The 43659-nt window shown below is 73.4% G+C and carries 39 protein-coding genes and 1 pseudogene (1 of these 40 cut by a window edge); 23 read left to right on the top strand and 17 right to left on the bottom strand.

Annotated elements, in window-relative coordinates:
* Positions 1–151: 151 nt before the first annotated feature.
* Positions 152–1234, bottom strand: coding sequence for a DNA polymerase IV (locus tag ACYU8I_RS09885; RefSeq protein WP_460840094.1), 1083 nt, complete (start codon positions 1232–1234; stop codon positions 152–154).
* Between the two features lie 81 nt (positions 1235–1315).
* On the opposite strand from ACYU8I_RS09885, the gene ACYU8I_RS09880 reads away from it, so the two are divergent.
* The 14 genes and pseudogenes from ACYU8I_RS09880 (at position 1316) to ispG (ending at position 14607) form a co-directional block, all read left to right on the top strand.
* On the top strand, positions 1316–2101 hold the full coding sequence (locus ACYU8I_RS09880) for a YwaF family protein (RefSeq protein WP_460840092.1): 786 nt from the start codon (positions 1316–1318) through the stop codon (positions 2099–2101).
* Positions 2098–3240: a dual-specificity RNA methyltransferase RlmN gene (gene rlmN, locus ACYU8I_RS09875; RefSeq protein ID WP_460840091.1), complete on the top strand. Its 1143-nt coding sequence runs from the start codon at positions 2098–2100 to the stop codon at positions 3238–3240. The genes ACYU8I_RS09880 and rlmN overlap by 4 nt, the downstream gene beginning before the upstream one ends.
* A 74-nt stretch (positions 3241–3314) precedes the next feature.
* Positions 3315–4838, top strand: coding sequence for an APC family permease (locus ACYU8I_RS09870; RefSeq protein WP_460840089.1), 1524 nt, complete (start codon positions 3315–3317; stop codon positions 4836–4838).
* 16 nt (positions 4839–4854) lie between these two features.
* The gene (locus ACYU8I_RS09865; protein WP_460840088.1) at positions 4855–5268 is read left to right on the top strand and encodes a universal stress protein; all 414 of its coding nucleotides are present in this window, start codon (positions 4855–4857) and stop codon (positions 5266–5268) included.
* 77 nt (positions 5269–5345) lie between these two features.
* On the top strand, positions 5346–6497 hold the full coding sequence (locus tag ACYU8I_RS09860; RefSeq protein WP_460840086.1) for a glycosyltransferase family 4 protein: 1152 nt from the start codon (positions 5346–5348) through the stop codon (positions 6495–6497).
* Positions 6498–6617: 120 nt separating this feature from the next.
* Positions 6618–7034, top strand: a complete 417-nt coding sequence (locus ACYU8I_RS09855) for a Crp/Fnr family transcriptional regulator (RefSeq protein WP_460840083.1) — start codon at positions 6618–6620, stop codon at positions 7032–7034.
* A gap of 2 nt (positions 7035–7036) precedes the next feature.
* Positions 7037–8149, top strand: coding sequence for an adenylate/guanylate cyclase domain-containing protein (locus tag ACYU8I_RS09850; RefSeq protein WP_460840081.1), 1113 nt, complete (start codon positions 7037–7039; stop codon positions 8147–8149).
* Between the two features lie 208 nt (positions 8150–8357).
* The gene (locus ACYU8I_RS09845) at positions 8358–8906 is read left to right on the top strand and encodes a hypothetical protein (protein ID WP_460840079.1); all 549 of its coding nucleotides are present in this window, start codon (positions 8358–8360) and stop codon (positions 8904–8906) included.
* A gap of 9 nt (positions 8907–8915) precedes the next feature.
* Positions 8916–10382 (top strand): NAD-dependent succinate-semialdehyde dehydrogenase, encoded by a 1467-nt coding sequence (locus tag ACYU8I_RS09840; protein ID WP_460840077.1) that lies wholly within the window; start codon positions 8916–8918, stop codon positions 10380–10382.
* Entirely contained in the window at positions 10379–11515 is a 1137-nt protein-coding gene (locus ACYU8I_RS09835; protein WP_460840075.1) for a 1-deoxy-D-xylulose-5-phosphate reductoisomerase, read from the top strand. The genes ACYU8I_RS09840 and ACYU8I_RS09835 overlap by 4 nt, the downstream gene beginning before the upstream one ends.
* Positions 11516–11519: 4 nt before the next feature.
* Complete coding sequence (locus ACYU8I_RS09830; RefSeq protein WP_460840073.1) at positions 11520–12839, top strand: M50 family metallopeptidase; 1320 nt, start codon at positions 11520–11522, stop codon at positions 12837–12839.
* Between the two features lie 3 nt (positions 12840–12842).
* A pseudogene (locus ACYU8I_RS09825) lies at positions 12843–13202 on the top strand (AAA family ATPase); the annotation flags it as partial.
* 58 nt (positions 13203–13260) lie between these two features.
* Positions 13261–13392: a hypothetical protein gene (locus ACYU8I_RS09820; protein WP_460840071.1), complete on the top strand. Its 132-nt coding sequence runs from the start codon at positions 13261–13263 to the stop codon at positions 13390–13392.
* A 63-nt stretch (positions 13393–13455) separates the two neighbouring features.
* Positions 13456–14607, top strand: coding sequence for a flavodoxin-dependent (E)-4-hydroxy-3-methylbut-2-enyl-diphosphate synthase (gene ispG / locus ACYU8I_RS09815; RefSeq protein ID WP_460840068.1), 1152 nt, complete (start codon positions 13456–13458; stop codon positions 14605–14607).
* Between the two features lie 431 nt (positions 14608–15038).
* Here the strand turns inward: ispG and katG are convergent, their stop codons facing one another.
* From katG to ACYU8I_RS09795, 4 genes are all read right to left on the bottom strand, one after another.
* The gene (gene katG, locus ACYU8I_RS09810) at positions 15039–17234 is read right to left on the bottom strand and encodes a catalase/peroxidase HPI (protein WP_460840157.1); all 2196 of its coding nucleotides are present in this window, start codon (positions 17232–17234) and stop codon (positions 15039–15041) included.
* A gap of 79 nt (positions 17235–17313) precedes the next feature.
* Positions 17314–17748 (bottom strand): Fur family transcriptional regulator, encoded by a 435-nt coding sequence (locus ACYU8I_RS09805; RefSeq protein WP_460840067.1) that lies wholly within the window; start codon positions 17746–17748, stop codon positions 17314–17316.
* 51 nt (positions 17749–17799) lie between these two features.
* Positions 17800–19251, bottom strand: a complete 1452-nt coding sequence (locus tag ACYU8I_RS09800; RefSeq protein WP_460840065.1) for a hypothetical protein — start codon at positions 19249–19251, stop codon at positions 17800–17802.
* A 64-nt stretch (positions 19252–19315) separates the two neighbouring features.
* Positions 19316–20011: a hypothetical protein gene (locus tag ACYU8I_RS09795; protein WP_460840063.1), complete on the bottom strand. Its 696-nt coding sequence runs from the start codon at positions 20009–20011 to the stop codon at positions 19316–19318.
* Between the two features lie 92 nt (positions 20012–20103).
* Here ACYU8I_RS09795 and ACYU8I_RS09790 point away from each other — a divergent pair, with 92 nt between their 5' ends.
* The 3 genes from ACYU8I_RS09790 to ACYU8I_RS09780 all read left to right on the top strand — a co-directional run bounded on the left by ACYU8I_RS09790 (position 20104) and on the right by ACYU8I_RS09780 (position 24309).
* Positions 20104–20946, top strand: a complete 843-nt coding sequence (locus ACYU8I_RS09790; RefSeq protein ID WP_460840155.1) for a GNAT family N-acetyltransferase — start codon at positions 20104–20106, stop codon at positions 20944–20946.
* A 373-nt stretch (positions 20947–21319) separates the two neighbouring features.
* On the top strand, positions 21320–23083 hold the full coding sequence (locus ACYU8I_RS09785) for a proline--tRNA ligase (protein ID WP_460840061.1): 1764 nt from the start codon (positions 21320–21322) through the stop codon (positions 23081–23083).
* A gap of 383 nt (positions 23084–23466) precedes the next feature.
* Positions 23467–24309: a formylglycine-generating enzyme family protein gene (locus ACYU8I_RS09780; RefSeq protein WP_460840153.1), complete on the top strand. Its 843-nt coding sequence runs from the start codon at positions 23467–23469 to the stop codon at positions 24307–24309.
* Positions 24310–24357: 48 nt separating this feature from the next.
* On the opposite strand, the gene ACYU8I_RS09775 is transcribed toward ACYU8I_RS09780, so the two are convergent.
* The 3 genes from ACYU8I_RS09775 to ACYU8I_RS09765 all read right to left on the bottom strand — a co-directional run bounded on the left by ACYU8I_RS09775 (position 24358) and on the right by ACYU8I_RS09765 (position 27650).
* A complete protein-coding gene (locus ACYU8I_RS09775; protein ID WP_460840059.1) occupies positions 24358–25299 on the bottom strand; it encodes a carbohydrate ABC transporter permease in 942 nt (313 codons plus the stop codon).
* Complete coding sequence (locus ACYU8I_RS09770; protein ID WP_460840058.1) at positions 25296–26252, bottom strand: carbohydrate ABC transporter permease; 957 nt, start codon at positions 26250–26252, stop codon at positions 25296–25298. Before ACYU8I_RS09770 ends, ACYU8I_RS09775 begins: the two co-directional genes overlap by 4 nt.
* Positions 26253–26324: 72 nt before the next feature.
* Positions 26325–27650 (bottom strand): ABC transporter substrate-binding protein, encoded by a 1326-nt coding sequence (locus ACYU8I_RS09765; protein WP_460840056.1) that lies wholly within the window; start codon positions 27648–27650, stop codon positions 26325–26327.
* Positions 27651–27922: 272 nt separating this feature from the next.
* Here ACYU8I_RS09765 and ACYU8I_RS09760 point away from each other — a divergent pair, with 272 nt between their 5' ends.
* Positions 27923–29959, top strand: a complete 2037-nt coding sequence (locus ACYU8I_RS09760) for a beta-galactosidase (RefSeq protein WP_460840053.1) — start codon at positions 27923–27925, stop codon at positions 29957–29959.
* A 3-nt stretch (positions 29960–29962) separates the two neighbouring features.
* Positions 29963–30751, top strand: a complete 789-nt coding sequence (locus ACYU8I_RS09755; protein ID WP_460840051.1) for a DeoR/GlpR family DNA-binding transcription regulator — start codon at positions 29963–29965, stop codon at positions 30749–30751.
* Positions 30752–31441: 690 nt separating this feature from the next.
* On the opposite strand, the gene ACYU8I_RS09750 is transcribed toward ACYU8I_RS09755, so the two are convergent.
* A complete protein-coding gene (locus tag ACYU8I_RS09750; protein ID WP_460840049.1) occupies positions 31442–33616 on the bottom strand; it encodes an alpha-galactosidase in 2175 nt (724 codons plus the stop codon).
* A 42-nt stretch (positions 33617–33658) separates the two neighbouring features.
* On the opposite strand from ACYU8I_RS09750, the gene ACYU8I_RS09745 reads away from it, so the two are divergent.
* Positions 33659–33967, top strand: coding sequence for a GNAT family N-acetyltransferase (locus tag ACYU8I_RS09745; protein WP_460840047.1), 309 nt, complete (start codon positions 33659–33661; stop codon positions 33965–33967).
* A 27-nt stretch (positions 33968–33994) separates the two neighbouring features.
* On the opposite strand, the gene ACYU8I_RS09740 is transcribed toward ACYU8I_RS09745, so the two are convergent.
* Positions 33995–34945 (bottom strand): aldo/keto reductase, encoded by a 951-nt coding sequence (locus tag ACYU8I_RS09740; protein ID WP_460840045.1) that lies wholly within the window; start codon positions 34943–34945, stop codon positions 33995–33997.
* Between the two features lie 83 nt (positions 34946–35028).
* On the opposite strand from ACYU8I_RS09740, the gene ACYU8I_RS09735 reads away from it, so the two are divergent.
* Positions 35029–36330 carry an acetamidase/formamidase family protein gene (locus tag ACYU8I_RS09735; RefSeq protein WP_460840042.1) on the top strand — a complete coding sequence of 434 codons (1302 nt, stop codon included), beginning with the start codon at positions 35029–35031 and terminating at the stop codon, positions 36328–36330.
* A gap of 9 nt (positions 36331–36339) precedes the next feature.
* Here ACYU8I_RS09735 and ACYU8I_RS09730 read toward each other — a convergent pair whose 3' ends face one another.
* The 6 genes from ACYU8I_RS09730 to ACYU8I_RS09705 all read right to left on the bottom strand — a co-directional run bounded on the left by ACYU8I_RS09730 (position 36340) and on the right by ACYU8I_RS09705 (position 41744).
* On the bottom strand, positions 36340–36942 hold the full coding sequence (locus tag ACYU8I_RS09730; RefSeq protein WP_460840039.1) for a TetR/AcrR family transcriptional regulator: 603 nt from the start codon (positions 36940–36942) through the stop codon (positions 36340–36342).
* Positions 36942–37625 carry a hypothetical protein gene (locus ACYU8I_RS09725; RefSeq protein ID WP_460840037.1) on the bottom strand — a complete coding sequence of 228 codons (684 nt, stop codon included), beginning with the start codon at positions 37623–37625 and terminating at the stop codon, positions 36942–36944. Before ACYU8I_RS09725 ends, ACYU8I_RS09730 begins: the two co-directional genes overlap by 1 nt.
* A 55-nt stretch (positions 37626–37680) precedes the next feature.
* Positions 37681–39090 carry a metallopeptidase TldD-related protein gene (locus ACYU8I_RS09720; protein WP_460840034.1) on the bottom strand — a complete coding sequence of 470 codons (1410 nt, stop codon included), beginning with the start codon at positions 39088–39090 and terminating at the stop codon, positions 37681–37683.
* A gap of 67 nt (positions 39091–39157) precedes the next feature.
* Positions 39158–40597: a TldD/PmbA family protein gene (locus ACYU8I_RS09715; protein WP_460840032.1), complete on the bottom strand. Its 1440-nt coding sequence runs from the start codon at positions 40595–40597 to the stop codon at positions 39158–39160.
* 164 nt (positions 40598–40761) lie between these two features.
* Entirely contained in the window at positions 40762–41223 is a 462-nt protein-coding gene (locus ACYU8I_RS09710; protein ID WP_460840030.1) for a DUF4439 domain-containing protein, read from the bottom strand.
* Positions 41211–41744 carry a hypothetical protein gene (locus ACYU8I_RS09705; RefSeq protein WP_460840028.1) on the bottom strand — a complete coding sequence of 178 codons (534 nt, stop codon included), beginning with the start codon at positions 41742–41744 and terminating at the stop codon, positions 41211–41213. Before ACYU8I_RS09705 ends, ACYU8I_RS09710 begins: the two co-directional genes overlap by 13 nt.
* 85 nt (positions 41745–41829) lie before the next feature.
* Here ACYU8I_RS09705 and rimP point away from each other — a divergent pair, with 85 nt between their 5' ends.
* Together rimP and nusA are read left to right on the top strand one after the other, a co-directional pair.
* On the top strand, positions 41830–42330 hold the full coding sequence (gene rimP, locus ACYU8I_RS09700; protein WP_460840026.1) for a ribosome maturation factor RimP: 501 nt from the start codon (positions 41830–41832) through the stop codon (positions 42328–42330).
* Entirely contained in the window at positions 42330–43310 is a 981-nt protein-coding gene (gene nusA / locus ACYU8I_RS09695) for a transcription termination factor NusA (RefSeq protein ID WP_460840024.1), read from the top strand. The genes rimP and nusA overlap by 1 nt, the downstream gene beginning before the upstream one ends.
* Positions 43311–43545: 235 nt before the next feature.
* On the opposite strand, the gene ACYU8I_RS09690 is transcribed toward nusA, so the two are convergent.
* Positions 43546–43659, bottom strand: the 3' portion of a protein-coding gene (locus ACYU8I_RS09690) for a GNAT family N-acetyltransferase (RefSeq protein ID WP_460840022.1). It continues 837 nt past the right edge of the window; the window shows 114 of its 951 coding nt (coding positions 838–951); its start codon lies off the right edge, out of view — the gene reads right to left on this strand; its stop codon occupies positions 43546–43548.

Raw genomic sequence — 43659 nt, 5'->3', positions numbered from 1 at the left:
ACGAGCGGGCGTCACGAAGGGCGCGGGGTGTCGCCCCCTTCGTGGCTCGCTGCGCTCGCACCTCAGGGAGCGGGGCAGGTGAGCCCGCACCTCAGGGAGCGGGGTAGGTGAGTCCGCACCCCAGTGGCCGGGGACTCGCTGCGCTCGCACCTCAGGGAGCGGGGGGATCCTCCATCTCGGCGCGGAGGCCGAGCAGGCGGACGGGTCGGTGGTCGTCGAGCTTCGCCAGCAGGGCCAAGGCGATGTCGGCGAGCACGTCGGCGTCGTACGTCGGCCCGACCAGCTTGCGAGAGCGGTTGACGGTGAAGAACGGTGCGAACCGCACCTTGAGGAAGACCCGCACCGCGGCGCGGCCCTCGGCGCGGATGTCGTCGACCACCTGGCGGGCCAGCACCCGCAGCGCCGCGTCGACCTCCTCGGGGGTGACGAGGTCCTGCTGGTAGGTCGTCTCGCGGCCGTGGGCGCGGGCGACCCACGGGGTGTCGTCGACCGTGTCGGGGCCGACGCCGCGGCCGAGGCGACCGATGGCAGGACCGGTGGTGGGTCCGAAGGCCGCGGCCAGGACGTCGTCGGGGGTGCGCGCGAGGTCGAGCACCGTGTGCACGTCGAGCGCGGAGAGGCGCTCGGCGGTGCGGGGCCCGATGCCCCACAGCTTGCGCACCGGCTCCTCCCCGAGCTCGGCGAGCCACTCGTGCCGGGTCAGCCGGTGGGTGCCGGGGCCACCACGGTGGGGCTTGCCGCGGTCTGTGGCGTTCTTGGCGCGCACGGTGGTGTCACCGATGCCCACCGAGCAGTGCAGCCGCGTCGCGTCGAGCACCGCGGCGCGCAGGCGGTCGGCGTACGCCTCCGGCTCCACCCCGGCCGCCAGCTCGACACCGACGAACGCCTCGTCCCAGCCGAGCACCTGCACCGTCGCGCCGGGCTGGGCGCGGAGCACGGCCATCACCTCGGCCGAGGCGGCGTCGTACGCCGCGTGGTCGACCGGCAGGAACACGGCGTCGGGACACCGCTTCGCAGCCGTGCGCAGCGGCATGCCCGAGCGCAGCCCGAAGGCGCGGGCCTCGTACGACGCGGTGGAGACCACCGCGCGCTCGGTGGGGTCGCCGCGGCCGCCGACGACGACGGGCAGGCCGACGAGCTCCGGGCGCCGGAGGAGCTCGACGGCCGCGATGAACTGGTCCATGTCGACGTGCAGCACCCACCGCCGGGTGGCGGGGGCGGTCGCGGCTGACATGAGCACATCGTGCACCGCGGAGCCGTCGACCTGAGTACGGTCACTCATGACCCCCGGCCCCCAGGCCCCCAGGATCGGTGCATGCGACCACTGCCCCTCGCGACGGAGCGGTTCGAGACCTTCGGTCCCGACCACCTGGCCCTGCTGGGCCTCGCCGTCGTCGGGTGCGTGGTGGTCGCCGCGGTGGGAAACCGGCGGCGACGACGGCTCCGTGCTCGGGGGGTGGAGCCGTCGTCGCCGTCGGACCCCGGTCTGCAGCGGGCGCACCGTGTCGCCGCTCTCGCCCTGCTCGCGGTCGCGGTGCCGCTGCAGGTGTGGCAGTGGCTGCCGGCCGACTACGACCGGCAGACCTCGTGGCCGGTGCACCTGTGCGACCTGGCGTGGATGCTCGCCGTCCTGGCCCTGTGGACCGACAGCCGCCGGGCCGCCCAGCTGCTCTACTACTGGGGCCTGACGCTGGTGCCGCAGGCGATGCTCACGCCCGACCTCGCCCAGGTCTTCCCGCACCCGCGCTACCTCGGCTTCTGGCTGCTGCACCTGCTGGTGGTGTGGATCGCGGTGCACCTGACCTGGGGTGCGGGCCACCGTCCGACGTGGTCGGGCTACCGCACCACCGTGGCCGCCACGGTGGTGTGGATGGCAGCGGTGATGGCCTTCAACACGGTCGTCGACACCAACTACGGCTACCTCAACGGCAAGCCGGCACGCTCGGTGCTCGACCTGCTGCCGGAGTGGCCGACGTACGTCGTGGTGCAGGTCGTGGTCGTGGCGGCCGTGTGGGCGCTGATGACCTGGCCCTGGACCCGGCGCAGGCCCGCGCGGATTGGGATCGAGCAGGGGAGCGGTGGGAGGATGGCGGGGTTGTGAGCGAGCCCGTCAAGACCCTGCCCCTCGTGTTCGAGGCCCCCCGCGGCCGCGGCAAGCCGCCGCGGCACCTCGCCGACCTCGACCCCGCCGAGCGCAAGGCCCGGCTCGTCGAGCTCGGCCTGCCCGGCTTCCGCGCCCGCCAGGTCGCGGCCCACTACTTCGCGCGGCTGGTCGACGACCCCGCCGAGATGACCGACCTCCCGGCCGCGCAGCGCGACGAGCTGGTCGCGGGCCTGCTGCCGACGCTGATGACGCCGCTGCGCACCTCCGAGGCCGACCGCGGCACCACCCGCAAGACCCTGTGGCGGCTCTTCGACGGAGCACTGGTCGAGTCGGTGCTGATGCGCTACCCCGGCTCCGGCACCACCGCGGGCCGCACCACGATGTGCGTGTCGAGCCAGGCCGGCTGTGGCATGGCCTGCCCCTTCTGTGCCACCGGCCAGGGCGGGCTGCAGCGCAACATGAGCACCGCCGAGATCGTCGAGCAGGTCGTCGCGGGCGCCCGTTCGCTCTCGCGCGGGGAGGTGCCGGGTGGTCAAGGTCGGGTCAACAACGTCGTCTTCATGGGCATGGGCGAGCCGATGGCCAACTACAAGGCCGTCGTCGGCGCCTGCCGCCGGCTGACCGACCCCGCCCCCGACGGTCTCGGCATGTCGGCGCGCGGCATCACCGTCAGCACCGTCGGTCTGGTGCCCCGCATGCGCCAGCTCGCCGACGAGGGCCTGCCGGTCACGCTGGCGCTCAGCCTGCACGCGCCCGACGACGAGCTGCGCGACGACCTGGTGCCGGTCAACACGCGCTGGAAGGTCGACGAGGTCGTCGACGCCGCCTGGCACTACGCCGCCACGACCAAGCGCCGTGTCTCCATCGAGTACGCCATGATGCGCGACATCAACGACCAGGCCTGGCGCGCCGACCTGCTCGCCGACGTCCTGCTGGCCCGTGGCGACTGGGGCTGGGTGCACGTCAACCTGATCCCGCTCAACGAGGTGCCGGGCTCGCGCTTCACCCGCTCGCGCGACGCCGACACGGCCGAGTTCGTCCGCCGCCTCGAGGCCCGCGGTGTCCCCACCACGGTCCGCGACACCCGCGGCAACGAGATCGACGCCGCCTGCGGCCAGCTCGCCGCCGACGGCTGACGCAGCAGGACCGCCCGACAGGACCGCCCGGACGGGGCATCGACATCGCGCCGGCGCGCTGGCACCATCCCCCCATGACGGCGCCCGCCCAGCGTCCCGGCACCGAGGTCGAGCTCAAGCACGATGCGATCGGGTTCGTCGACGCGCTCGTCATCGGCTTGGCCTCGACGTCGCCGGCCTACTCGCTGGCCGCGGTGATAGGACCGATCGCCGCGCTCGTGGGCTCGGCGGCACCCGGCGTGCTCCTCGCGTCGTTCGTGCCGATGGCGCTGATCGCCACCGCCTTCCTCTACCTCAACCGTGTCGACCAGGACTGCGGCACCACCTTCAGCTGGGTGACGCGCGCGATGGGGCCGTGGTTGGGGTGGATCGGCGGCTGGGCCATCGCCATGACCGGCGTGCTCGTGGTCGGGTCGTTGGCCGACGTGGGGGTGAGCTTCTCGCTGCTGATGATCGGAGCCGACGACGCGGCCGACAACGCCTGGATCCGGATGCCGTTGGCGGTGGTGCTCATCGTCGCGATGACGTGGTTGTGCATCGTCGGCACCGACGTGTCGGCCCGGGTGCAGAACGCCCTGATGGTGGCGCAGGTGGCCGCACTGGGGGCGTTCGCCGCCGTCGCGCTGTGGCGAGGCACGAACGGGTCGAGCCCGCTGGAGCCGATGACACCGTCGCTGGGCTGGTTGAACCCGTTCGCCGACGGGAGCGGGGCGCTGTCGGCCGGCCTCCTGCTCGGCGTCTTCGCCTACTGGGGCTGGGAGTCGTGCGTCAACCTCAGCGAGGAGACCACCGACGGCGCCAGCACGGCCGGCCGCGCCGCGCTGCTGTCCACCGTCGTCCTGCTGGGCACCTACCTCGCCGTGGCGTATGCCGTCGTCACGTTCGCCGGGACGACGTGGCTCGCCGACAACGCAGGCGAGGAGGAGCGCGTGTTCGCCGACCTCGCCTCGGAGGTCATGGGGCCGTGGGCGTGGGTGGTGTACTTCGCCGTCGCGACCTCAGCCGTGGCCTCGACCCAGACCACCATCATCCCCGCCTCCCGCACCGGCCTGTCGATGGCGCGTCGTCACGCGCTGCCGCCTCGACTGGGTCACATCGACCCGCGGCACCAGACCCCCGACGTCAGCACCTGGTGGGTCGCCGGCATCGCGATCGTCTGGTACGTCGGCATCTACCAGGTCTCGGCCAACGCGCTGTTCGACTCGATCACCGCGCTCTCCCTGCTCATCGCCTTCTACTACGCCCTCACCGGCGTGGCCTGCGCCGTGTTCCACCGACGCCACCTGCTCGAGGGCCCCAAGCAGCTGCTGCTCATCGGTGTCGGGCCGGTCGTGGGTTCGCTGCTGCTGGTCTGGCTGCTCGTGCTCTCGGTGCGCGACATGTCCGACCCCGCCAACTCCTACAGCGGGCAGTCCTGGCTCGGTGTCGGCCCCCCGCTCGTCATCGGTGTCGGGATCTTCGTCGTCGGCGTCGTGGTGATGCTGGTCTGGCGGACGCAGGACGCCCGGTTCTGGCAGGAGCGACCTGGCGTCGCCGATCCTGACGTCGTGCACGGCTCCCGCGCCGCGGCGGCCGACCCGGATGGACTGGAGGGCTGAGGGTGGCGAGCGAGCGATGACCGTGGTGCTGGGGTACGACGACTCGCCCGGGGCTCGCGCCGCGCTCGAGGTCGCGCTCGAGGTCGCCGGTCGCTGGGGATCCGGGTTGCGGGTGGTCTACGGCGCCGGAGCCTCGGGAGAGGAGGCCCAGGTGCTGCGCGACGCCCTGGCCGAGGTCGGCGGACGGGCCCTGGCGAACGCCCGCGAGCGTGCGACGGCGGCGGGAGTGTCCGTCGAGGTCGACGTCGTCCCGGCCAAGCCGGCCGAGGCGCTGCTGCGAGTGGCCGAGGCCCACGACGCCACCGTGATCGTCGTCGGCACCTCGGGGGAGGGCCCCTTCCGCAGCGCCCTGGTCGGCTCCACGCCCCACAAGCTGCTGCAGCTGAGCTCGCGTCCCGTGCTCTGCGTTCCTGCGTCAGCAGACGGCTGAGCGTCGCTCACCACGTCTTCACCGACACGTAGGACCCCCAGGGGGGTCCGTTCACCGCGGGCGAGCGCAATGGGGTCATGAGCCTCCTCGGCAGCGCCGACCTCGCCCCTCACCTCGACCGGCCGCTGCGGGTGCTGGTGGTCACCGAGTCCTTCCTGCCGCAGGTCAACGGCGTGACCAACTCGGTGCGCCGGGTGCTCGAGCACCTGCAGGCACGCGGGCACGAGGCGGTGGTGGTCGCGCCGTCCGGTCCCGAGTGGTACGCCGGCGCCCGCGTGCGGGTGGTGCGCAGCGTCGCCATGCCGACCTACCGCGAGTTCCCGATCGGCACCGCCACGCGGCGCACGCTGCACCACCTGATGTGGGCCTTCGACCCCGACGTCGTGCACCTCGCCTCGCCGGCGTGGCTGGGGCACCAGGCGGGGGAGGTGGCGCGGAGGCGCGGCGTGCCGGTCGTCGCGGTCTACCAGACCGACCTCGTGGGGTTCGCAGAGCGCTACCCCATCCCCGGGGCCGTCGCCGCGATGCGGGCACTCACCCGGCGGGTGCACCTGCCGGCCGACCGCACCCTGGTGCCGAGCACCGCCAGCCGGCACCAGCTGGCGGGCCTGGGGGTGCAGCGGATGCACGTGTGGGGGCGCGGCGTCGACACCGAGCAGTTCCGCCCGGAGCGGCGTACCGACGCCCTGCACCGCGAGCTCGGCGTCTCGCGCGTCGTCGGGTACGTCGGCCGGCTCGCGGCCGAGAAGGAGCTGGAGCTGCTCGCCTCGGTGCAGGACCTGCCCGACACGCGGCTGGTGCTGGTGGGCGGCGGGCCGGAGGAGGCTCGGCTGCGCCAGGTGCTGCCGCGGGCGAGCTTCCTGGGCGTGCGGCACGGCGACGACCTCGGCCGGATCGTGGCCTCCTTCGACGTGTTCTGCCACACCGGCAGCACCGAGACCTTCTGCCAGTCGGCGCAGGAGGCGCTCGCCAGTGGCGTGCCCGTGGTGGCGCCGGCGGCCGGCGGGCCGCTCGACCTGGTGCGGCCGGAGGTCAACGGGCTGCTCTACGCACCCGGCGACGCGACGGGCCTGCGCCGGCAGGTCGTGCGGCTGCTCGACGACGAGCCGACGCGTTGGCGCTTGGGCCAGGCCGCGCGCGCGGGCGTCGCCGACCGGTCGTGGACCGCGCTCGGCGAGCAGCTGGTGGGGCACTACCGCGCGGTGCAGCGGGTGCCGCAGCCGGTGTGACGCGGCTCTCCGCGGTTGCTCGCCACTCCGGCCGTAGCGGTGGACACCGTCGCTCGTTTGTCGGGATAGTGCGACCACCGCACGGCCCCAGGGCGCGCACCGAGACCAGTGGAGGGACGCATGTCCAAGTCAGCAGAGCCGACCCCCGCAGAGCTGGGTCGCCTGAACCGGCTGGAGGCGCTCAGCGACAAGGACCTCAAGCGGGTCATCGAGCAGGGGCGCCACGTGCGGCTGCCCGCCGACTGGTCGCTGATCCAGGAGAAGACCCCCGCCGACAAGGCCTACCTGATCATCGACGGCGAGGTGTCGGTGCGGAAGAACAAGCAGGAGGTCGCGCGCCTGGGCCCGGGTGACGTGATCGGCGAGATCGCCATCGTCGAGCACAAGCTGCGCTCCGCCAGTGTCGTGAGCCTGACCCCGGTCGAGGTCATCCACTTCACCAAGGAGAGCCTCCAGGAGCTCGTCGACGACGTGCCGGCCTTCGGCGACGCGATCCGCGGCACCGCCCACGACCGGCTGGGCTCGGTCCCGGACTGAGCGTGGCCGCCGCAGGGTCCGCCGACTCCGACCACGACCCCGACCGCGACCTCGACCTCGACCGGCCGGCGCACGACCGCGACGAGCTCGTCGCGCTGCTCGAGGAGTACCTCCTCGGCGAGACACCGTCGCTGACCGGCCAGCAGCTCGCCGACGAGGTCGGCATCCCGTACGACGAGGCTCGGCTGCGGTGGCGCTCCCTGGGCTTCGCCGAGGTGGGCCCCGACGTGCCGGCCTTCACCCACGCCGACCTCGAGGCGCTGCGGCAGACCCAGCACCTCATCGACCTCGGCGTCGTCGAGGGCGAGGACCAGCAGGCGCTGGTGCGCTCGCTGGGCCGCAGCTTCGCCCGTCTGGCCGACTGGCAGATGGGTCTGCTGGCCCGGGCCGTCGACCCCGAGCACACCTCGCTCGAGGACCTCGGGGCGCTGCTCGACCAGGTCACGCCCACGGTCGAGCGGCTGCAGGCCTACGTCTGGCGTCGCCACACCCTGCTCGCCGCCTCGCGGCTGGCGCTGACCCGCGACCGGGCCGACGCGGCCGAGCGCGACGACCCGGTCGACGACGACCCGGTCGATGACGACACCGGCTCGGTCGACGACGTCGTCGAGGAGGAGCTCGACGACGCGACCACCCTCGGCGTGGGCTTCGCCGACATCGTGGGCTACACCAAGTCGAGCCGCTCGCTCTCGCGCCGCGAGCTGACCCGGTTGGTCGACGGCTTCGAGGGCCGCACCCTCGAGATCGCGGTCGCCCACGGCGGGCGCATCATCAAGACCATCGGCGACGAGGTGCTCTTCGTGGCCGACAGCCCTGGCGACCTCGCCCGCATCGGCCTCGAGCTGGTCGAGCAGCGCGACGCCGACGACGACTTCCCCGAGCTGCGCGTCGGGCTGGCGTGGGGACCGACGCTGGCCCGCCTCGGCGACGTCTACGGCCCCACCGTCAACATCGCCTCCCGGCTGACCTCGAGCGCCCGTCCCGGCACCGTGCTCGCCGACCGCGCCCTGGCCGACCGCCTCGGCGACGACGACGCGCTGACCCTGCGCCGGGTGCCCCGGGTCTCGGTGCGCGGCTACCGCAAGCTCGAGCCGTGGGCGGTACGTCGCGCCTGAGCGTCGCTGTCAGGATCCGGTCGTCCGGAGCGGCACGCTACGACCCGTTCCTGACACCGAGTCCCCGATTACCCGCCTGGCCGGGTAATCAGCAGGTCACTGTCAGGATCCGGTCGTCCGGAGCGGCACGGCACGACCCGATCCTGACACCGAGGTGGCGCGTTGCCCGGACGGCTGGGCAACGCGACACCCCGCTAGCGTCGGCGACGTGGTCACCCCCGTCGCGAACGTCAGCTGGCACCTGCTCGACCGGGCGGTGATCGAGGGGCGGGCCGACGAGCCGCTGGTGCGCGTCGGCGACCGCACCTGGAGCCACGCGCGGCTGCTCGAGGAGGTGGCGGCGCTCGGGGGCGTGCTGCGGCACCTGGGGGTCGTGGAGGGCACGCCGGTGCACCTCGACCTCGGGCCGGAGCACGGCGTGGAGGCGGTCGCCGCAGCGCTCGCGACGGCGCGGCTCGGCGGCGTGGTCGGCCGCGAGGGCGACGTCGTCGTGTGCTCGGTCGGCAGCGACGCCGTCGCGCCCGGCGAGGTGCCGCGCCTGGTGCGGGGCGACGGGGTCGTCGAGCCCGACCTCGACTGGGCCGTCATGCTCCGGGCCGGACGCACCGACCCCGCCCCCGTCGCGGTGCTGACGCCCGAGGCGCCGTACGCCGCCGGGGTCAGCGTCGGCGAGCAGGTCGCAGCTCTCGAGGCCGCGCCGGCGCCCCACGACGTCGACGACCTCCGGGCCCTCCTGGGTGTCGCACCACGGTCCTAGGCTGGCGTCATGAGTGCTCACCCCGATGCCGCCCGCGTGCTCGACGCCGTCCCCACCCAGCTGCTGATCGGGGGCCGGTGGCGCGACGCGGAGGGCGGGGCGACCACGAAGGTCGAGGACCCCGCGACCGGCGAGGTGCTGGTCGAGGTGGCCGACGGCTCCGTGGCCGACGGGGCAGCTGCCCTCGACGCGGCGGCGGCCGCGCAGCCCGGCTGGGCGGCGACCCCGCCGCAGGAGCGCTCGGAGATCCTCTACCGCGCCTTCCAGCTGATGCAGGAGCGCAGCGACGACCTGGCGCTGCTGATGACGCTCGAGATGGGCAAGTCGCTGACCGAGGCCAAGGGCGAGGTGGCCTACGCCGCCGAGTTCTTCCGGTGGAACTCCGGCGAGGCGCTGCGGCTCGACGGCTACGTCAAGGACACGGCCAACGGCCAGAGCCGTGTCATGGTGCTCAAGCAGCCGGTGGGCCCGTGCCTGTTCATCACCCCGTGGAACTTCCCGGCCGCCATGGGCGCCCGCAAGATCGCCCCGGCGGTGGCAGCGGGCTGCACCATGGTCGTGAAGCCGGCCGAGCAGACGCCGCTGACGATGCTCGCCATCGCGCAGCTCCTGATGGACGCCGGCCTGCCCGACGGCGTGCTCAACGTCGTGCCGACCGACCGCGCGGCCGACGTCACCGGCCCGCTGATCCACGACCCGCGGCTGCGCAAGCTCAGCTTCACCGGGTCGACCGCGGTGGGGCGCCACCTCGTCGCCGAGGCGGCCGACCAGGTGCTGAAGGTGAGCATGGAGCTCGGCGGCAACGCGCCGTTCCTCGTCTTCGACGACGCCGACCTCGACGCCGCCGTCGAGGGCGCGATGGCGGCCAAGATGCGCAACATGGGGGAGGCGTGCACCGCCGCCAACCGGTTCTACGTCCACGCCGACGTCGCCGACGAGTTCGGCCGGCGGCTGGCCGAGCGCATGTCGGCGATGCGGGTGGGCCACGGGGCCGACGAGGGCACCGAGGTCGGCCCGCTCATCGACGCCGACCAGCGCGCCAAGGTCGTCGAGCTCGTGTCCGACGCGGTCGACAAGGGCGCCTCGGCGCTGGTCGGGGGCGGGGCGCGCGAGGGCGCGGGCTACTTCTTCGAGCCCACCGTGCTCACCGGCATCACCGACGACGCCCGCCTGCTGAAGGAGGAGATCTTCGGGCCCGTCGCGCCGATCACGACCTTCACCGACGAGGACGACGTCGTCGCCCGGGCCAACGACACCGAGTACGGCCTGGTCTCCTACCTCTTCACCCGAGACCTCGACCGGGCGCTGCGGGTCGCCGAGCGGCTGGAGGCCGGCATGATCGGCCTCAACCAGGGCATCGTGTCCAACGCCGGCGCCCCCTTCGGCGGGGTCAAGGCCTCGGGTCTCGGTCGCGAGGGAGGCAACGAGGGCATCGCCGAGTTCCTCGAGACCAAGTACGTCGCGATCAAGCGGTGAGCGCGAGCACCAGCAGCCCGGCGCGGCGCGACGTCGTCGTCCTCGGCTCCACCGGCTCGATCGGCACCCAGGCGCTCGAGGTCTGCCGCGCCAACCCCGACCGCTTCCGGGTCGTCGGCCTGACGGCGGGCGGTTCCCAGGAGCAGCTGTTCGACGAGCAGGTGCGCGAGTGGCGCCCGGCGTACTCCGGGCTGGGCGAGGACGCCAGCACCGAGGCGGCCGGGCTGGCCTGCGACGTCGTGCTCAACGGCATCACCGGCGCCGTCGGCCTGCGGCCCACCGTCGCGGCGCTGGAGGCCGGCAACACGCTGGCGCTGGCCAACAAGGAGTCGCTCATCATCGGCGGCCCGGTCGTCACCTCGCTGGCCCGGCCCGGCCAGGTCGTGCCCGTCGACAGCGAGCACTCGGCGCTCGCCCAGTGCCTGCGAGGCGGCCGCGCCGAGGAGGTACGCCGCCTCGTCCTCACTGCCAGCGGGGGGCCGTTCCGCGGCCGCACCCGCGAGCAGCTGGCCGACGTGACGCCCACGGAGGCGCTCGACCACCCGACGTGGACGATGGGTCCGGTCGTCACCATCAACTCCGCGACCCTGGTCAACAAGGGGCTCGAGGTCATCGAGGCCCACCTGCTCTTCGACATCCCCTTCGACCGGATCGAGGTCGTGGTGCACCCGACCAGCGTGGTGCACTCCATGGTCGAGTTCACCGACGGCTCGACGCTGGCGCAGGCCAGTCCTCCGACGATGCTGATCCCGATCGCGCTCGGCCTCGCCTGGCCCGACCGCGTGCCGCACACCGCCCCTGCCGTCGACTGGACCACCCAGCAGCGCTGGGACTTCTTCCCGCTCGACGACGACGCGTTCCCCGCCGTACGTCTGGCTCGCGAGGCGGGCGAGCGCGGTGGCACGGCTCCGGCCGTCTACAACGCCGCCAACGAGGTCTGTGTCGAGGCCTTCCGCGACGGCCGGCTCGCGTTCACCGACATCGTCGACACGATCGCCCACGCGCTGGCCGACCACGCCGTACCCTCGGACCCGGTGCCAGGACCCGGTCAGGGCCTCACCGTCGACGACGTGCTCGCGGCCGACCGCTGGGCCCGTGCGCACGTCGAGGCCGTGCTCTCCGCTCGAAAGTGACCCGATGACCGTCCTGCTCTTCCTGCTCGGCGTGCTGCTGTTCGTCGTGGGTCTCGCCCTGTCGATCGGGCTCCACGAGGCGGGGCACCTGCTGCCCGGCAAGCTCTTCAACGTCAAGGTCACGCAGTTCTTCATCGGCTTCGGACGCACCCTGTGGTCGCGTCAGCGGGGCGAGACCGAGTACGGCGTCAAGGCGATCCCGCTCGGCGGCTACTGCAAGCTCGTCGGGATGGTGCCGCCCAACGCCGACCCCGACCAGACCGACGACAAGGTCCGCTCGCGCAACACCGGCATGTTCGCCCAGCTGGTGAGCGACACGAAGGAGGCGGAGTACGAGTCGGTCGGGCCCCACGACCACGGTCGGCTCTTCTACGACAAGCCCGCCTGGCAGCGCATCGTCATCATGGGCTCGGGCGTGGCGATCAACCTCGTGCTGGCCTTCGTGCTCTTCGCCATGTCCTTCATCGGCTACGGCGTGCTGCAGCCGACCACGACCGTCGACGCGGTCTCCGAGTGCGTCGTGGCGGTGCGCGGCGACGCCGACGCCAACCGCGGGTGCACCGCGGCCGACCCGCAGTCGCCGGCCGCGGCCGCGGGCTTCCAGGCCGGCGACCGCTTCGTGTTGATCAACGGCGAGGCGATCGACACCTGGTCCGAGGCCCAGCGGCTGATCCGCGCCAACGGCGACCGCCAGGCGACCGTCGTGGTCGAGCGCGACGGGCGCGAGGTCACCCTGACCCCGACCACCACGGTCACCGCGCGCAGCACCGACCCGCAGGACCCCGAGCGGCTGACCGAGGTCGGGTTTCTCGGCGTCGTGCCCGGTCAGTCGCGCGAGCGCGAGGACGTCGGCTACGTCGTGACGACGATGGTCGACGGCGTGCAGAGGACGCTGCGGATCATCGGCACGATGCCGGTGCGGGTCTGGGAGGCCGGGCAGGCCGCGCTGGGTCTGCAGGAGCGCGACCCCGAGGGCCCGATGAGCGTCGTCGGTGCGGGTCGCATCGCCGGTGACCTGGCCTCCGCCGAGGAGCTCCCGGTCGCCGAACGGCTCAACGCCATCCTGCTGCTCCTGGCCGGGCTCAACCTCTTCCTCGGCCTGGTCAACCTGGTGCCGCTGCCGCCTTTCGACGGCGCCGGCATCGCCACCACCCTCTACGAGAGCCTGCGCCGCGCCTGGGCGCGGCTGCGCGGCCGACCCGACCCCGGCGGCGTCGACAGCGCGAGACTGCTGCCGGTCACCTACGCCATGGCCGCGGTGATCCTGGTGGTCAGCGTGGTGCTGATCGCCGCCGACATCTTCGCGCCCATCACGCTCGTCTGAGCCGTGGCCCGGCTGCTCCTGCTCAACGGTCCGCCGGGGATCGGCAAGTCGACCCTGGCCCGCCGCTGGGCCGCCGACCACCCGGGCACGCTGTGCTGCGACGTCGACGTGCTGCGCACCATGATCGGCGGCTGGGACGACGACTTCGCCCGGGCCGGGGCGCTGGTCCGCCCCGCCGCCCAGGCGATGGTGGAGGCCTACCTCGTCTCCGGGCACGACGTCGTCCTGCCGCAGCTGCTCACCGACCCGAGAGAGGTCGCGCGCTTCGACGACCTGACCGACCGCGCCGGTGCCCGCCTGGTGGAGCGCGTCGTGCTCGACGAGAGCGACGAGGCCGGCGCCACGGTGGCCCGGTTCGCACGGCGCGGGGGTGCCGACCCGTGGCACGAGCAGGTCAAGGCGATCGTGGCCGCCGACGGCGGTGACGAGGCCCTCGTCCGGTGGCACGCCGGCCTGCTGGCGCTGCTGCCTCCGGCCGGACGCCGTGGTGGTGCGCAGCCGCGAGGGCGAGGTCGAGGCGACGTACCGACGGCTGCTCGCGACCGTCGACTGAGCCCGCCGCGGGCTGGTCCGGCCGGAGAGCCGGCCAGTTCGACGGGCCTCCTACGATGGAGCCATGAGCACGGTCTCCCTCGGTATGCCCGCCGCCCCGCCGCCGGTGCTGGCGCCGCGTCGTCCCACCCGCCAGATCCAGGTCGGCAAGGTGGGGGTCGGCAGCGACCACCCCGTCTCCGTGCAGTCGATGACCACGACGCTCACCTCCGACATCAACGCCACGCTCCAGCAGATCGCCGAGCTCACCGCCTCGGGCTGCGACATCGTGCGCGTCGCCTGCCCCTCGCAGGACGACGCCGACGCGCTGCCCGCCATCGCGCAGAAGTCGCAGATCCCGGTGATCGCCGACATCCACTTCCAGCCGAAGTACGTCTACGCCGCCATCGAGGCCGGCTGTGCGGCCGTGCGGGTCAACCCCGGCAACATCCGCAAGTTCGACGACCAGGTCAAGGAGATCGCGCAGGCCGCGAAGGACCACGGCACCTCGATCCGCATCGGCGTCAACGCCGGGTCGCTCGACAAGCGGATCATGGACAAGCACGGCAAGGCCACGCCCGAGGCGCTGGTCGAGTCGGCCGTCTGGGAAGCCTCGCTGTTCGAGGAGCACGACTTCCACGACTTCAAGATCTCGGTCAAGCACAACGACCCCGTCGTCATGGTGCGCGCCTACGAGCTGCTCGCCGAGGCCGGCGACTGGCCGCTGCACCTCGGCGTCACCGAGGCCGGCCCCGCCTTCCAGGGCACCATCAAGTCGGCCACCGCCTTCGGCGCGCTGCTCTCGCAGGGCATCGGCGACACCATCCGCGTCTCGCTCTCGGCGCCTCCCGTCGAGGAGGTCAAGGTCGGCATCCAGATCCTGCAGTCGCTCAACCTGCGGCCCCGCAAGCTCGAGATCGTCTCGTGCCCGTCGTGCGGCCGCGCCCAGGTCGACGTCTACAAGCTCGCCGAGCAGGTGACCTCCGGTCTCGAGGGCATGGAGGTGCCGCTGCGCGTCGCCGTCATGGGCTGCGTCGTCAACGGCCCCGGCGAGGCCCGCGAGGCCGACCTCGGCGTCGCCTCGGGCAACGGCAAGGGCCAGATCTTCGTCAAGGGCGAGGTCATCAAGACCGTCCCCGAGAGCCAGATCGTCGAGACCCTCATCGAGGAGGCCATGCGCATCGCCGAGGACATGGAGTCCGAGGAGGGCGCCTCCGCCGAGGTCACCGTCGGCTGAGGCCGTCGTACGCCGCTCGTCGGGCGGCGTCGCGCGGCCCGTTCGCTGGGGCGCCGATTCCCATGTCGTCGCGGGGGCTGGTCGTCGAGAAAGTCACTGGTCAACCAGTGACTCTTGTGGCTGCTGTGACCTGAGCACCGGATGTGACCAGGTCTGGTCGCCCCAGCGACCAGCTCGCCTGACGTCACGCTGCAGGCGCTGCTGCACTGAGCACGGAAGTCTGCCGCTGAGCCACGCATGCTTGCGTGGCTCAGCGGCAAAGTCACTGGTTAACCAGTGACTTTGCCAACGGTCCACGCCTCGCAGGCCTGACGACGCCGCGGCCCTGCGAGATGTGGACCGTGGTCGGCGCCACGGGGGCGGAGCGCCGCCGTACGACGGACGGCCGCCGCCCCGGGCGGGGACGGCGGCCGTCGTGGGTCGTACGACGCTCAGGCGGTGAGGTCGTAGCGGTCGAGCATCATCACCTTGTGCCAGGCGGCGACGAAGTCGCGGACGAACTTCTCACCGGCGTCGGACGAGGCGTAGACCTCGGCCAGGGCGCGCAGCTCGGAGTTGGAGCCGAACACCAGGTCGGCGCGGCTGCCGGTCCACTTCTCGGCGCCGGAGGCGTCAGTGGCGGTGAAGCCGTCGTCGTCGCCCTCGACCCCGTGCCACTCGATGCCCATGTCGAGCAGGTTGGTGAAGAAGTCGTTGCTGAGCACACCGACGCGGTCGGTGAGCACGCCCTTGGGGTTGTCACCGGTGTTCGCGCCGAGCACCCGCAGGCCGCCGACGAGCACGGTCATCTCCGGGGCGGAGAGGCCGAGCAGGTTGGCGCGGTCGACGAGGCGGTACTCCGCGGGGAGGCGGCCCTCCTTGCCGAGCACGTTGCGGAAGCCGTCGGAGGTCGGCTCGAGCCACGCGAAGGAGTCGACGTCGGTCTGCTCCTGGGTGGCGTCGGTGCGACCCGGGACGAACGGCACCGTGACCTGCACGCCGCCGTCGGCGGCGGCCTTCTCGACGGCCGCGACGCCACCGAGGACGACGAGGTCGGCGAAGGAGACCTTGGTGTCGCCCTGCGCGTCGAAGTCGGCCTTGACGCCCTCGAGCACACGGATGGTGCGGTCGAGCTCGTCGGGCTTGTTGACGGCCCAGCCGCGCTGCGGCTCGAGCCGCAGCCGACCGCCGTTGGCGCCACCGCGCTTGTCGCTGACGCGGTGCGAGGACGCCGCCGCCCACGCCGCCTTGACCAGCTGCGAGACGGTGAGGCCGGAGTCGAGCAGGGTCTGCTTGAGCACGGCCACGTCGGCGTCGCTGACCAGCGGGTGGTCGACGGCCGGGACGCGGTCCTGCCAGAGCAGCTCCTCCTCGGGCACCTGCGAGCCGACGTAGCGTTCGATCGGGCCCATGTCGCGGTGGGTCAGCTTGAACCAGGCGCGGGCGAAGGCATCGGCGAACGCCGCCTCGTCACGGTGGAAGCGCTCGGAGATCTCGCGGTAGATCGGGTCGGCGATCAGCGCGACGTCGGAGACCAGCATCGTGGGACGCCGGTTCATCTCGCCCGTCTCGGGGTCGGGGATGGTGTTGGCGGCCTCGTCGCCCTTGGCCTCGAACTGCCAGGCACCGGCGGGGCTCTTGGTCAGCTCCCACTCGTACCTGAAGAGGTTGTCGAAGTAGCCCATCGACCACTGCACGGGCGTGGAGGTCCAGGTGACCTCGAGGCCGGAGGTGATGGTGTCGCGGCCCTTGCCCTTGCCGAAGCCCTGCTTCCAGCCGAGGCCCTGCTCGACGATGTCGGCGCCCTCGGGCTCCGGACCGACGTGCTCCTCGGGGTCGGCGGCACCGTGGGTCTTGCCGAAGGTGTGGCCACCGGCGATCAGTGCGACGGTCTCCTCGTCGTTCATCGCCATCCGTCCGAAGGTCTCGCGGATGTCGCGCGCCGAGGCCAGCGGGTCGGGGTTGGCGTTGGGGCCCTCGGGGTTGACGTAGATCAGGCCCATCTGGACGGCGCCGAGCGGCTTCTCGAGCTCGCGGTCGCCGGTGTAGCGCTCGTCGCCGAGCCAGGTCTGCTCGGGACCCCAGTAGACGTCCTCGTCGGGCTCCCACACGTCGGCGCGACCGCCGGCGAAGCCGAAGGTCGTGAAGCCCATCGTCTCCAGCGCGCGGTTGCCGGTGAAGATCATCAGGTCGGCCCAGCTGACGCGGCGCCCCCACTTCTGCTTGACCGGCCACAGCAGGCGGCGGGCCTTGTCGAGGTTGCCGTTGTCAGGCCAGCTGTTGAGCGGCGCGAAGCGCTGCATGCCGGCACCGGCGCCGCCGCGACCGTCGCCGACGCGGTAGGTGCCGGCGGAGTGCCAGGCCATGCGGATCATGAAGCCGCCGTAGTGACCGAAGTCGGCCGGCCACCAGTCCTGCGAGGTCGTGAGCACGGCGTCGACGTCGCGCGCCAGCTCGCCGAGGTCGACCCCGGCGAACTCCTTCGCGTAGTCGAAGTCGTCCTCCATCGGGTTGGCGACCTGCTGGTGCTTGCGCAGGATGCGGAGGTTGAGCGCCTTGGGCCACCAGTCGGTGTTGTCCGCGCTCTCGGTCGGGTGACCCATGCGGCCGGCGTGGACCGGGCAGCCCGCAGCCTCCTCGGTGTTCATGTCGGCTTCGACGGTCTCGTGGTCGTGCTGCGACACAGGTTCCTCCTGGTGTGGGGTGTGAGCGGTCGTGAGCGGGTGGTCAGGTGGTGGCGGGTACGGCGGCGCAGGCCGGGCAGGTGCCCCAGTAGACGACCTCGGCCTCCTCGATGCGGAAGCCGTGGTCGTCGGACGCGGTGAGGCAGGGTGCCTCGCCGACGGCGCAGTCGACGTCGGCGATGACGCCGCAGCCGCGGCACACCACGTGGTGGTGGTTGTCGCCGACGCGCGCCTCGTAGCGGGCGACGCTGCCGGAGGGCTGGATGCGTCGCACGAGCCCGGCCTCGGTCAGGGCGCGCAGGACGTCGTAGACGGCCTGGTGCGAGACCTCGCCCAGCTCGGCGCGGACCGCCCGGATGACGGTGTCGGTGTCGGCGTGGGGCCGCTGGTGCACCGCGCCCAGCACGGCCAGCCGGGGCCGCGTGACGCGCAGGGAGGCCCCGCGCAGCTCCTGCAGCAGCTCCTCGGTGGCGGGCATGTCCCCACCTTGTCGCAAAAACTTGAATGAATCAAGAACAGGCGCGCGTCCTCACCAGGTCGTGTAGAAGAGGTGCTGCACGACCACGGCCGTGGCCAGCTGCAGCCCCAGACCCCAGGTGCGCAGACGCGGGGGCAGCAGGGCGCACGAGAGCAGCAGCCACGGCATGAAGGGCAGCCAGATCCGCTCGACCTCCGCCTTGCTCATCCCCGAGATGCTCGCGGCGGCGACCATGGCCACGGCGCCGCCGACCAGGAGCAGCGGCACCACGCGCTCGCGCCACCGACCGAGGCTCACCAGCCAGGCTCCGAGGCCGGCGGCCAGCAGCGGGCCCGCGCTGAGCAGCACCAGGGCGAGGTTGGCCCACCACCAGTAGCCGATCGGGCGGTCCTTGGCGATGCCCTCGTCGTAGCGGTCGACCAGGTCGGGGTAGACCTCCCACCACGACCACCCGGCGAGCGCGAAGCCCAGCACCACCACGAGCGCCGCTCCGGCCGCGACCGGCAGCGGCAGCCACGACCGGGCGGCCACCAGGACCGCCAGGGCGAGCAGCCCCATCAGCGGCATGCCCCAGGAGAACATCACCAGCGTCCCGAGCAGCAGGCCCGCCAGCAGCGACCAGCCCACGGCCCACCGCGTGGTGCGGCCGCGGCGTACGGCGGTCGCTCCGAGGGCGAGGCACGCCAGGCCCCAGGCCGCCGTCGCGGCGATCACGGCGTCGAACGACACCGCCATGAACACGGCACTGGGCGCGAGCACGACGAAGGGCGCCGCCCTCCGGGCGAACCGCTCCTCGCCGAGCGCCCGCAGCGTCACGAGCACGGCGACCGCGGTCGTCGCCGCGAGAAGCGTGACCACCACGCCGGCCGCGAGGTCGCCGCCGAGCCCGACGCGCACCAGGCCGACGAAGAAGAGCAGCGCCGCCGGCGGGTGGCCGGCGACGTGGGTGACGAAGGCGTCGGGGGAGTCCATCGGCATCCGCTCGGTCCACGTCGAGAGCAGCGTGCCGACGTCGGTGACGCTGCGCGCCTCGACGAGGTACTCGTAGGGGTTGCCGAGCTGACGCGACAGCCCGCTCGTGCCGTCGACGAGTGCGAGCGAGAGCAGCCACGCCAGCCCTGCGCCGTACGACGCGAGCAGCAGGCGGCGCCAGGGGAGCCGCTCGGCCAGCCCGGCGGCGTACCGCAGCGACAGCAGCGCGACGAGCAGCGTGGGCAGGGTGCCGGGGCCGAACCACGACGGCTGCCACAGCCCGTGCAGCGGCGGGACCTCCCGGGTGGAGGAGTTGCGCGGCGCGCGGGAGTAGACCTCGGTGCCGGTGACGTCGGGGTAGAGGAAGGCCCACGCGACCAGGGCGGCGCCGAGCAGCAGGCCGAGCCACGCTGCGGCGCCCAGCAGGCGGGAGGGACCGTCGTCGCCGCCGTGCGCGGTCGGGGAGGGCGTCGTCGGGTCGCCGGTCGGGTCGCTCGTCGGGTCGCTCGGGAGGGCGGTCGGCGGGGCCACGGGTGGAGCATGGCAGGTCGGTGGGTGGGCTCCGGCCGACCCCGGCAGGCCCGTCGAGGCCGGCTCAGTCGGCGGTGGCCCTGCTCGCCCTCTTCAGCACGGCGATCGCGCGCTCGGCCTTGCGGTAGGCGCTGCTCTCGCCCGAGAGCACCTCGAGGTCGGCGACGGCTCCGCGGCGCGCCTTCGCCTCGCCGACGTCGGTCACGGCGGCCTGCTGCCACCCGGCCGCCTGGTCGGCGGTGACCTGCGGTGCGAGTCGTCGCAGGTCGGCGAGCGCGGCCTCCACCTGCTTGCCCGACGGCGCAGCCCGGCCCTCTCGACCCGAGGGCCGGGCGTACGACGTGAGGTCGCGCTCGTACCCACTCAGCGCGAGCTCGACATCGAGCGGAGCCAGCTGTTCGGAGAACTTCTCGAGGGCCGCGATGGTGTCCTGCTCCTGCTCGAGGGTCTTCTCGCAGTCGCCCGCCGTGCCGGACGAGGCGTAGTAGTCGATCTGCGCGGTGACCGTCACCCACCGGCCCTGCAGCCCGGAGGGGGTCACGACCTCCTCGTCCCCGGTCAGCTCGTCGTCGACCTCGTCGGCGAGGGCCTGCCACTGCTCGCGGCACTCGGTGACGTCCGGGTCGGCGGACGGCGCCTCGCTCGGCGCGGCGTCGGGCTCGCCGCCCCCGCACGCCACGAGGAGCGGGGCCACGCCGGCCAGCAGCGCTGCGCGCCAGGCGACGCTCCGCGGGCGGGGACGGGCGCACCGGCGGGACATGTGGGCCACGGTAGTGCTGCGTCACCGCCCTCGGGGGCGATTGCCCGACGCCGCACCGAGCCGCGAGCCGTGCCGATAGGCTCGCCGGCGTGATGCGGTCGGGGTCGGGCGTGCGGGTGCTCGGTCCCTCCGACGTCAACGCCGCGCTGCAGGTCGTCGACCGCGACCCGGTCGTCAACGTCTTCGCCGACTACCGCACCCGGCTCACCCAGCTGGACCCGCGATGGCTCGGCGGGGAGATGTGGGGCTACCAGCGCGACGGCGAGCTGGTCGCGCTGGCGCACGTGGGCGCCAACCTGGTGCCGGTCGGCGGCGACGCCGAGGCGCTCGACGCCTTCGCCGAGCGCGCCGCCCACGAGACGCCACGCAGCTCGACGGTCGTCGGCGAGCGGCACCGCGTCGAGCGGCTCTGGGAGCACCTGCGCACGGTGTGGCCCGAGCCGCGCGAGCTGCGCTGGGACCAGCCCCACCTCGTGACCACCAGTGCGCCCCGGGTCGAGCCCGACCCCGCGGTGCGGCGTACGACGCGGGAGGAGGCCGGCATCCTCTACCCGGCCTGCGTGGCGATGTACACCGAGGAGGTCGGCGTCAGCCCCGAGGTCGACGGCGGCCGCGACCTCTACCGCGCCCGGGTCAACCAGCTCGTCGGACGCGGCTGGTCGTTCTCCCGCATCGAGGACGGCCGGGTGCTGTTCAAGGCGGAGGTCGCCTGCGCGAGCCCGCGCGCGTGCCAGGTGCAGGGCGTCTACGTCGACCCCGAGCTCCGGGGCCAGGGCCTCGCCACGGCCGGCATGGCCGCGGTGGTCGCGCTGTGCCTGGAGGAGGTCGCGCCCGCGGTGTCGCTCTACGTCAACGCCCACAACACCCCCGCCCGCGCCGCCTACGAGCGGGTCGGCTTCGAGCAGACCACCACCTTCTCCACCATCATGTTCTGAGCCCCACCCTTCGTGGCTCGCTCCGCTCGCACCTCAGGGAGCGGGATGAGGGCCCCCTCCGCTCGGCGCCTCAGGGAGCGGGAAGTGACGGGCCGCGCCCTTCGCGGCTCGCTGCGCTCGCACCTCAGGGAGCGGGAGGGCTGGCTCCGCTGGCACCTCAGGGAGCGGGAGGGCTCGCTGCGCTCGCACCTCAGGGACCGGAGGGATGGCTCAGGGCGCGAACAGCGACGGGCCGCTCCCTGAGGAGCCCGCGAGGGACGAGCGGGCGTCACGAAGGGCGGCCGTCGCACCTCACCAGCCCGAACCGCCCGGCCGGCCCGGGGCGGCGAAACCGGCGCGCGGGGCGCCGGGCGAGCGCCGTACCCTGACGCCCGTGATCTTGAGGATGTCGACGCTGTTCGTCCGCACGCTGCGCGAAGACCCCGCGGACGCCGAGGTGCCGAGCCACAAGCTGCTCGTGCGGGCGGGCTACATCCGGCGCGCGGCACCCGGCATCTACACCTGGCTGCCGCTAGGCCTGCGGGTCTTCGGCAAGGTCGAGGCGATCGTGCGCGAGGAGATGGACGCGATCGGGGCGCAGGAGGTGCGGTTCCCGGCGCTGCTGCCCAAGGAGCCGTACGAGGCGACCGGGCGCTGGACCGACTACGGCGACGGCATCTTCCGGCTCCAGGACCGCAAGGGCGGCGACTACCTGCTGGGGCCGACCCACGAGGAGATGTTCACGCTCGTGGTCAAGGACCTCTACTCCTCCTACAAGGACCTGCCGGTCTGGCTCTACCAGATCCAGACCAAGTACCGCGACGAGGCGCGGCCCCGCGCCGGGCTGATCCGCGGTCGCGAGTTCACGATGAAGGACTCCTACTCCTTCGACACCACCGACGCCGGCCTCGAGGCGTCGTACGCCGCCCACCGCGCGGCGTACCACCGCATCTTCGACCGGTTCGGCTTCGACTACGTCGTGGTGCAGGCGACCAGCGGGGCGATGGGCGGCTCGGCGAGCGAGGAGTTCCTGGCGCGCAGCGAGGTGGGCGAGGACACCTACGTGCGCTGCACGTCGTGCGACTACGCCGCCAACGTGGAGGCGGTGCAGGTGCGCCCGCCGGAGGCCGTGCCCTTCGACGACGCCCCGGCCGCGCACGTCGAGGACACCCCCGACACCCCGACCATCCAAACGCTGGTCGACCACTCCAACGCCGTGCTGCCGCGAGACGATCGTCCGTGGACCGCGGCCGACACGCTCAAGAACGTGCTCGTCGTGCTCAAGCACGCCGACGGCACCCGCGAGCCGTTGGCCATCGGCCTGCCCGGCGACCGCGAGGTCGACCAGAAGCGGCTCGGGGGGATGCTCGAGCCCACCGAGGTCGAGGCGATGGACGAGGCGGAGCTCGCCAAGCACCCGGCCCTGGTCAAGGGCTACATCGGGCCCGGGGTGCTGGGGGAAGGCAACGCCAGCGGCATCCGCTACCTGGTCGACCCGCGCGTCGTCGACGGCACCCGCTGGATCACCGGCGCCGACCAGCCCGGTCACCACGTCTACGACCTCGTCGCCGGTCGCGACTTCACCCCCGACGGCACCATCGAGGCCGCCGAGGTGCGCGACGGCGACCCCTGCCCCCGCTGCGACGGCACGCTCGAGACGGCGCGGGGCATCGAGATGGGCCACGTCTTCCAGCTCGGCCGCAAGTACGCCGAGGCGCTCGACCTCAAGGTGCTCGACGAGAACGGCAAGCTCGTCACCGTCACCATGGGCTCCTACGGCGTCGGCGTCTCGCGCGCCGTGCCGGTCATCGCCGAGGGCAACCACGACGAGCTCGGCCTGGTCTGGCCGCGCGAGGTCGCCCCCGCCGACGTGCACCTCGTCGCCACCGGCAAGGACGCGGCGGTCTTCGAGGCGGCCCAGCGACTGGCCGAGGAGCTGTCGGCCCAGGGGCTCGAGGTGCTCTACGACGACCGGCCCAAGGTCAGCCCCGGCGTGAAGTTCAAGGACGCCGAGCTCATCGGCGTGCCGACCATCGTCACCGTCGGCCGCGGCCTCGCCGACGGCAACGTCGAGGTCAAGGACCGCCGCTCCGGCGAGCGCACCGAGGTCCCCGTCACCGACGCCGCCACCCACCTCGCGGGGGTCGTGCGGGGGTAGCCCGCACCCTTCGTGGCTCGCTGCGCTCGCACCTCAGGGAGCGGAACGGTCTGGTCCCTGAGGAGGTTGCGCAGCAACCGTCTCGAAGGGCCGGGCGAGTTGTGGCCGCGCCCTTCGTGGTTGCTGCGCTCGCGCCTCAGGGAGCGGGGGTGGAGTGCTGTGCTCGCACCCAGGGAGCAGGACGGTTCCGCTCCCTGAGAAGCCCGCGAGGGACGAGCGGGCGTCACGAAGGGGCAGCGGGTCCGCGAGCCGGACCGTGGCACGCTGTCCCGGTGGCCGAGGACGACACCGCTGCTCCGCACGCCTGCTGCAGCGGCTCTCTCGGGGCGGGCGCGCCCTGGGCCGAGGCGCCGCGTCCGGTGCGTGAGCCCGACCCGCAGGGCATGGTGCCGGTGCCCGCCGGCCGGTTCGCGATGGGCGACCACCACGGCGACGGCGAGCCGGGTGACGGCGAACGTCCGGTGCACCAGGTCGAGCTGCCCGCCTTCCGGGTCGACGCGACCACGGTCACCAACGCCGCGTTCGCGGCGTTCGTCGACGACACCGGCCACCTGACCGACGCCGAGGACCTCGGGGTCGGAGCCGTCTTCCACCTCGCCGTCGCCCCCCGCAGCCCGCACGTGACGCACGCGCTCGAGGGCACCCCGTGGTGGTGGGCCGTGCGGGGCGCCGACTGGCGACACCCCGAGGGGCCCGACTCCCACGTCGACGACCGCGCCGACCACCCGGTGGTGCACGTCTCGTGGCGCGACGCCGCGGCGTACGCCGCCTGGGCCGGCAAGCGGCTGCCGACGGAGGCCGAGTGGGAGCGCGCCGCTCGGGGCGGGCTCGAGGGGGCGCGCTACCCCTGGGGTGACGAGCGCACGCCCGAGGGGGAGTGGCGCTGCAACATCTGGCAGGGCGACTTCCCGCGTGCCAACAGCCTGGCCGACGGCTGGCTCACGACCGCGCCCGGAGCGTCGTACGGGCCCAACGGCTGGGGCGTGCACCAGGCGGTCGGCAACGTCTGGGAGTGGTGCGCCGACTGGTTCGACCCCAGGTACTACGAGCGGTCGCCGGGGATCGGGCCGCGAGGCCCCGAGCGCGGCACGCACAAGGTGATGCGAGGCGGGTCCTACCTGTGCCACGACTCCTACTGCCGTCGCTACCGCGTGGCCGCGCGCACCGCGAACACCCCCGACTCGGCCTCGGCCAACCTCGGCTTCCGCTGCGTCGCCGACGCCTGAGGTCCGACGCCGAGGTCCGACGCCGAGGCCAGACGCGAGGAGCGCGGGTCAGCCCTTCGTCGAGCCCAGCGTCAGGCCGGAGACGAACTGCTTCTGCAGCACGAAGAACACGATCAGCACCGGCAGCGCGACCATGACCGACCCGGCGGCGACGAGGTTGGTGTCGGTGAAGAACTGGCCGCGCAGGTTGTTCAGGCCGCTGGTGATCGGCAGCTTGCTGAAGTCCTGCACGAGCACCGTGGCCCAGAAGAACTCGTTGTAGATCCAGGTGACCTGCAGCGTGGCGAGGGCGGCGAGCGCAGGCCGCACCAGCGGCATCGTCAGCTGCCAGTACTGCCGCCACACGCTGGCGCCGTCGATCTCGGCCTGCTCGTAGATCTCGTGGGGCAGCGTCTTCATGTAGTTGGACAACACGAAGGTGCAGAAGCCCATCTGGAAGGCGGTGTTGACCAGGATCAGCGCCCAGTAGCTGCTGAGCATCGAGCCGGAGTCGCTCATCCAGGTCGGCAGCGGGATGTCACGGAACATCCGGAAGACGGGGATCAGCAGCGCCTGGGGCGGCAGCAGGTTGGCGGCGAGGAAGAACCCGAGCAGCGACAGGTTGAGCTTGAAGCTGAAGCGGGCCAGCACGAAGGCGACGAGGCTCGAGAGGAACAGCGTCAGCAGCACGGCCGGCACCGTGATGTAGAGCGAGTTCAACAGGTACTGGCCGAAGTTCCCGCGCTCCCAGGCGGTCGTGTAGTTGTCGAGGGTGAAGCCGTCGAGCGAGAAGTAGTCCTTCTGCTGGGTGTTGGCGTAGGAGCGGAAGGAGTTCCACAGCGCCCACAGCAGCGGGAACAGCCAGACCAGCGCGAGCGCGCCCATGATCACCACGGCGACGGGGCCGCGGCTCTTGCTGAGCGCCCCGCCCTCGCGGCGCGTCGGGGGGCGCTTGGCGGGAGTGGACGGCGGGGTCATCTCGGACCCGGGCGGCACGGCGAGGTCGGTCATCGCTGCTCCTTGAACACGACGCGGAGGTAGATGGCGATGAAGACCGAGGAGATCACCATCATGATCACGGCCAGCGCGGAGCCGAAGCCGTAGCGGGTCGCCTCGCCGATGACGTTCTGGCTGACCAGGGCGGCGATGATCTCGAGGCCGTTGCGGCCCTTGTTGACGATCCAGACCAGGTCGAAGGCGCGCAGCGACTCGATCACCACGATCACCACGACGATCATGTTGATGGGCCGCATCACCGGGAAGATGACGTGGAAGAACGTCTTGGTCTCGCTGGCGCCGTCGACCGCAGCCGCCTCCCGGAGGCTGGCGTCGACGCCCTTCAGGCCGGCCAGGTAGATCAGCATGATGTAGCCGGTGTGGCGCCAGGCGGTGGCGACCAGCACGGCCCACAGGTTGACGTCGGGGTCGCCGTACCAGTCGACCTGCGAGCCGAAGACCTGGTTGATCAGGCCGAGGTCACGCGAGTAGAAGAGCTGCCAGACGAAGCCGATCAGCGCCAGCGACAGCACCACCGGCAGGTAGAACGCGGTCTGGTAGAAGCGGCTGAACTTCATCTCGCGGTCGAGCACGACGGCGAGGAACATGCCGAGCAGCGTCGGGCCCACGATGAGGAAGCCCAGCCAGATCAGGTTGTGGCGGATCGCTGGCCAGAACGGCGGGTACGTCGTCGTGACGTCGCGGAAGTTCTGGAAGCCGACCCACTCGATGGTGTCGAGACCGCCGAAGCCGTTCCAGCGGGCGAACGACAGCGCGACCGACGCCAGGGCCGGCAGCCAGACCAGCCAGAGCACGAGCGTGGCCGGCAGCACCACCATCAGGCCGACCACGGTGCGGTCGCGGCCGCTGAGCCGCCGCCGGCGCGGTGGCTTCGGGGCCTTCGCCGGGGGCGTGGCGCTGGTGGTGGGGGGCGGTGCCGACGCTGGGCTCGCGGTCTGGCTGGTCATGGGTCTCCCGAGCGGAGGGGGTGAACGGGGCCGGGTGCCCGCGCCGCCGGGGCGGGCGGGCACCCGCGGGGATCAAAAGATGGTCTGCTTCTGCTCCTGGATGCTGGCGCAGATGTCGTCGATGCGGGACGGGTCCTTGAGGAAGTCCTGCAGCGACGGGATGACCACGGTCGAGGCGAAGTCGGCGTTGGTGTCGCGGTCGAGGAACTGCGCGATGTTGCTGGCCGCGCCGACGACCTCGACCGACTTCTTCTGCAGGTCGGTGTACTTCGCGGTGCTGGCGCCGGAGTTGGCGGCGATGAAGGGCGCGTCGGCGTCGTTGTTGGCCGCGTCGGCCGCCTCCGCCGTGCCGAGGAACGTCAGGAACTCCTTGCCCGCCGCCTGGTCCGGCCCACCCGCGGCGAGGCAGAAGCCGTCGATCGGGGCGTCGAGGGCGTCGGAGCCGATGGAGGAGTCGAGCTCGGGGAAGGTGAAGAAGTCGAGGTCGTCGACGTCGGGGATGGCGTCGGTGACGAAGGTGCCGAGCAGGTACATGCCCGACTCGCCGTTGCCCATCGAGGTGGCGGCCTCCTGCCAGGTGCGGCCCAGCGGGTCGGCCTGGTGGTAGGGGAGCAGCTCGCCCCAGCGCTCGAAGACCTGCTTGACCTCGGTGCTGTCCCACGACTCCTCGCCGGCCATGAGGCCCATGTGGAAGTCGAAGCCGTTCATCCGCATGTTGAGGATGTCGAAGGTGCCCATGGCGGGCCAGCCGTCCTTGTCGCCGAAGGCGAAGGGCGTGATGTCCTTGCCCTGCATGTCGTCCATCAGCGAGATGAAGTCGTCGTAGGTCTCGGGGGCGGTCCAGTTGTTCTTCTCGAAGACCGACTTCCGGTAGAAGACCGCCCACGGGTAGTACTGCACCGGCACGAAGTACTGCTTGCCGTCGACGGTCGCGGCCTCCTGGAAGGCGTCGCTCATGCCGTCGATGGGCCAGACGTCGCTGACGTCCTCGATGAGGCCGTTCTGGGCCAGCTGGGCCATGCGGAAGCCGGCGAACCAGGTGAAGACGTCGTCGGGGGAGCCCTGCAGGTAGGTGTTGATGCTCTCCTGGAAGGTGTTGTGGTCGACGGCGTTCTCCGAGACGGTGACGCCGGACTCCTTCTGGTAGGCCACGCCCATCGCGTGGTTGCGCTGGTAGGCCGGACCCGAGCCCTTGGCCTCGTTGACGCCGAACTTCACGGTGTCGCCGCCGGAGCCGCTGCCGCTGTCACCGCCCCCGCAGGCGGCGAGCAGGCTGCTGCCGCCGACCATCGCGGCGGCCGCGAGCGAGCCCTTCAGGAAGCCGCGGCGACCCATCGCGGTGCCCGCGACCGACGCGGGGACACGAGGGGCGGCGGATCGGCGACGGGGGTGCGACATCGGGTGACTCCTCGGGAGATGCGCCGACAAGCAGCGCTCTGATCGCACGAAAACCAACAGTTTCGCGCACTGGCTGCGACAGTCTGTGACTGCCGTCACCGGCTGTCAACCCCGCAGATCCTGGTCTGACCCTCCGAAAAGTCCGGTCTGATGGGGTCTTGACCGCGCCACGACCGGGATCGGGCGGGCGCCGGCGCGGGATGTTGAAAACGACACGGATCCCCATCGTGACCTGTTCGTTGCTGTTGACTTCACCATCGGCGCGGTCCAAGGTGAGCGTCGTGCGTGACTGGACGACGTGGGCCGGACCCGGCATCGCCTTCGGCGGCGACTACAACCCCGAGCAGTGGCCCCGCGAGGTGTGGGACGACGACGTGCGCCTGATGCGCGAGGCCGGCGTCAGCTTCGTCTCCCTCGGCATCTTCTCCTGGTCGCACCTGCAGCCCGAGCCCGACCGCTGGGAGTTCGCCTGGCTCGACGACGCGATGGACCTGCTGCACGCAGGTGGCGTCCGGGTCGACCTGGCCACGGCCACCGCCTCGCCACCGCCGTGGTTCACCGCCGCCCACCCCGAGACCCGGCCGCGCCTGGCCGACGGCACCGAGCTGTGGCAGGGCAGCCGCCAGGCGTGGTGCCCGAGCTCGACGGTCTTCACCGAGGCGGCCACCGAGGTCACCCGACGCGTCGCCGAGCGGTACGCCGACCACCCCGCGCTCAGCATGTGGCACGTCTCCAACGAGTACGCCTGCCACAACGTGCCGTGCTGGTGCGACACCTGCGCCGCCGGCTTCCGGGTCTGGCTGCTCGAGCGGTACGGCGACCTCGACGCGCTCAACGACGCGTGGGGCACGGCCTTCTGGAGCCAGCGCTACTCCGACGTGGAGCAGGTCGTGCCGCCGCGCACCGTGCCGACCTTCCACAACCCGGGCCAGCTGCTCGACTACCGCCGCTACCTGTCCGACGCGCTGCTGCGGCAGTACCTCGCCGAGGTCGAGGTGCTGCGCGAGGTCACCCCCGAGGTGCCGGTCACCACCAACTTCATGACCCTCGACCACTTCCGCCACCTCGACTACGCGCAGTGGGTGCCGCACGTCGACGTCGTCAGCACCGACCACTACCTGACCCGGCTGCCCGACCCGGCAGGCGAGCTCGCCTTCGCCGCCGACCTGACCCGCGGCCTCGCGGGTGGCCGGCCGTGGCTGCTGATGGAGCACTCCACGAGCGCCGTCAACTGGCAGCCCGTCAACCGCGCCAAGCAGCCCGGCGAGATGCTGCGCAACAGCCTCGGCCACGTCGCCCGAGGAGCCGACGCGATCGGCTTCTTCCAGTGGCGCGCCTCCCGCGCGGGCTCGGAGAAGTACCACTCCGCGCTCGTCCCGCACGCCGGCACCGACACCCGGCTGTGGCGCGAGGTCGTCGAGCTCGGGGCGGTCGCCCGACGGCTCGGCGAGGTGCGCGGCAGCGCCGTGCAGGCCGACGTCGCGCTGCTGTGGGACTACCAGGCCGGCTGGGCCGTCGAGCAGCCCGCGCACCCCAGCGAGGAGGTCACCTACGGCGAGGTCGCCCACGACCTGCACGCGGCGCTGCGCCGCCAGGGCGTCACGGTCGACGTGCTGGTGCCCGGGCCCGACCTCGGCGAGCGGCTGGCGTCGTACGGCGTGGTGCTGGTGCCGACGCTCTACCTGTGCTCCGACGAGACGGCCGCGGCCGTCCGGGCGGCCTGCGAGGCGGGCGCCCACGTCGTGGTCACCTACTTCTCCGGCATCGCCGACGAGCGCGACCACATCCGGCTCGGCGGCTACCCGGGCGCCTTCCGCGACCTGCTCGGCCTCAGCGTCGAGGAGTTCTACCCGCTGTACGCCGAGGAGTCCGCGACGCTGGCGGGCGACGGGTTCGACGGCGCCACCTCGACCCGGTGGAGCGAGCTGATGACGCTCGGCGAGGCCGAGGCGGTCGCCACCTTCGCCGACGGCCAGCTGCCGGGCGCCCCCGCGGTGACGCGGCGGCCGGTGGGCGACGTCGCCGCCTGGTACGTCGCCACCCGCCTCGACGAGGCCGCCACCGACGCGCTCGTCACCCGCGTGCTCTCCGAGGCCGGCGTCGAGCCGGTCGTCCCCGGTGCCGGCACGCTCGACGGCGTCGACCTGGTGCGCCGCAGCAGCGGCGACGGCAGCTGGGTCTTCGCGCTCAACCACACCGACGCCGAGGTGGAGCTGCCCCTCCGCGGCCACGACCTCGTCGCCGACGCCGCTGTCGACGGCTCGCTGCGGCTCGCGCCGGGCGGGTCGGCCGTCGTGCGGGAGGGCTGACGCGTGCTGCCCGACCAGCGACGCCAGCACATCCTGGCCGAGGTGCAGCAGCACGGCGGGGTCCGGGTCAGCGACCTCGTCGACGACCTCGGCGTCTCCGACATGACGGTGCGGCGCGACATCGAGCTGCTCGCCCAGCGGGGCCTGCTCGAGCGGGTCCACGGCGGCGCCACCTCGGTGAGCTCGCGCAGCGCCGAGGAGCCCGGGTTCAGCGCGAAGTCGCAGCAGCAGCAGGCGCAGAAGCGGGCCATCGCCCGACGCGCGGTGCAGATGGTGTCGCCCGGCGCCGCCGTCGCGCTGTCGGCGGGGACGACGACGTACGAGATCGCGCGCGAGCTGGTGCACGTGCCCGACCTGACCGTCGTCACCAACTCCTTCCCGGCCGCCCAGCTGCTGCACGAGCAGGGCCGCCGCGACCTCACCGTGGTGCTCACCGGCGGCATCCGCACGCCGTCGGACGCCCTCGTCGGGCCCGTCGCGGTGGAGGCGCTGCGCAGCCTGCACGCCGACACCGTCTTCCTCGGCGTGCACGGCATCGACGAGCGCGCCGGCTTCACCACGCCCAACCTCGTCGAGGCCGAGACCAACCGCGCGCTGCTGCGGTGCGCGCGTCGGCGCGTCGTGGTCGCCGACCACGAGAAGTGGGGCGTCGTCGGCCTCGCCACCATCGTCCCCCTCGGCGAGGTCGACACCCTCGTCGTCGACGCCGGCGTCGGCCCCGTCGCCCGCGAGCTCCTCGAGCGCCAGGTCCCCGAGGTCGTCGTCACCGAGCCCGACCTCCTCGTCGTCTGACCCTCGCCTCCCCTCGCTGGTCGAGCCTGTCGAGGCCACCGCGCCCTTCGTGACGCCCCGCTCGTCCCTCGCGAGGCTCCTCAGGGAGCGGCTGCTGGCTGCTCGTCCCTCGCGGGGCTCCTCGGGGAGCGGCGGCCGACCGCTCGTCCCTAAAGGGACTCCTCGGGGAGCGGCGGTGTCGAGCCTGTCGAGACCACCGCTCTCGTCCCACCGGGTCTCGAGGCCCTCGCCCAGGGGCTCGGGCACCTCGACCACCCCTTCGATGGTCGAGCCTGTCGAGACCACCGCGCCCTTCGTGACGCCCCGCTCGTCCCTCGCGGGACTCCTCAGGGAGCGGCTGCTGGCTGCTCGTCCCTCGCGGGGCTCCTCAGGGAGCGGCTGCTGGCTGCTCGTCCCTCGCGGGGCTCCTCAGGGAGCGGCGGCCGACTGCTGGTCCCTCGCGGGGCTCCTCGGGGAGCGGTGGCCGGCCGCTCGTCCCTCGCGGGGCTCCTCGGGGAACGGCTGCTGGCTGCTCGTCCCTCGCGGGGCTCCTCGGGGAGCGGCTGCTGGCTGCTGGTCCCTCCCGGGGCTCCTCGGGGAGCGGGGGACGCCGCCCGCTCCCTGAGGTGCGAGCGGAGCGAGCCTCGAAGGGGCGGTCCACGCCTCGCAGGTCTGACGGTCCCGTCAGGGTGCGAGGCGTGGACCGACGGCCTACTGCCGCACGAGGTGGTGGAGGACGGTCTCGTCGGGGTCGACGACGGGCGGGGTGACGCCGGCGCGGTGCAGCGCCTCGCCGGTCATCAGGACGGGCTGGTCGGACCACCACGGGGGCGGGTGGACGCCGGAGGGGCCGTCGCCGACCTGCACCTGGCGCACGGCGTACGTCGCCCCGGGCTCCAGGCCGCGAAAGCGGGTGCGGGAGCCGGGGGTGGACTCGAGCGAGCCGGTGCTGACCGAGGCGAAGACCGCCTCGGAGCCGTCCTGGGCGACGACGCCGTGGACGAGGGCGTTCGTCTCCGCGGTGTCGAGCCGGACGACGCGGCCGGTGAGCAGCAGTCCGCGCCAGGACTTGTAGAGCTCGATCCAGGCGCCCAGCTCGGCGAGCTCGGCCTCGGACGCCTCCGCGAGGTCCCACTCGATGCCGAAGTGGCCGAACAGCGCGGTGGCGGCGCGGAAGCCGAGGTCGTGGGTGCGGCCGGTGGTGTGGGAGCGGCCCGACGCGACGTGGGAGCCGATCACCTCCGGCGGCAGCAGCTGCGCCGTCCACCGGTTGATGGTCTGCCGCTCCAGCGGGTCGATGCAGTCGGAGGCCCAGACCCGGTCGGTGCGCTCGAGCACCTCGAGGTCGACGCGGCCGCCGCCGGAGGCGCACGACTCGATCTCGAGCGACGGGTGCCGTTCGCGGATCTCGTCGACCAGCCGGTAGAACGCCTGCGTCTGGGCGTGCACGCCCGGGCGGCCGCCGCGGGTGAGGTCGCCGCCCTCGACGAGATCGCGGTTGTGGTCCCACTTGACGTAGGCGATGTCGTGCTCGTCGAGCACCGCGAGCACCTGGTCGCGCACATGGGCGTAGGCCCCGGGCACGCCGAGGTCGAGCACGTGCTGGAAGCGGGCCGGCGGGGGCAGCGCGTCGCCACGGGCGCCCATCACCCAGTCGGGGTGGGCGCGTGCGACGTCGGAGTCGAGGTTGACCATCTCGGGCTCGAACCACAGCCCGAACTGCATGCCGAGCTCGCGCACCCGGTCGACGAGCGGGTGCAGCCCGTCGGGCCAGGCGTCGGGGGAGACCACCCAGTCGCCGAGGCCGGCGCGCTCGTGACGCCGGCCGCCGAACCAGCCGTCGTCGAGCACGAACCGCTCGACGCCGAGCGCCGCCGCGCGCTCCGCGAGGTCGAGCAGCCGGTCGAGGTCGTGGTCGAAGTAGACCGCCTCCCAGACGTTCAGCGTCACCGGTCGCTCGCTGTCGACCGGCCGGCTCGCGCGGCCGCGCACGTGGGCGTGGAAGCGGGCGGCGACCTCGTCGAGGCCGTCGCCGTGGGCGGCGTACAGCCAGGGCGAGGTGTACGCCGCCCCGGCCGCGAGACGGACCTCGCCCGGCAGCAGCAGCTCGCCGCCCCCGAGCAGGCGGGTGCCGGCGAAGGTGCGCTCGGCGTAGTGGACGTGGTTGCCCGACCACGCGGTGTGCACGGCGTAGGTCTCGCCGCGGGCGAAGCCGGTGCCGGGCACGCAGGCGTGCAGCACGGTCGCGGCGTCGGCGCCGGTGCGGCCCCGACGGTTCTCGCGCAGGTGGGTGCCGAGCGTGAACTCGCGTCGCTGCGGCTGCCGCTCGCGCGACCAGCGCCCGGCGAGGTCGAACAGCTCGCCCGCCTCGGCCGGCACGGGCACCGCCAGGGTGAGTGCGGCCAGGTCGTAGTCGCTCTCGCCGACGTTGGTGACCGTGGCCCGGGCGCGCAGCAGGCCGCCCGGCTCGAGCTCCAGCACGAGGTCGAGGCCCAGCTCGCTGTCGTCGTCGCGCAGGGCGACCTCGAGCACGCCGGCGCCCGAGGCGACGTACCCCGTCACGGGGGTGCCGTCGAGCGTCACGGCGGTGGTGCGGAAGCGCGGCGACCACGCGCGACCACCCTCCCGCGCGCCCTCGAGGCCGGGCTTGCCGGGGAAGCCGGTGCCGCCCTCGGGCAGCAGGCCGACCCGGGCGGCGACGTCGACGTCGTTGCGGCCGGCCGGCGCGCGCCACGCGGCCAGCAGCCCGCGCGCGGTGGGCTCGTCGAGCCCGGGCAGCGCAGCACCCCAGTAGGGGAGCGCGGGCGGCTGCGCGTCGGTCAGGTCGACCAGCACGAGCACGCCGGCGGCCTCGAGGGCGACGAGCGCGTCGGGGGATGTCGTCATGGCCTCATTCCAGCAGCCGCGGCTCGGCCTAGGGTGGGGCGGGTGAGCGACGTCGAGGTGGTCCACGAGCCCGAGCAGCAGCGCTACGCCGTGAGCGTCGACGGACGCCCCGCGGGGTTCGCGGCGTACATCCGCGCCGAGGGGCTGGTGGTGATGAGCCACACCGAGGTCGACCCGGCGTACGAGGGCCGGGGCGTCGGCTCGGCGCTCGCCCGCCACGCCCTCGACGACCTGCGCGGGCAGGGCGTCGCCGTGCTGCCGACCTGCCCCTTCATCAAGGCGTGGATCGACCACCACCCCGAGTACCGCGACCTGCTCTACAACGCGCCGCGGACCACCGCGACCGACTGAGCGTCGACCGGTCGCGTCGAGCGGGCGCTAGATCGCCCGCAGCTCGGCGAGGTCGTCGGCGCCGGGGGTCCAGGCCAGCGCGGCCGCGTTGCGACGCACCTGCTCGCCGCTGGTCGCGCCCGAGATGATGCTCGCGACGACGGGCTCGGCGGCCAGGCCCGCGATCGCGACGTCGAGCAGCTCGACGTCGCGTGCGGCGGCGTACGCCTGCAGCGCCTCGATGCGGTCCCAGTCGGCGCCCTCGAGCCACTGCGCCCGGCTCGGGTCGAGCGCGGCGCGGGAGCCCTCGGGAGCACCGGCGCCGCGGGTGTACTTGCCGGTGAGCAGGCCGTACTCGAGCGGGAAGTACGGCAGCACGCCGAGCCCGAAGCGCTCGCAGGCCGGCCCGAGCTCGTCCTCGAGGGAGCGGTCGAGCAGCGAGTAGCGGTCCTGGGCGCTGACGAACGGCACCAGGCCCTTGGTCTCGGCCGTCCACGCCGCGTCGGCGACCTGCCACGCCGGCAGGTTGGAGCAGCCGACGTAGCGCACCTTGCCCTCGGTGACGAGCTCGGTCAGCGCTCCCAGCGTCTCGGCGATCGGCGTGTGCGGGTCGGGGGCGTGCAGCTGGTAGAGGTCGAGGTGGTCGGTGCGCAGCCGGCGCAGGCTCGCCTCGACGGCCCGCCGGACGTAGCGCCGCGAGCCGCGGGCGCCGTGGTCGGCGCCGTTGGCGCCCCGCAGGTCGAGCCCGAACTTGCTGGCGAGCACGAACTCGTCGCGCCGCCCCTCGAGCGCCTGGCCCAGCAGCTCCTCGCTGGCGCCGGGCTCGACGCCGTAGGCGTCGGCGGTGTCGAGCAGCGTCACGCCGACGTCCTGCGCCGCGTCGAGGATGCCGCGCACCCCGTCGAGGTCGACGCGGCGGCTGAAGGCGTTGCACCCGATGCCGACGGCGCTGACCATCAGTCCCGAGCGGCCGAGGGGGCGGTACGTCATCTCGCTCATGCTCCGACCCTAGGTCGGGCCGGTGACGGCCCGACGACGGGCGTCACCCGCACGTGACGGGCCCGAAACACGAGGCTGGTGCGATGCCGGTCCTGCCCACCCTCTCGGAGGTCCGCATGCCTGCCACGCCCGACCCGCTCGCTCCCGCCCTGCTCGGCCGTCGCTCGCTGATCGGCGCCGCCGCGGTCGGCACCACCGCCGCCACCACGGCCGGGGCGGGGCTGCTGTCGCCCGCCGGGGCCGGCCCACACGCCCGCTTCGGTCGGGTGCTCCAGCCCGGCGTCGGTCGCACCCGCGGCCGCTACGTGCGTGCGCTGCCCGAGCAGGTGCTCTGGGGTCGACTGCCCAACCGCACGACCGAGCCCGTCGCGGTGGTCCGCTCGGGCGACGTCGTCACCCTCGACACCATCTCCCACGAGGGCGTGCTCGAGGACCAGGGGCAGGACCCCGTCGGGTTCTTCGAGCAGTACGGCGTGCCGCGCCGCCAGGTGCTCGACGACGCCGTGGCGGTCGCGCGCCGTACTCCGCACGACGGTCCCGGCCCGCACGTGGTCACCGGTCCGATCGCGGTGCGCGGCGCGCGGCCGGGCGACGTGCTGCGCATCGAGGTGCTCAACCTGCCGCTGCGGGTGCCGTACGGCGTGATCAGCAACCGGCACGGCAAGGGCGCGCTGCCCGGCGAGTACCCCGAGCAGTTCGTCGACGACCCGGCCAACGCGCCGTACGTCAACGAGGGCGGCAACATCAGCGTCTTCGCCTCGGTCCGCCGATCGCGCTCCGGCCTGCGCGGACAGCTGCCGGGTGACGTGCCGGTCGGCTTCGACCTCAAGCCCTTCATGGGGCTGATGGGCGTCGCCCGTGACACCACGGCCACGGTCGACTCCGTGCCCCCGACCGACGCCGGCGGCAACATCGACATCAACGAGCTGGGCGTCGGCTCGACGCTCTACCTGCCGGTGCAGGTGCCGGGCGCGATGTTCTTCGCCGGCGACCCGCACATGGTGCAGGGCGACGGCGAGGTGGCCCTGACCGCGATGGAGGGCTCGCTGCGCCCGACCTTCCGGCTGACGGTGCTCGAGGCGGGGAGCCGTCGGGTGCCGAAGCAGGCCTTCGACCACCCCTTCGCCGAGACGCCCGACTTCTGGGTGCCGATCGGGCTCAGCGACCCCGACGGTCCGGAGAACGGCGGCAACGGCACCGACCTCGACGTCGCGATGAAGGACGCCGTGCGGCAGGCACTGACGTTCCTGACCGACGAGATGGGCATGGCCGGGCCGGTCGCCTACGCCTACCTCTCCGCCGCGACCGACTTCGAGGTCTCGCAGGTCGTCGACCGCACCACCGGCATCCACGCGCTCGTCCGCAAGGCCGACTTCGGACGGTGACCAGCGGCGTCAGCGGGCGGAGCCGTCGGCCCCCAGGTAGCGGTTCGCGATCCGGTGCAGCTCGGCGACCTCGGCCGCGACGTCGAGCCGACCGTCCAGCATGAGGTAGAGCGTGTCGGTGAGGCCCAGCAGCCAGCGCGCCGCGCGCGCCGGCTCCAGGTCACGTCGTACGACGCCCTGCCGCTGCGCCGCGGTGACCAGCCGGGCCAGCGCCGCGCGCAGCTGCTCGTCACCGCGGTCGAGCAGCCCGGCGAACCCCTCGTCCCGCGTGGCGAGCTGCATCATCGCCAGCACCAGCCCGCCCGCAGCCGGGTGCTCGGCGCCGTCGAGGAGGTGGTCGAGCAGCCGGTGCAGCTCGGGCAGTGGCGCGCCCTCGTCGAGGCCCGCCACCAGCGCGGCGTCACCGGCCTGGGAGACCGTGAAGATCTCGACCATGATCGAGCGCTTGTCGCCGAAGTAGTGGAACAGCGTGCCCGACCCGACCCCGGCGGCCGTGCGGATGGCCTCGGTGGACGCGCCGTCGAAGCCTCGCTCGGCGAAGACCCCGGCGGCGGCGTCGCGGATGCGGGCGCGTCGCGCGGCGTGCTTGGCCGGGTCGACGGTGCGGGCCATCAGGTGGTGCCGTGCTCGGGCCGGCGCTCCCGGTGGCGCCGACGCCGGCGTACCTCCGAGACGGCCGCGGCGACCGCGACGAGCAGGCCGGCGACGATCTTCACCCACGGCGGGATGTCCGGCACCCAGCCGAGGAGCAGGTCGGCGAGGCGCGTGATCGTGTCGCCGACCCAGGTCCACAGGTCGGTCCACCACTGCGGCGCCGCGGGCCAGGGGATCGACGGCAGCGACGGCAGGTCGGGCAGCCAGCCCAGGGAGACCCAGCCCGACACCGCCCGGACCAGTGCGCTCACGAGGGCCGAGACGCCCAGGACGCCCAGCGCCCAGAAAACGACGTGACGGGCCGCCCACAGGAGCGGGTGCCGCTCGCCCCAGGCGTGGAGCCGTGCGGCCCGGGTGCCCGGAGGAGGGGCGAAGGGCACCGAGCGGTGGCGCTCGTCGGCCACGCCGTCCTCGACCAGGCAGACGGCGTACGGGCGCCCGGTCCACCACCACGACACCTTCGTCGGGTGGCCGGCCTCGGCGCCGAGCCGCACGTCACCGATCTCCCCGGCGGCACCGCGGTCGACCTCGACCCCGTCGACGAGGAGGCGCGCGTGGTTCTTGTGCTGGTGGTCGGGCTCGGTCCACAGCTCCACGGCCAGGTCGGTGTCGCCGTCAGCGAGGGTCCACGTCGTGCTCACCCGGAAATGATGGAGTGACCACTCCGTTATTGCAACGGGGCGACCTGAGCGCTGCTCAGCCGGAGGCGCCGCCGGTGAAGTTCCACGACGCGAGGTGGAGTGCCGGGCAGGTGAAGCGGGGCGACTGGGTGGTGTAGGTGTCGCCCGGCACCGACGCGGCGGTGCGGCCCAGCGCGCGCACCTGGCCGGGGGCCAGGGCGTCGACGTAGGACTGCGTGAACCGGAAGTTGGCCACCGGCCGGGTGACCCGGCCGTCCTCGACGAGGAACGTGCCGTTGCGGGTCAGGCCGGTGATGGAGACCGAGCGGGGGTCGAGCATCCGGGTGTACCAGAAGTCGGAGACCAGGATGCCGCGCTCGACACCGGCCACCAGCTCGGCGACGGAGGAGTCGACGACGGGGCCGTCGACCTCGGCCGGCGCCTCGTCGTCACCGACGGGGTGCAGCGCGAGGTGGCGCGCGGTCGGACCCCAGGAGAAGCCACCGTGGCTGCCGTGGCCGGTGCTCTGCGCGCCGGTCGCGGCGGCCGAGCGACGGTCGTGGGTGACGCCGACCGAGCGGCCCTCGACGACCAGCGGCAGCGCGCGGGTCGCGGTGCCGTCGTCGTCGTACGTCAGCCCGACGGCGCGCGGGTCGTCGACGATCGTGACGGCGGCGTCGAGCTGCTGCTCGCCGAGCCGCACGAAAGAGCGGCCGTCCTGCACCGCGCGGCCGCCGTAGCCGTGGGCGGCGAGGTTGCCGAGCAGGTCGAAGACGGCGTTGGGCTCGAGCACGACCTCGTAGCGGCCGGGCTCCAGCTCGACCGGGCCCTCGGCCCACGCGCGGGCCTTCGCGGCCGCGCGGGCTCCGAGCACCTCGCCGTCGAGCTCGGTGATCGACAGCGGCGCCTGCCGTGCCAGGCCGTCGGCCCGCCCGTCGCGCCCGTCGACGTACGGCGCCCGCGCGACGCCGGAGAGCCCGCACTCCGTCGCCTCGGCTGTCAGCACACGACCGCCGGAGGTGGCGAAGCCGCCGGTGTGGTGGACGGTGCGGACGTAGCCGGCCGTCTCGAGGCCGCCGGCGCCGTCGACGAAGCCGCGCACGACCTCGGCGCGGTCGCGCGGCGTCGCGCCGGCGGTGGCCAGGTCGACGCCCCCGGAGCGGGGACGGTCGTCGTCGGCCGGAGCGAGGCCGGGCCACCCGGCGTCGAGGGGGGCGACCCGCACGGCGTCGGTGACCCGCTCGACGAGAGCGGCGACGTCGTCGGCGGTCGCCAGGGTGGCGCGCGCGGTCGCCGTACGACCCTCGTGGTGGACGACGAGGCGGGCCACGGTGGTGTCCTCGGCGACGTTCTGGTGGATGGCCGAGGTGGCGAACCGGGTCAGCGCGAGCCGGTCGCGGTCGACCGACGCGGCGACCTCGGCACCGGGGACCACCTCGAGCACGCGCTGCACGGCGTCCTCGGGGACCATGCGCTGGTCGCTCATCGGGGTCCCCTCGCGGTTGTCGTCGGGAGGAGCGGAGCGGGGGACGGCGAGAACCGGGTGGGGTGATTCATCGGGCCCGCACCCCCACCCGCACGTCGCGGAACCGGGCGGGCGCCGCGGGGTGGCCGGTGTGGCCGGTCTGGCCGGGCTGGCCCTTGCCGCAGTTGGGCGTGCCCCACGCGACCGACTCCGAGGACAGCATGTCCATCGAGGCCCAGAACTGCGGGCCGATGCCGGTGTACGTCGGGTTGCGCAGCAGCCGGCCGAGCTCGCCGCCCTTGATCTCGTAGCCGACCTCGGTGCCGAACTGGAAGTTGAGCCGGCGGTCGTCGATCGACCAGGAGCGGTTGGTCTCCATGTAGATCCCGTCGTCGGTGCTCGCGATGATCTCGTCGAAGGTGTGCGGGCCGGGCTCGAGCCCCACGTTGGTCATGCGCACCATCGGCAGCCGCGACCAGCCGTCGGCGCGCACGCTGCCGGCGTACGACAGACCCGCGGCGGCGGCGGAGTCGCGGCCCGCCAGCACGCCGACCCAGGTGCCGTCGCGCACCGCGTCGCGCTTGGCGGCGGGCGTGCCCTCGTCGTCGTAGCCGAAGCTGCCGAGCGCGCCGGGGATGGTCGGGTCGATGGTGATCGTCATCAGGTCGGAGCCGTACCTCAGCGAGCCGAGCTGCGCGAGGTCGAGCCAGGAGGTGCCGGCGTACGCCGCCTCCCAGCCGAGGATGCGGTCGAGCTCGATGGCGTGGCCCACCGACTCGTGGATCTGCAGCGCCAGCTGCTCGGAGCCGAGCACCAGGTCGGTGCGGCCCGACGGGCACTCGGGCGCGGTCAACAGCTCGCGGGCCTCCGCCCCGACGCGCGGGGCGTGGGCCAGCAGGTCGAGCCCCTCGACGAACTCCCAGCCGCGGGTCGCGAACTGCCCCCGCGCGGCGGGGTAGGAGCGGCGCTGCGTCTCGTGCTCGCCGATCGCGGTGGCCATCAGGCCGGCGCCGCACTCGCGCACGTGCTGGTCGATGCGGGCGCCCTCGCTGGAGACGAACCACTTGCGGGTGTCCCACACGTCGTACGACGCCTCCGCGACGTCGGCGCCGTGCTCGCGCATCGCGGCCGTCGCCGCGGCGAGCAGGTCGCCCTTGTCGGACAGCGGCACCGCCAGCGGGTCGACCTCGCACTCGCTCGCCCAGGAGCCCACGTGGGCCTCGGCGGGGACCATCCCGGCGCCCGGCCGCGCGACGAGCCCGCTCGCCTCGGCGATCTCGGTGGCCCGGTGGCCGGCCCGCCGCGCTGCGTCGACCTCGACGTCCGGCACCGCGAAGAAGCCCCAGCCCGACCCCACCAGCGCCCGCACCCCGAGGCCCGAGTCGGAGCTCTGGGAGACGTCCTCGACGTCACCGTCGCGGGCCTGCATCGACTCGGCGCGGCGGTGCATGACGCGGACGTCGGCGTACGTCGCCCCCGAGTCGAGCGCCGCCTGCACGGCCGCCTCCGCGGCCTCGAACTCGCTCATCCTGCGACCCTGCCACACCGTCGGTGGGCCGGGGCGGGGCGGTGCGATCGCGCAAACACGCGGAGCCACGTTGCTGAGGCCGCCGGAGATGACCGGGTGTGCCCGGTGCCAGCGGGACTTGGCTCCGCGTGTTTGCGCACCGGCCGACTTGGACGGGCCGGCGCTCAGGTGAGGCCGGGCAGGTCGGTGGGGCGGGCGCCGAGGGAGAGCTGGCGCACGGCACCGGCCTGGAGGGCGTCGACGGCGAGCCGGCGGTCGCGGCCGGCCGTGCCGCCGACGACGGCGCCGTAGGTGCGGGTGACGCGCTCCTCGATGCGTCGGGCGACGGCGCGGAGCTGGTCGGGGGTCTGGGCGGGGGAGTCGACGGAGTAGTCGATCTCGGAGGCCACCGGGTCGGCGCCCCGGGCGGCGATGCGCGAGACGAGGGCGTCGCGGGCGGTGCGGTGGGCGCGGAAGAGGTCGGCCAGCTGCGCGGCGAGCTCGGGCTGCTCACCCAGGGAGACGCGGGCCGCGAGGAAGCCCAGCACCCAGACGGCCGCGTGCTCGGCCGCGAGCGCCTGCTGCAGCGCGTCGAGGGGGGTGTCGGGCAGGGCGCCGGGCGCGGAGCCGCGGGTCACGTCGGCCACGTCGCCACCCGCTGGGCCGTGCCGGCCGACATCGCCGCCAGGAGCGCCGCGAACGCGCCGCTGCGGGCCTCGACCGCCAGGTCGCCGAGGCGCGCCTGCAGCTCCTGCTCGCGCCGGCGGAGCGCGGTGAGCGCGGCCCGGCGGCGAACCAGGTCGACGTACGCCGCGGGGTCGGTGCCGGGCTCCGCGCCCTCGAGCACGGCGTCGACCAGCGCCGCCTCGTGCGCCTCGTGCATCTCTCGCACGGGCGCCAGCGACGTGCGCAGCGCGGGGAAGCCCCGCGTGGTCGCGGCGACCGCCGCGGCAGCGGCTCGGAGCTCGGCCAGCGCGAGGGTCGCGAGGGCGACGTCGGGCGAGAGGGAGGGCGTGCCGTCGCCGCTCGGTGCGACGTCGCCATCGGCCCCGGAGGTGCTCGTGCAGGCCGCCAGCGCGGGTGCGAGGAGCGCCGCGGACCCGGCTGCGAGGACCCCGCGACGGCCCACGAGGCGGCTCGAGGCAGCGGGGAGTCGGGGCGCCGGCACGGGACGGATCGTAGGCGAGGCGGCGCGTTAGGGTGGGCGGCGCACCACCGGCACCACCCACAACAGCACACGGAGGTCAGCAGCGATGGGCACCCCCGACCACCCCGCACGCCGAGATGCGCAGGGGGACGACCGTCTCGTCGAGGAGCTCACCGACCCCGTGGCGGCGCTCGGCCTCGACCTCGAGGCCGTCGACGTCAAGGTCGCGGGCAAGCGCCGCCTCCTGCGCGTGGCCGTCGACAAGGACGGCGGGGTGAGCATGGACGACGTCGCCGAGGCGACCCGCGAGGTCTCGCGGGTGCTCGACGAGCGCGACCTCATGGGCGAGCGGCCTTACACCCTCGAGGTGTCCTCGCGCGGGGTCGACCGACCGCTGGTGCTGCCCCGCCACTGGCGCCGCAACGCCGGTCGCCTGGTCAAGGTGACCCGCTCCGACGGCGAGAGCCTGACCGGCCGGGTCGTGGCCAGCGACGAGACGGGCGCCGACCTGCAGGTCGCCGGCGACGGCAGCGGCACCACCACCCGCGTCGACTACGCCGACGTCGCCAAGGCCCTGGTCCAGATCGAGTTCACGAAGGAGTCCTGATGGACATCGACATGACCCTGCTGCGGATGCTGGCCCGCGACAAGGAGATCCCCGTCGAGGCGATGGTCGAGACCATCGAGCAGGCGCTGCTGACGGCGTACCACAAGGTCGACGAGCAGCACGCCGCCACCGACGCCCGCGTGGTGCTCGACGCCAAGACCGGCCACGTGACGGTGATGGCGCAGGAGAAGGACGACGACGGCAACGTCGTGGGGGAGTACGACGACACCCCCGCCGGCTTCGGCCGCATCGCCGCCACCACCGCCAAGCAGGTGATGCTGCAGCGGCTGCGCGACGCCGAGGACGAGCGCAAGTTCGGCGAGTTCTCCGGCAAGGAGGGCGACATCGTCTCGGGCGTCATCCAGCAGGGCCGCAACCCCGACGACACCATGGTCGACCTCGGCCCCCTCGAGGCGCTGCTGCCCTCGGGCGAGCGCGTGCCCGGCGAGGACTACTCCCACGGCACCCGCATCAAGTGCCTGGTGGTGTCGGTACGCCGCGGCATGCGCGGGCCGCAGGTGATGCTCTCGCGCACCCATCCCAACCTGGTCAAGAAGCTCTTCGCGCTCGAGGTGCCCGAGATCGCCGACGGCACCGTCGAGATCGCCGCCATCGCCCGCGAGGCCGGCCACCGCACCAAGATCGCCGTGCGCTCGACCGTGCCCGGCGTCAACGCCAAGGGCGCCTGCATCGGCCCGGTCGGCTCGCGCGTGCGCAACGTCATGGCCGAGCTCAACGGCGAGAAGATCGACATCGTCGACTTCAGCGAGGACCCCGCCGAGTTCGTCGGCCAGGCGCTCAGCCCGGCGCGCGTCTCCGAGGTCCTGGTCGTCGACGAGGCCGCGCGCGCCGCCCGGGTGATCGTGCCCGACTTCCAGCTCTCCCTCGCCATCGGCAAGGAGGGCCAGAACGCCCGCCTCGCCGCCCGCCTCACCGGCTGGCGCATCGACATCCGCTCCGACGAGGCTCCCGCCGACTGACGCCCGACGCAGGAAGGCGTCAGTCGCAGCGGGAGGGTCGAGCAAGCGACGCGACCGAGGCACGAGGTCGCGCGAGCGCGTCGAGACACCGGTGAGGTGCGAAGCCGGCCGGCCGGCTGGTCGGCACCGGCATCACGGCCGGTCGGACCCCGGCGACTCGAGCAGCGCGGGACTGGTGCAGCTGTTTCGTCGGTTGTCGGCCGATATACCGGCCGACAACTGACGAACTCCCCGGTCAGCCGGGGAATTCGCGCCCGCTCGGCCAGGACGGCTGGCGGACCCAGGTGGTGGCGAGGGGGCGGTAGCCGGCGCGCGCCCAGAACGGCGTCGACCAGGGGTTGGTGGCCCC

It is taken from the genome of Nocardioides marmoraquaticus (assembly GCF_054777915.1).
The sequence above is the reverse complement of the archived record's forward strand: the minus strand, read 5'-3'. Positions and strand labels throughout refer to the sequence as shown.

Coding starts and splice junctions, on each gene's coding strand:
- ACYU8I_RS09775 (WP_460840059.1), bottom strand. CDS start 25,299: ATGACCGACCTCGCCGTGCCGCCCGGGTCCGAGATGACCCCGCCGTCC.
- ACYU8I_RS09865 (WP_460840088.1), top strand. CDS start 4,855: ATGACCGTGGTGCTGGGGTACGACGACTCGCCCGGGGCTCGCGCCGCG.
- ACYU8I_RS09720 (WP_460840034.1), bottom strand. CDS start 39,090: ATGAGCGACCAGCGCATGGTCCCCGAGGACGCCGTGCAGCGCGTGCTC.
- ACYU8I_RS09795 (WP_460840063.1), bottom strand. CDS start 20,011: ATGTCCCGCCGGTGCGCCCGTCCCCGCCCGCGGAGCGTCGCCTGGCGC.
- ACYU8I_RS09735 (WP_460840042.1), top strand. CDS start 35,029: ATGCCGGTCCTGCCCACCCTCTCGGAGGTCCGCATGCCTGCCACGCCC.
- ACYU8I_RS09885 (WP_460840094.1), bottom strand. CDS start 1,234: ATGTCAGCCGCGACCGCCCCCGCCACCCGGCGGTGGGTGCTGCACGTC.
- ACYU8I_RS09790 (WP_460840155.1), top strand. CDS start 20,104: ATGCGGTCGGGGTCGGGCGTGCGGGTGCTCGGTCCCTCCGACGTCAAC.
- ACYU8I_RS09830 (WP_460840073.1), top strand. CDS start 11,520: ATGACCGTCCTGCTCTTCCTGCTCGGCGTGCTGCTGTTCGTCGTGGGT.
- ACYU8I_RS09870 (WP_460840089.1), top strand. CDS start 3,315: ATGACGGCGCCCGCCCAGCGTCCCGGCACCGAGGTCGAGCTCAAGCAC.
- ACYU8I_RS09840 (WP_460840077.1), top strand. CDS start 8,916: ATGAGTGCTCACCCCGATGCCGCCCGCGTGCTCGACGCCGTCCCCACC.
- katG (WP_460840157.1), bottom strand. CDS start 17,234: ATGAACACCGAGGAGGCTGCGGGCTGCCCGGTCCACGCCGGCCGCATG.
- rimP (WP_460840026.1), top strand. CDS start 41,830: ATGGGCACCCCCGACCACCCCGCACGCCGAGATGCGCAGGGGGACGAC.
- ACYU8I_RS09730 (WP_460840039.1), bottom strand. CDS start 36,942: ATGGCCCGCACCGTCGACCCGGCCAAGCACGCCGCGCGACGCGCCCGC.
- ACYU8I_RS09860 (WP_460840086.1), top strand. CDS start 5,346: ATGAGCCTCCTCGGCAGCGCCGACCTCGCCCCTCACCTCGACCGGCCG.
- ispG (WP_460840068.1), top strand. CDS start 13,456: ATGAGCACGGTCTCCCTCGGTATGCCCGCCGCCCCGCCGCCGGTGCTG.
- nusA (WP_460840024.1), top strand. CDS start 42,330: ATGGACATCGACATGACCCTGCTGCGGATGCTGGCCCGCGACAAGGAG.
- ACYU8I_RS09765 (WP_460840056.1), bottom strand. CDS start 27,650: ATGTCGCACCCCCGTCGCCGATCCGCCGCCCCTCGTGTCCCCGCGTCG.
- ACYU8I_RS09855 (WP_460840083.1), top strand. CDS start 6,618: ATGTCCAAGTCAGCAGAGCCGACCCCCGCAGAGCTGGGTCGCCTGAAC.
- ACYU8I_RS09780 (WP_460840153.1), top strand. CDS start 23,467: ATGGTGCCGGTGCCCGCCGGCCGGTTCGCGATGGGCGACCACCACGGC.
- ACYU8I_RS09750 (WP_460840049.1), bottom strand. CDS start 33,616: ATGACGACATCCCCCGACGCGCTCGTCGCCCTCGAGGCCGCCGGCGTG.
- ACYU8I_RS09770 (WP_460840058.1), bottom strand. CDS start 26,252: ATGACCAGCCAGACCGCGAGCCCAGCGTCGGCACCGCCCCCCACCACC.
- ACYU8I_RS09880 (WP_460840092.1), top strand. CDS start 1,316: ATGCGACCACTGCCCCTCGCGACGGAGCGGTTCGAGACCTTCGGTCCC.
- ACYU8I_RS09805 (WP_460840067.1), bottom strand. CDS start 17,748: ATGCCCGCCACCGAGGAGCTGCTGCAGGAGCTGCGCGGGGCCTCCCTG.
- ACYU8I_RS09740 (WP_460840045.1), bottom strand. CDS start 34,945: ATGAGCGAGATGACGTACCGCCCCCTCGGCCGCTCGGGACTGATGGTC.
- ACYU8I_RS09715 (WP_460840032.1), bottom strand. CDS start 40,597: ATGAGCGAGTTCGAGGCCGCGGAGGCGGCCGTGCAGGCGGCGCTCGAC.